The organism is Bartonella sp. PS17NMGDW, from assembly GCF_042193555.1.
Classification (GTDB): Bacteria; Pseudomonadota; Alphaproteobacteria; order Rhizobiales; family Rhizobiaceae; genus Bartonella; species Bartonella grahamii.
In genome coordinates, this window is record NZ_JBHILY010000005.1 from 1 (window position 1) to 57,671 (window position 57,671).

The window sequence follows — 57,671 nt, forward strand, 5'->3', positions numbered from 1 at the left end:
TCTTAAAGCACAATAATCTAGGTGAACGCGTGTGTGGGTGGAAACATGGCTAGAAAAAAAACACAAGACGATACAGAACTTACAGAAGCAGAAAAAGAAATACTTCAGGAAATGATCGTCACCTATCAAAGTGTAAAAATGATGTCTCGCTTGATGAAGTGGATAGCATTCATCCTCTTTTTGCTTATCATTGATTTTGCACGCCTTATGGATGCATTAGTAAATATTTTTACACAAAAACCAAATATTCGACTCTACACATACTCTGAGACGCGCGAAATTCTTTAGAAAATGGATTATTAATTTTGCTTGTCTTTATGGATGCGATAGATAATGTCTTTGCGCATTTAAAATAGTGGTTCTCAAAGAATTTAAAAAATTATTAGAGAACATTGGAGGAAACAGATGAGCTTTGTAAAAGTATGCTGGAAAATCCTATTCCCGAACTTTAAAAAAGATTACAAAGAATAAATACATTATACATGGGTAAAAACCGGATGGTGATCCCGACAGGATTCGAACCTGTGACCCACGGCTTAGAAGGCCGTTGCTCTATCCAGCTGAGCTACGGGACCCAACTGATTATTTTCTCAATTCAAAATAGCATCTTTAATTCAATGTGTCCAAGAGTGCTGCCGATCACTGCGAAAATTATCAGAATAAGAAATAGCACGTCGAATCGACGTACGTTTCTTTTCTACACGGTAAGAGATAGCATTCTTACGCGCAAAAGCAATCGCTTCTTCCTTCCTATTAAATCTGATCCTCACCTGATTATTCATATCAGACGTTGCCGTGTACCCCATAAGAGGTTCAAGCATTTTTGCTTTCACCGGCTCATACTCTAGAATCCAAAAACCTCTATTCCCCTTACCTGACTGCATAGCTGTCTTAGCAGGACTATAAATACGTGCGATCATGCCTTTTTCCTTCAGATTACACAACGCTTGAATGATAGTTTTCCACCACACGCACCCAATTGGGTCATTCTCACACACTTAATCAAATATGGTCGGAGCGATAGGATTCGAACCTACGACCCCCTGATCCCAAATCAGGTGCGCTACCAGGCTGCGCTACGCTCCGCCATTTACATTTACTTGATGCACATTTCCTAAAATTTTCACAACAGAAGTGCAAGAGAAAAACACACTTTTTTTTAATTTTGTTGCATTTCTTTACAAAAAAGCACGTTTTAAAAATTTTTTCCCTACTCAATAACATATTTATTGACAAATAATAGAAAACAACCTCCGTAAAGAATCCAATCTATATTAAAAAATAACGAATTTCTCTGTAAGGATTTCATAATTTTCATCCTGCTTTAAGCAAACTCTCACTGTATCAAAACGCATTCTACAGATACAATTTTAGAAAAAAACGACTTAAATATCATAGAAAAACTTTCCAAAAGAGAACACAAGCCAAAAAATCAGCTGTATTAAGCTTTTTCCCCTCTTTTTCTATCTTGCAAAGAACTCTTTTATAAAAATTCTAGAATCTTCTACAATCCAAATCCATAAACAACAGACATTTTTTCAAAGCACGAAAGTTCCATTATAAATAAAATAAAGCGCTTTTTTTAGAAAAAATTTCAAATGCAAAGATGGAAAAAAGTCAACATCATACAATAAAATCTCAAAGCTATTTAAGATAAACACATGACTAAAGTAAAAAATACTATTTTTCACTCTTAACGGATATCAAAAAAGAAGAAAATTTAAATGACTTGTCTTGCCACATATTGAAACGATAATAGAAAGACAGAATAAGTAAGCCATGATAGGGAGTGTTTACGGATTTCTTCTATTCAAAACTTCAGCAATAACAGCACGTGTTATTTTTCTTTTTCTTTGTAATGCCAACTGATCAACAGAATCAATAACACGCTTCAATGAAAATAAAGAACGTTCACAACGACTTACAAGATAATAAACCGTGTCTGGATGTACAATAAGTTGCCTATCGGAAAAAAGCTTAAATGCAACAGCTGTTAATAATGCATCATCAGGCTGATTAATTTCAACGAACATCACCGAATTAAGACGACTTTTTAGATCATTTAACTTTAAATTCCAAGCGGAAGGAAGTGTCCGTGCCGTCATCAATAAAGTAGCTTGTCGTGCATCAAGATTTGCTTGCTTAATACTGTTAATTAAATGAAAAAGTTCTGTCTCTTTGATTTCATCTGCATCAATATCCTCTATCAAAAATGATCTGCCTAAAGAAGCCACAGTAACAGCCTGATCAATCTCATTGTGCTGAATCCTGAAAGCATCTGCTTTTTGGAGCCATATATTAGAAAAGTGCGTTTTTCCAGATCCTTCTTTGCCAACCAAAACTGCAATAGGTAAGCTCCAATTGGGCCAGTGATCAATAAGCTGAAAAGCCATACGATTGCTTTCCGTTACCACTAAATCCTCAAATTGAAAAATCGGATCATAAGGAAAATTTAAAGATAATTGCGTTTCACACCCATTCATTTTAGCGGCTCCGAATTTCCCCTTCGCGAATACATCTGAGAACTAAGATAAGTATGAAGAGCAAAACGAACTAAAACGCCAACAGCCGCTGCCGCAGGAACAGCAACAAGCATACCAGTAAAACCAAAGAGTGAAGAAAAAGCAAAAAGTGAAAACATCAGCCATACGGGATGTAATCCCACTGATGAACCTACAAGCTTGGGTTGAAGAATATAACCTTCAATAAATTGACCAATTAAAAAAAGTGCCATCACAACGATGATTCCTCCCCAATTATTGGGATAAAACTGGACCCATGCAATACCAACAGAAAGGACCAAACCACTCATTGTGCCGATATAAGGAACAAAGCTAATAAGACCAATAAACATACCAATTAAAAGACCAAAATTGAGTCCTGCAATCGTTAAACCAATAGCATAATAGCCTCCCAATATAAGACAAACTGTTCCTTGTCCACGAACAAAGCCTGCAATAGCTCTATCCATTTCATAAAAAATACTCCGAACGGTTTCAAGATGATCACGCGGTATTAACGAATCGATTGCTGTTACCATACGCGGCCAATCTAATAACATATAAAATGCCACCACAGGTGCCACAACAAATAAGCTAGCGATATTAACGATAGATTTTCCTGACTTTAAAAGTGAATTCAAAAGAGACGTAATAAAATCAGAACCTTCTCCCAAAAATCCTTTAATATTATTCCGTAATTCATTTGGATCACTTCCAAAATAGCGCCTTATCCAATCAAAATCATGCTCAACAAAAAAGGTTTGAATACGATTAATATAAACAGGTAAACCATCACTCATGAATTGCTGTATTTGCCAACTAATAACAGGAATCAAAATAACTAAAGCAGCAACAAAGGTAACAACAATAAATAAGGTAATGAGGACAGTCCCAAACACCCGTCGAATACCAAATTTTTCAAGTAATTGAACAATGGGATTGAGAAAATAAGCCAGCACAATCCCTGCCACAAAAGGAAGCAAAATCGATCCAAAAACAAACATAAAAAAAATGAAAAAAATCAGCGTACCAAGCCAAAAAAAGATTTGCCTTTTCATATTATTCGGCAACGGTAATTGAGTATACGCTGGCACATAAGTCTTATAACGATCACGAGATGTATTCTCACTCACTTTCTTTTTCATAAGTTGCCAAGAAGACTGACCGTGATTATCTGATATCTTGCTCATAAAATATCCTAAAAAATTCTTCACAAAAAATTATAAACATCTTCAAAATAAGGTACAAGCAAAGTTGCTTATTTTCTTATCAATATCTCTTGCAGAGAGAACTCTATCATGGCATTGCATAATATCAAAACCCGATTTTCCATTAAAGGAAGGCTCCAATGAGCAACCAAGATCTTACAAATAATAAATCCAAAGTTGGTCTTACCTACGCAAAAGCCGGTGTAAACATCGATATGGGTAATGCCATGGTAGAAAAAATTAAACCCTTTATACGCGCGACAAAACGAGCCGGAGCAGACGCAGAAATTGGCGGTTTTGGTGGAATTTTTGATTTAAAAGCAGCTGGCTTTACGGATCCTATCCTAGTAGCAGCCAATGATGGTGTGGGAACAAAATTAAAAATTGCCATTGAAGTAGGTCACCATAACACTGTAGGTATTGATCTTGTGGCTATGTGTGTCAATGATTTACTCGTACAAGGGGCTGAACCTCTCTTTTTTCTGGATTATTTTGCAACTGGAAAGCTTGACCCTGAACAAGGTGCTGCAATTGTTTCTGGTATTGCAGAAGGATGTAAACAAGCCGGTGCTGCTCTTATTGGAGGAGAAACTGCAGAAATGCCAGGAATGTATGCAGAGGGAGATTATGATCTAGCCGGTTTTGCTGTAGGAGCATGCGAACGCAGCAAGCTACTCCCTTCAAAAGATTTAACAGAAGGTGATATTATATTAGGTCTAAGCGCCTCTGGAATTCATTCCAATGGCTTTTCGCTTGTTCGACGAATCATCCAGCAACATGATCTCAAATGGAATGACCCTGCCCCTTTTGCTCCCGAAAACAGCCTTGGTATAGCACTCCTTACACCAACACGCATTTATGTAAAATCGCTTCTTCCCATCATGAAAAAATACGAAGGGATTAAAGCTCTTGCTCATATTACGGGTGGAGGCTTTCCTGAAAATATTCCACGTGTTGTTCCATCTTCTCTCTGCGCTGAAATTCATCTTTCTACCATCAATGTTCCAGCAGTATTTTCATGGATTGCCAAACAAGGTAAAATAGAAGAAACAGAAATGTTAAGAACATTCAATTGTGGTATTGGCATGATCATTATCGTAGCACAGCATGCAGCTGAAACAATTACGCAAGCTCTTGAAAGAAAAGGAGAGAGCGTAACTCCTCTTGGCATTTTAACAAAACGCCAAGATCAAAATAAAGGAATACTTTATAAAGGGGTACTGCATTTATGAAAAAACAAATCATCGTTTTCATTTCTGGTAATGGATCCAATATGGTCGCCCTTGCTCAAGCTAGTCAACAAAAGGAATATCCTGCTGAAATCATCGCGGTTATTTGCGATAATCCGCGTGCAGACGGTATTGAAAAGGCGCGAAACCATAACTTACCTATTCATATTGTTGATCGCAAAATTTACAAAACAAAAGAAGAGCATGAAGAAAGTATTTTTACGATTTTAAATCAATATAAACCAGATTTTCTCTGCTTTGCAGGATATATGCGCCTTATCTCGCCACGTTTTGTAAAACTTTACGAAGGACGAATTTTAAACATTCATCCTTCTCTTTTGCCTTCATTTAAAGGCTTAAACACACATGAAAAAGCTTTACAAGCAGGCGTAAAAATCACGGGTTGCACTGTTCACCTTGTTACAGAAGACATGGATGCAGGAAAAATCCTTGCCCAAGCAGCCGTTCCAGTCTATCTTCATGATACTGCTGAGAGCTTAGGACAAAGAGTTCTTAAAGCAGAACATAAACTCTACCCCGAAGCCTTAAAAGCATTTATTGAAGGGAAGAGCAAAATGGTAGATGCGCAGCAACAGCTTTTATCTTTTTGAGTGTATCAACAATCTATTAATAAGCATTTTTCAATGTTTTACATATAATTCGTGCTCAGTGTCTATAATTGAAAATCTCTATTAAATGTTGACGTAATAGAGCCTATCTTTTCATAAATTTTTGCACAGAATGTGTGTTTTTTTTGAATTTTAATTAAATTTTCAAATTCTTCTTTTTTATTCAGTTCTATGACATTATCACAAGTTCTATTTATCAAAATACTCTCGTATTTCGCCTAAAAAATCTTAAATACGCAATTTTTCTATTGCATAAATTTTTGCCTCATGATGAAAGTGTTTCTTTAACTGTTAGAGCTAACTGTTTGAGTGTAAAAGGTTTAGATAAAAAACCAAAAACAGCATCTTGTGGAAGATTTTTAGCAAATGCATCTTTTGCATATCCAGAAACGAAAAGAAATTTGATATCAGGATAGTTTTTACGTACTTCCTTCAATAAAGTGGGTCCATCCATTTCTGGCATCACCACATCGGAAACAATAATATCAATAGCTCCTTTTTGTTTCTCAAGAATAGAGAGTGCTTCCACCCCACTCGCTGCCTCTAAAACCGTATATCCTCTCATTTGAAGAGCTCTTACCCCCCCCATTCTAACCGCATCTTCATCTTCAACCAATAAAACAGTTGCAGACCCTGTTAAGTCTATATTTTTATCTTTCTCTTCATCTTTTTCAATCTTTTGAGAAGTTTTTCCTTTTATATTGGGGATATAACGGGGAAGAAAAATATAAAATGTTGCTCCTTCACCTTCTTTACTTTCACAATAAATGCACCCACCACTCTGCTTGATAATTCCATAAACCATTGATAAACCAAGTCCTGTTCCTTTTCCAACTTCTTTTGTTGTAAAAAATGGCTCAAACATTTTTTCTTGTATAGCAGCAGATATACCAGCCCCTGTATCTGAAATAGTCAATTGTACATACTCACCAATTTCTAAACCAAGATGATTAAATTCAGCACTTTGTTGCTTTGTAATATTGTTTGTCGCAATCGTAACAATACCTCCATCTAACATGGCATCACGCGCATTAATAACCAAATTCATAATAACACGCTGAAAAGATGCTTGATCGACTTCAACACTCCACAAATCTCTTCCATGGATAATTTTTAACTGAACATTATTCCCCAAAAGTGGTAAAATAAGATTGCGAATATCTGATAAAAATTCAGTAAAATCAACTTCTTCAGGTCGAAGTGTTTGCTTTCTAGAAAAAGCTAATAATTGCTGTACAAGAGCAGCTGCACGATTAGCATTATTTTTAATATTGATCAGATCAGCATGAGCAGGATCAGAACTACGATGCGTATTTAAAAGAAGATCACACGACATTAAAATTGCTGTTAAAACATTATTAAAATCATGAGCAATGCCGCCAGCCAATTGTCCGACAGCTTGCATCTTCTGACTTTGCATCATTTTATCTTCAAGCGTTTTTTGTTCGGTTGTTTCAATCACAGAGATAATAAGCAAATCTTGCAATGCATCACCATGATGGGGTGGTACAGACATAATATGGAGCCGTAAATGGCATTCTTCATTTTTTTCTAAAACAGTTTCTAGAGAAACAAAATAATTTTTATTTGTCGCAATTCTCTGAAAAGAACGCTCTAACTGCACACAATCACGACGAGAAATAACGTCATAAAAATTGACAGCTTTGTCCATACATCCCGTGAGTGATGAAAAAGCTTTATTCATATGAACCAATTGCCCTTCATGATCTACCACGGCTATTGCAAAAGGACTCGCATCAAAATATTCTCCTAATATAGTGGGTAATTTTAATTGGTCGTCCTCTTCTTTTTGTATTTGTTGTGGAATGATCACAATACGATAAACGGCTTCCTCTTCTAAGAGAGAAGAAACAGAGATAAGACAATGGAATATTTTCTCACAAGTCGCTTGCGAATTTAAACATAACGAAAACTTATAAGGTAAAGAGTAACCTGAACTTTGATATCTGTTGGTTTGCAAACAGATATCACTCCATGAGCTCTTAGCGCCAACGCTATCAAATAACGAATCAAAATTATATTGACCAACTGAGAAATTCGCTAAATCAATTGAAAACCATTCGGCAAAAATCGCATTCGCATAAAGAATAGTTCCTTGTGTATTAACTGATACAAAACCAATAGGAGCTTGATCCAAGTGATTGATAGCTTCTTGAAGGTTCGAGAAAAAAACTTCTCGTGTTTGTTGTAAATGCGAAATATCAGCAATACGCCAAAATAAAAGCTTTTTTTTCTGTTTTGTGATAGGTTGAATGGAAATATTATACCAAACAGATTTTTTTGGTGTAGAATCGGTAAATATTGGTTGTTCTACTCTTAATTCCTCTTGCGCCGCAAGATTATTACAGGCTGCAACCTTTAAGCGATACGAAAGTGCACCAGCTCCTGGAAGATCAGCAATAACCATATAACAAGACACTTCAGGCTTATAAGTCACAATTTTTCGATAGTTTTGATTAGAATAATAAACAAAACCAGAAAGGTCAGAGATTACAATTGCATCATCGCTCCGATTAAAGATGCTAAAATCAAAATCTTCATGCGACCACACATGGTATCTTAAAATTCCCATTCCACACAAAACGAGTGTTGCAACGCCGATAATTGCTAGAATCAAAAAAGATATCAATATAGCCTTTTGCAAATAGCTTTGTGGATAAAAAAAACCTAAAATACCCACAATGAAAAGAAAAAATAATATAAAAACAATACCAAAAATCACAACTCTTCGATGAACAGAAGACGCTGATCTTTTATTATTATCAAAACCTTTATCCATCTCTCATTGCCTTAGATTTAGCTGTTTCTTATATCACAAAACTTCCTTTATATTCATTGTTATAAAGTATATACTATGATATTATCTTTCAAAGAAAGCTCACTTAATGTTAAAAATTTTATTTCTTGTATTTAAGTGAACCTTTTAAGGGTGTGTTTATAAATTTATCTCAATAAAAACGATATTTTCACACAAAAATGGGAGAAAATCTATGTATATCTGGTTATCAGAGCAAATAGGTGTATCTGCTGCGAAGATAACGATAAGCTTTTTGTTTTTTATAATAACAATCGTGGCTATTACCATAATTATCTTGTTTTTACGTCGTTTAAGTACGGGAAGATTCAGCAATAATAGAAAAAAAAGTCTATCACGATTAGCATTATGTGAAGTAATTTCTATAGATCGAGCACGCCGCCTTGTTTTAGTCCGTTGCGATAATAAAGAACATTTGCTCCTTATTGGTGGATTAACAGATGTGGTTGTAGAATCCGATATTACCAGTACATCCAAAATACAAAAGAGAGAAACACACACACATCCAAATTCCGCCCCTACAGAAAGAAACGATATAACGGATAAAAATCCCTCTCCTTTTACGAATCAAGCAGTAAAAGATTCAGCAATCACCGCCGAAATTGAGGGGCGGCAAGAACCATCTTTATTCATTCCTACCCCTCAAAAATAAAAATATACAATTTTATCACCACGAGTTTCGTTTGTTTATCATTTCAATGACCTTAATCATCGCGATAAACTCTTTCACGTCGTTCGTGACGTTCTTGCGCTTCCAATGATAAAACGGCTATCGGTCGAGCCTCAAGACGCTTTATACTAATGGGTTCGCCGGTTTCTTCACAAAAGCCATATGTCCCATTATCAATGCGCTCTAAAGCAGCATCTATTTTTGAAATAAGTTTCCTCTGACGATCACGCGCACGTAATTCGATTGTACGATCAGTTTCACAAGAAGCCCTATCAGTCAAATCGGGTTGACCAACATTCTCTTCCTGCAAATTTTCCAAAGTCTCACGAGCTTCTTTTAATATATCATTCTTCCAAGAAACCAATTTAGCACGAAAATACGCCTTTTGCCGCTCATTCATAAAAGGCTCATCTTCACTGGGGCGATATTGACCATCAATCTCTTCGCTCATGCAATAAAAAACCTCCACATATGCTATGTGCGGTCTATATATTGTGCAATACCCATCAACACAAGAGTAAAATGTTTTTCATAACAATCTACAAATATGTCTAAATACACTGTTTAGATTTAATCGCTTTTCTATTTAGGTTGGATTCTTGATCAAATCTCATCCAGAACATTTTTCTTGCTTACTGAGAAACTTCAAAAAGAAGGAAATCTAATATTCAGATATCAGAGTGATCTCTCCCCTGCTTTCTCATTGTTTAAAATCTAAATGAGGCAATAATAAATCATTTCAGCAATGCAAAAAAATAAAATCTTTATAAAGGCAAAGTGTGATATTCACGTTTCAAATACATCAAAGCATCTTTTTCTTTATTACAGTTGATTGCAACAACCTCACCAATCAAAACACAATGGGTTGCGTGCTCATGCCAACAAATCAAACGACAATCAAACGATGCTAGAGCGTCTGAAAGACTAGGCGCTCCCGTTTGCAAAGCTCCCCATTGAGCAACATCAAAACGCTCATTTTGTGTAGAATTGCAACGCCTCGAAAAAACATCCGCTAATGAACGATGCTTTCCTGCCAAGCTATTAACACAAAAATTTCCATTCTCCATAAACACCTGATTCTTTAAATTATGGCGCATGAGACAAACAAGAAGGGTCGGAGGATCATCAGATAAAGAACAACACGCCGAAACAGTCACCCCGCGTCTTCCCTTAATACCATTTGTTGTCACAATATGCACAGCTCCTGCAAAAAGACTCATGGCATCTCGATATTCTTGGGAAGAAACCGCGATAGTATGTTTATGTTGAAGTTCAGGCATCAAATATGTTTTATGATTCGACATATCTTTCACTTATAAAGCTTTAAAATTTCAAGCGATCTTTCCATAAAAAGATCTATAATACATATTTTTTCTTTTCCGTCATAACACAAAAGATATTTGTGTATACACTGCGATATGATAAAAACAGCCAATCAAGGAGATTTTAATGCCCCATTCTCATCTCATTTCGCCTTCACTCTTGGCTGCTGATTTTTCTAAACTTGGACAAGAAATGTTAGATGTTGTTGATGCTGGTGCAGATTGGCTTCATCTTGATATCATGGATGGACACTTTGTTCCTAATATCACCTTTGGTCCTGAAATCGTCAAGGCTCTACGCCCATTAACCAAAGCAATATTTGATGTCCACCTGATGATCGCACCAGTAGACCCTTATTTGGAAGCTTTTGCAAAAGCGGGTTCAGATATTATAACCATTCATGCTGAAGCAAGTCCACATCTTCATCGTTCATTACAAACAATCAAAAAAATGGGAAAAAAAGCAGGAATTGCACTCAATCCAAGCACCCCTGAACATGTACTTGAATATTTGCTTGATCAATTAGATCTCATTCTCATCATGACGGTCAATCCCGGTTTTGGTGGACAAAGTTTTATTCCAGAAATAAAAGATAAAATTAAGCGCGTTAAAAGCATGATTGCAAACCGCCCTATTGATCTTGAAGTTGATGGTGGTATCACCGTTGATACAATTGGGATAGCTGCAAAAGCTGGAGCAAATGTATTTGTCGCAGGCTCTGCAATTTATAAAGATGGAAATAAAGAGCTTTACAAAACACGCATGAGTGCATTGCGCCAAGCCGCAATCCTCTCACAACAAGGAAAAAAATGATGATCGCACGTTATTCCCGCCCTGCAATGGTAACAATTTGGTCTCCTGAAACAAAATATCGTATTTGGTTCGAAATTGAAGCCCATGCCTGTGATGCCCTTGCTCACTTAGGGATTATTCCGAAAGAAGCCGCCAAAGTCATTTGGGAAAAAGGCGCAGCAGCTAAATTTGATGTCAATCGCATTGATGAAATTGAAGCAATTACCAAACATGATGTTATCGCATTTCTGACCCACCTAGCTGAATTCATTGGACCTGAGGCACGTTTTATCCACCAAGGCATGACATCATCTGATGTTCTCGATACAACACTGAATATTCAATTGATGCGTGCTAGTGATATTTTGCTAGAGGATATAGATCAACTTCTTGAGGCATTAAAAAGACGTGCTTTTGAGCATAAAGAGACAATCACCATTGGGCGGAGCCATGGCATTCATGCTGAACCAACAACATTTGGAGTAAAATTTGCTCTTGCATACGCTGAATTTTCCCGTTGTCGCAAACGTCTTCTTGCAGCACGAGAAGAAATTTCTACTTGCGCGATTTCAGGAGCTGTAGGAACTTTTGCAAATATCGATCCCCGCGTTGAAGAACATGTAGCAAAAGCCTTGAGGATGCGTGCTGAACCGGTTTCCACCCAAGTAATACCAAGAGATCGTCATGCTATGTTTTTTGCAACACTTGGTGTTATTGCTTCCTCTATTGAAAGGTTAGCGATAGAAATACGCCATTTACAACGAACAGAAGTTCTGGAAGCAGAGGAACATTTCTCACCTGGGCAAAAAGGCTCATCGGCGATGCCTCATAAACGTAATCCAGTTTTAACAGAAAATTTAACTGGATTAGCCCGCATGGTACGTGCATTTGCACTCCCAGCCATGGAAAATGTTGCACTTTGGCATGAACGTGATATTTCGCATTCATCTGTTGAGCGTTATATTGCTCCAGATGCGACTATTACACTTGATTTTGCTCTTTCTCGCCTCACATCTGTCATTGAAAATCTCATTGTCTATCCAGAAAATATGCAAAAAAATCTCAATAAATTCCGTGGCCTTGTTCACTCACAACGGGTGCTTTTAGCACTCACCCAAGCAGGAATCAGTCGTGAAGATTCTTATCGGATTGTACAACGAAATGCGATGAAAGTTTGGGAACAAGGAAAAGATTTTTTAGAAGAACTCCTCAACGACAAAGATGTTATCAAAGCTTTAAGTGAAGAAGAACTTCGCGAAAAATTTGATCTTTCTTACCACACCAAACATATCAATACGATTTTTAAACGTGTTTTTGAAGAACAGTAAAGCGACATAGAAACCTCAAATCTATTCCACCTATGATCAAAAATCTGTTGTAACAAAGAAAACAATTCATGAAAGCAAATCAACTCGATATTCTTATTGTTCCTGGCTACAAAGGATCTGGTCCAGATCATTGGCAAACACGCTGGGAAAGAAAATTGTCGACAGCCCGCCGCATTGAACAACTCCATTGGTCAAAGCCTGTTTGTGAAGAGTGGGTTAACAAAGTTAAAACCGCCATTGCAAAAGCTCAAAGGCCTGTTATGCTTATTGCTCATTCATTAGGAGTTCCCAGTGCTATTCACGCAACTGTACAAAATACAGAAAAAATTTGTGGCGCTTTCTTTGTTGCTCCTCCAGATGTCGCCAATGAGAAAATACGTCCCAAACATTTAATGACATTTGGCCCCTATCATCGCCAAAAGCTTCCTTTTCCTTCTATTGTCATAGCCAGTCGCAACGATGAATTTTGTCAATTTTCAGTAGCAGAAAAAATTGCCAATGATTGGGGATCACTCTTTGTTGATGCTGGGTATTCTGGCCATATTAACGCAGAATCCGGACACGGACCTTGGCCTGAAGGGCTTATGGTCCTCTCTCACTTTCTTGCAAAAATTTGATCCAAAAGAGGTGATCTTCTTTCTCATCGCTTATGTATCTTCACCTTTGGGTAGACGTGTAATGACAAAAATTATAAAAGTATCATAGCAATATCATTGAGAAATTCTATCAATTAGGATAGTATCATTTATCAATGTTATTAAAAACCTCTCAAGATAAATAGAGAATCATGATGAATCGTCGCCACCGTATCTATGAAGGCAAGGCTAAAATTTTATATGAAGGACCTGAACCAGGGACTTATATTCAATTTTTTAAAGATGATGCAACTGCCTTTAATGCAAAAAAACATGAAATTATCGACGGAAAAGGGGTTTTAAACAACCGAATTTCGGAACATATCTTTAGCCATCTTGGGCGTTTGGGCATCCCAACACATTTTATCAAACGTATAAACATGCGCGAACAGCTTATTAAAGCAGTGGAAATCATTCCGTTGGAAGTTGTTGTTCGCAATGTTGCTGCCGGCTCTCTTGCTAAGCGTTTAGGTTTAGAAGAAGGAACCCCGCTTCCGCAATCCATCATTGAGTTCTACTATAAAAATGATTCTCTCGATGATCCCATGGTAACGGAAGAACATATCACAGCTTTTGGGTGGGCTGTCCCACAAGAGATAGAAGATATCATGCAACTTTCAATTCGTATTAATGATTTTCTTTCTGGGCTTTTTGCCGGTGTTAACATCCAATTAATTGATTTTAAAATGGAATTTGGTCGCCTGTGGGAAGATGAAACAATGCGCATTGTTCTTGCTGATGAAATCTCACCTGATTCTGCACGACTATGGGATATGCAAACACAAGAAAAAATGGATAAAGATCGTTTTCGTCGTGATATGGGTGGGCTTATTAATGCCTATCAAGAAGTTGCCAAACGTCTTGGTATTATGAATGAAAACGAACCAACACGACCAAGTGGTCCCGTTCTCGTAAAGTAAAAAAAAGGTAAAAAACATCACCTTATATAAATACCCCTCTTCAAAGGAGAGGTTCTTTTAAAAAGCAGGAAGCAAAAAATGAAAGCACGCATTACAGTTACTTTAAGAGAAAGCGTTCTTGATCCACAAGGAGAAGCGATTGCCGGTGCTTTAAAAAGTTTAGCTTTCGAAGGCATTCAATCCATTCGTCAAGGAAAGGTTTTTGATATTGTTCTTGATGATCTACCTTCTGAAACCGCAAAGAAAAAACTTGAACAAATGTGTGAAGAGTTACTCGCAAATACTGTCATTGAAAATTATACAATCGAACTTTTTTAAGTGAAACGCTCATGAAAACTGCCATCATTCAACTTCCTGGATTAAATCGTGATCGAGATATGGTTGCAGCATTACATCATATAACGGGAGTTGAGCCACTAAAAATTTGGCAAACAGAAACAACAATTCCAGATGTAGATATTATTATTATTCCTGGTGGTTTTTCCTATGGCGACTACTTAAGATGTGGTGCTATTGGAGCGCGAACTCCCATCTTAAAAGCCATTCGTGAAAAAGCACAAGAAGGTACGACAATAATAGGTATCTGTAATGGATTTCAAATTTTGTTGGAAGCAGGATTATTACCTGGGACTTTAATGCGTAACGCTTCTTTAAAATTTGTTTGTCGTGAAATCAAACTTGAAGTCGTCAACGCCAAAACAAAATTTTCTCGATATTATTCTAAAGGACAAATTATTCGTTGTCCTGTTGCCCATCATGATGGAAATTATTTTGTTGATAGTGAAACACTAAGGCAAATGGAAGATAATGAACAAATTGTTTTTCGCTATGCAGAAAACACAAACCCGAACGGCTCAATGAAAGATATTGCTGGTATTGTTAATAAAGCTGGTAATATTCTTGGTATGATGCCTCATCCTGAAAACTTTATTGAACCCGCCCACGGAGGTATTGACGGTCGTTTACTTTTTCAAAGTGCTTTAGAGTTAGTAAATGGATGATGCTGAAAAAATACTCGCGCTCCATAATTTTTAAAAAACAAGGATCTATACCATTTCTCGCATCGTAAATCTATGAACAAAGCTTTTCACAAACAACAATGGATATTATTTTTTAAACACATAATTATTTAAGACCATTTTTAGTCTTAAATCCCACCAAACAAACGAACAAAATCTTCAGCTTACTGTCTATAAATATTTTTATTATTAAACAACAGTATTGCTTATAATATAAGCTGCTAGATTAAAAAAATAAAAATGCTAAATTTCGATTAATTGGACGGATAAATACTCATGAAGCCTTGCAATAACATCACTATTACACCAGAGCTCATTGCACAACACGGGCTAAAAGAAGATGAATATGAACGTATCCTGACGTTAATCGGTAGAGAACCAACATTTACTGAACTAGGAATTTTTTCTGCAATGTGGAACGAACATTGTTCCTATAAATCATCTAAAAAATGGCTAAAGACTCTTCCGACAGAAGGAAAATGTGTTATCCAAGGACCTGGTGAAAATGCTGGTGTTGTCGATATTGGCGAAGGGCAATGTGTTGTTTTCAAAATGGAAAGCCATAACCACCCTTCTTATATTGAACCTTATCAAGGTGCAGCAACAGGTGTTGGTGGTATTTTACGTGATGTCTTTACAATGGGAGCCCGTCCTGTTGCTGCTATGAATGCATTGCGATTTGGTGCTCCTGATCACCCAAGAACACGCCATCTTGTTTCTGGTGTTGTTTCTGGAATTGGTGGTTACAGCAATGCTTTTGGCGTTCCAACTGTTGGTGGAGAAGTAAATTTTGATAAGCGTTATAATGGCAATATCCTTGTTAACGCTTTTGTCGCCGGTATTGCAAAGACAGACGCCCTTTTTTATTCTAAAGCGCAAGGTATTGGACTCCCTGTTGTTTATCTTGGTGCAAAAACAGGACGTGATGGTGTCGGTGGAGCAACAATGGCTTCTGCTGAATTTGATGATTCAATCAGTGAAAAACGCCCAACTGTTCAAGTAGGTGATCCTTTTACAGAAAAATGTCTCCTTGAAGCATGTTTAGAGCTCATGGAACTTGGAGCCGTTGTTGCTATTCAAGATATGGGAGCAGCAGGACTCACCTCTTCTGCCGTTGAAATGGGTGCAAAAGGAAATTTAGGGATACAGCTTAATCTCGATACAGTTCCTGTTCGAGAAGAAAATATGACAGCCTATGAAATGATGCTGTCTGAAAGTCAAGAGCGTATGCTCATGGTCCTTAAACCAGAACTAGAAAAGCAAGCAGAAGCAATTTTTCATAAGTGGGGGCTACATTTTTCTATCATTGGGAAAACAACCGATGATTTACGTTTTCGTGTATTTCATCAAGGGGAAGAAGTTGTCAATCTTCCCATCAAAGAGCTTGGTGATGAAGCACCTGTTTATGATCGTCCTTGGAGTGAGCCGGCAAAAAAAACACCCTTGAAAGCAGAAGACGTCAAAAAGGTTGAAAATCTTGGTGATGCCCTTCTATCCTTATTGAATTCTGCTGATCAAAGTTCACGGCGATGGGTTTATGAACAATATGATACCCTTATCCAAGGAAATAGCCTTGTTTGTCCAGGAGGTGATGCAGGCGTTATCCGTGTAGGAAACAACAGCAAACGTGCTCTTGCTTTTTCTTCTGATGTAACACCTCGTTATTGTGAAGCAGACCCTTATGAAGGAGGAAAACAAGCTGTCGCAGAATGCTGGCGAAATATTAGTACGACAGGTGCAACACCACTGGCTGCTACAGATAATCTCAATTTTGGTAACCCTGAAAAACCTGAAATTATGGGACAGCTGGTTTTGGCTATTAAAGGTATAGGAGAAGCTTGTAGAATCCTCGATTTTCCTATCGTTTCAGGCAATGTTTCTCTTTACAACGAAACAAATGGGGAAGCCATTCTTCCAACCCCTACAATTGCTGGTGTAGGCCTTCTTAATGATTGGTCTAAAATGGTAACAATAAGTGGTATGCAAAATGGAGATATTCTTGTTTTAGTAGGAAATTGCGGCTCTCATTTAGGACAATCAATCTATGCACGTAACATTTTAAATATTGATGCAGGTGCCCCCCCCCCTGTAGATTTACAACTTGAAAAAAAACATGGTCAATTTGTTCGAGATGCCATTAATAGCGGTTTTATTCACGCTGCCCATGACCTTTCTGACGGGGGATTGGCGATAGCACTTGCCGAAATGGTGATTAAAGCAGGTAAAGGAATCAAAGTAACGTTAAGCAATAAATCACCCCATCATGCAGAACTTTTTGGAGAAGACCAAGGACGTTATCTTTTAGCCGTCAAACCTCACTCTCTCAATAGTCTTAAAGAGCGTGCACAAATCAATACAGTTACTTTAACAGAGCTAGGTCAAGTTGAGGGGACTTCTCTCAATATAGATGGGATATTAACACTTTCAGTAGACAAACTCACAAAAGCCTATGAAAACTGGTTTCCACAATTTATGGGTGAAGAGTAAAAATTGTTTTTTCTCTTAAGCAACAGCCTTTATAAGAAATGAATACATAGGAGAATAATGATGGCAATGAGTGCCCATGCAATTGAAACGCTTATTCGTGAAGGCATTCCTGATGCTACTGTAACAATTCGTGATCTTGCTGGAGATGGAGAACATTATGCTGCAGAAGTTATTTCTGAAAGTTTTCGTGGTAAAACCCGTGTTCAACAACATAAAATGGTTTATGATGCTCTTAAAGGCAATATGGGAAATGACTTGCACGCTTTAGCACTGCAAACGAGTATTCCCAAATAATTTAAAAATTTCTTCTTGCATTCATTCACTCAATACTATTAGAAATAATATGAGCGTGAATGCACACTTCCAAGAATTTATACTATTGAGGAATAGAGATGACTACTATTCATGATTTTATTGACAACGAAATTAAAACAAATGATGTCATTTTATTCATGAAAGGAACGCCTGACGCTCCACAATGTGGATTTTCTGGGCAGGTCGTTCAAATCCTTGATTATTTAGGGTTAAATTATAAAGGAATTAATATTTTAACTTCTAACGAATTGCGTCAAGGGATAAAAGACTACTCAAATTGGCCAACAATTCCGCAACTCTATATCAAAGGTGAATTTGTTGGCGGCTGTGATATTGTTAAAGAAATGTTTCAAAATAACGAATTGCAAGAACTGCTAAAGGAAAAAGACATTCCTTGCAATAAATCATAGATGTCTCTCATTTTATTTGCTTCTTATAGAATCGTGTTCAGTCGAAACTTTTATTAAAAGGGTGCATATGTCATATTCAGTCGACGAACAAAAGCATAGTGATGCGATTAGAGAAAAAATTGGCTATAAAGAATTTGTTATTCTCATTGCTTCACTCATGGCCATCAATTCTATAGCTGTTGATATTATGTTGCCAGCTATGCCCAACATTTTAAACAGTTTAAATGTTATCAATGAAAACGATCAGCATTATATCATTTCTAGTTATCTTATCAGCTATGGCGTCACACAGATATTTTTTGGTCCCATAAGTGATCGTTATGGGCGCCGTAAGATTATTCTTATTGGTCTTGCTTTGTATTCATTTGCAGCGATTGGTTCTGCCTTTGTATCAAATTTTTCTCTCTTGCTTATTTTGCGTGCCTTACAAGGTATGGGAGGAGCTGCTATGCGCGTGCTCACAGTTTCCATTGTACGTGATCTCTATAGTGGTCGGAAAATGGCAGAAGTAATGTCTATCGTGATGATGGTTTTCCTTATTGCACCAATGATTGGACCAGCAACAGGACAGATCATTTTACTGTTTGGAAACTGGCAATTTATTTTCATATTCATGGCAATGATTGGTTTCGGGTTGATGATTTGGATTCAATTCCGCTTGCCGGAAACTCTTTATGCGCAACGCTCTCTTTCCTTTTCTTCAGTCAAACATAATTTATGGATTGTAATAACCAATCGCACAACACTTTGCTATACACTAGCAACTTCGATTATTTTAGGCTGTATCTTTACTGCCGTTAATACATCACAACAAACGTATGAAGGGATCTATAATCTAGGACTTTGGTTCCCTATTGCCTTTGCAGTTGGTGCTGCATTTCAAGCTCTATCATCTTTCTTTAACTCTCAACTCGTTGGACGCCTTGGAATGCGGCGTATCGCTCACGCGATGCTTTTACTTTTTTGTATCACTTCATGTGTATGGTTTGTTGGCTCTATCTTAACAGATGGTATTCTTCCTTTTGCTTTTTACATGCTGTTATTCTGTATACTGATGTTTGCCTGCGGTGGTATTATGGCAAACTTCAATACACTCGCTCTTGAACCTGTAGGAGAAATAGCTGGGACCGCGTCGTCTATATCTGGTTTTCTGCAAACATCTATTGGCACAGGTCTCAGTTTTTTTATTGCTCAACAATTTAATGAGACGACCATCCCTAATTCGGCAGGATTTTTCTTTCTTAGTCTGATTGCCATACTCCTCGTCTTATGGGCGGAACGTGGACATCTTTTTAGGCAATATCATAGCAATCCTAACGAATAAATATCCCTTACGAAAAATTAATAACATCTCTCTTGAACAATAAGGAGATAAACCTATCAGACAAATAAAACATCTCCAAATAGAACACTCTTGTGTTAAACATTCACATTGTTTGTTTAAGGGTACAGCTCTCAAAATATCAAATCATTTCACGACAGCACCCATAAATGCTGTAATGTTTAAAAAACAGTTTTGATTGATTTAACCTAAACAAGATCAAAATAGAAAAAACCTCACGCTTTAGATTTTTCTTTCAATATAAAAATAATAAATTATCCTTATAAATTAATATCTTACACAATCATAAAACCATAGGGAATTTTCCCATTTATAAAATACATTTAATTAATAAATTTTCCTGATTTTGGAAATCCTTTTGGAACCAAACGCCCGACACCCGCACGCGTTCCCATCCATTCAAAGAGATCGTCCGCCTGGCGGTTAAAGATTCGTTCAGCTGTATCTTGCCAACTTAAGCCTTCTGATAAATTAAAAGTCTTGGCATCAACAACACCACCTTCTTTATAACGCTGTAAACGAACACCTTTACCGCGATTCATTTCTGGTATTTGTTCAATAGAAAAAATAAGCATTTTACGGTTTTCACCGACTACAGCAACATGATCACCATTTACCGGAACACAAAGCTTTACCTTATCAGGAGCTTTCACATTCATCACTTGCTTTCCTTTTCGTGTATTGGCGATCACTTCTGCAGAAGAAACAATAAAACCATTACCGTGAGATGAAACCAAGAGCAATTTTTCCTCGGCGTGATGCACAAAAGCTGTGAGAACATCGTGCTCATCATCCATATCAACTAAAAGACGAATAGGTTCACCATGTCCCCGCCCTCCAGGTAAACTATTTGCACCAATAGCAAAAAACTTTCCACCCGTACTGATCAGCACAATCTTGTCGGTTGTAAATGCTGGAAATGCTAACTTTAAACTGTCTCCTTCTTTAAAAGAAAGCGCTTTATAATCGGTCAAATGTCCCTTCAAAGCACGCATCCACCCCTTTTCAGAAATAACAATAGTAATCGGTTCTTTTTCGATCATTGCTTGTTGAATATCATCAAGATCATGTCTTGGTGCCTCTTCAAACGTCGTACGTCTTTTCCCTAAGAATGTTTCAGGACCAAAAGTGTTTCGAACTTTTTTGATTTCTTCTGAAATTATTTTCCACTGTTTTATAGGAGAAGCTAATAAATTCTGTAGTTTTTCTTTTTCAGCTTTCAAACTTTCAAATTCTTTACGAATTTCAAATTCCTCAAGTTTACGCAAAGAACGCAAGCGCATATTAAGAATAGCTTCAGCTTGATTTTCTGTTAATTCAAACCGATTAATCAGCTTCTTTTTCGGTTCATCCTCTTCACGAATAATCTGAATGACCTCATCGAGATTTAAATAGGCAATAAGATATCCATGAAGAATTTCCAATCGGCTATCAATTTGATCAAGCCGATAATGAGAGCGACGAATAAGCACTTCTTGACGATGTTCAAGCCATTGCTGCAAACTTTCTCGCAAAGAAAGAACATTGGGTATTTTTCCCAAAGACAAAACATTCAGATTAAGGGGAAATCTTACTTCAAAGTCAGTCAATTTAAAAAGAGACTCCATAAGGAGCTCCGGATCAACCGACCGATTTTTAGGAACCAGCACGATTCTGATATCTTCTGCTGATTCATCTTGGATATCCTCAAGCATTGGCAATCGGCGTGCAAGCAATAACTCTGCTGTTTTTTCAATAAGACGTGACTTTTGAATCTGATAGGGAATTTCAGTCACAACAATCACATAAGAACCACGGCTACCAGGTTCCTGATGCCAACGTGAACGCAAGCGAAAGAATCCACGCCCAACACGATAGGATTCCTCAATACTTTTTTTAGGTTCAACTAAAATTCCCCCCGTCGGGAAATCAGGACCAAGAACGAATTGATTTAATTCCTCATCATTTACATCGGGATGCGCAATCAAATGGAGCGCTGCATCACAAAGCTCAGCAACATTATGGGGTGGAATAGATGTTGCCATACCAACAGCAATACCAGAAGAACCATTTGCTAAAAGATTAGGGAAAGCTCCTGGTAAAACAACAGGCTCTTCATCTTCTTCATTATAGGTTAAACGAAAATCAATAGCATTCTCATTAATTCCTTCAAGTAACAATGCAGCCACTTCAGTCATACGTGCTTCCGTATAACGCATGGCAGCAGCATTATCACCATCAATATTACCAAAATTGCCTTGCCCATCAACCAATGGATAACGAACAGCAAAACTTTGAGCCAAGCGCACCAAAGCATCATAAATAGACGCATCCCCATGAGGATGAAATTTTCCCATGACATCACCGACAATCCGCGCACATTTCGCATAAGACTGTCCAGGATTTAGTTTGAGAAGACGCATCGCATGAACAATCCGCCGGTGGACAGGCTTCAATCCATCACGTACATCAGGCAATGCACGGTGTGTAATCGTAGAAAGTGCATAAGCCAAATAACGTTCCTGTAAAGCAGAGCGTAATTCTATTGGTTCAATGTGTTCTTTATCAAAAGGTAAATTCATTTTATCAGACATAGTATTAAAACAACAATTCCCACAATAATAAGAAATTATTTTATAGGATTTATTTAATGAAATCTTCTATGAGTCGACTTTTTTATTAAAAGTCAATTACATAAAAACAAACGCTGCGATTAGAACATGAACAGAAAATTATATCAATTTGAAAAATTTATACATGTCCTTCCCCCCTTGTTCTAAGTAATTTATTGAAAGCTTTGTCAAATCCGATAATAATTTAACTGCTCACAAAGAGTTATTTCATTCTTTTTGGAATGACAAAAGCACCTTTCAAACATCATCTTTTATTATAAAGATAAATTGTATAACAACCCCATTCAGTTTTTCCATGAAAAACTAAAAAAATATTCAAAGCTTATAAAATTTAAACTTTTCAGAGTAAGTCCATAGAATAGAAAACCGCATTATTCTCATAAAAACGAAGAAACACAATTCTCTGCTACAACATTGTAAAAACTTCAATAAAAAATAAATAATATATTGTCGTATAAAGATAATTCATTTTTTTTCAACTAAAATGAGACTTCCAAATATTACAGAATTCTCTCATTTCTAATGTATTCATGATAAAACAATCACAATCATTTCCTCACCTATCACAAAGGAAACAGCCACTATAAAAACAAGGAATAAAAATGCCTCGTAAAGAATCAACACAATGGCGTTTTTGTCTATCTAAATTTCACAAACAGCATATACACACACATGATGCTCTTGAGAGGCATCAAAACTTCACTCTACGTAGAAAAGATGAAAACAATCCATAATCAATTTTATGAGCTATTTTTGTGAGTAGGAGCCATACGGATTCCTAAATCACGTAATTGTGTAGGAGAAACATCAGACGGAGCACTCATCAAAAGATCAAGTGCCTGTTGATTCATAGGAAATAAAGCAACTTCACGCAAATTTTTAACACCCTGCAACAGCATAATGATGCGGTCAATTCCCGCAGCCATGCCACCATGTGGCGGAGCCCCATAATGGAATGCACGATAAAGACCACCGAAACGATCTTTCACAACTTCCTTAGAAAGTCCTACAAGTTCAAAAACTTTAAGCATCATTTCTGGTAAGTGATTACGAATTCCACCTGATGCAATTTCATAACCATTGCAAACAAGATCATATTGAAAAGCTTTAAGAGTAAGAGGATCTTGGGTCTCAAGAGCATTTTCTCCCCCTTGAGGCATGGAAAAAGGATTATGTCCAAAATCAATCTTTTTTTCATCTTCATTCCATTCAAAAAATGGAAAATCAACAATCCACGCCAAAGAGAAACTCTCTCTATCGAGAAGATCTAATTCTTCCCCTACCCGTGTACGGGCTGCTCCAGCAAAAGATGCGAATTTTTTTGGATCTCCAGCCACAAAAAAACAAGCATCACCACTTTCAAGTCCAAGCTGTATACGGATTGCTTCAGTCCTCTGTTCACCAATATTTTTGGCGATAGGCCCTGCTCCTTCCAATTTTCCTTCTTCTTCACGCCAAAAAATATAACCGAGCCCTGGTTGCCCCTCGCCTTGTGCCCATACATTCATACGATCACAAAAAGCACGACTTCCACCCGTTTTAGCTGGAATAGCCCACACTTGTGCATTCTCATCATTCGCTAAAATTTGAGCAAAGACTTTGAAACCAGAATTATAAAAATGCTGAGAAACATCTTCCATAATGATCGGATTACGTAGATCAGGCTTATCAGAACCATATTTTCGCATTGCTTCATCATAGGAAATGCGAGGAAAGCTTTGTGTCACAGTTTTTCCATCTGCAAATTCTTCAAAAATAGAACGCATAATAGGTTCCATAGTTGCTAAAACATCTTCTTGCTCAACAAAACTCATTTCAACATCTAATTGATAAAATTCACCAGGAAGACGGTCGGCCCTTGGATCTTCATCTCTAAAACATGGAGCAATCTGAAAATAACGATCAAAACCTGACATCATCAACAATTGTTTATATTGCTGTGGTGCTTGCGGTAGCGCATAAAATTTTCCTTGATGAACACGACTTGGGACCAAAAAATCACGTGCTCCTTCCGGTGATGAAGCTGTCAAAAGTGGCGTCGTAAATTCCGTAAAACCATTATTTTGCATAGCCCGTCTCATAGCCGCAATAATTTCAGTCCGACGCATGATATTTTTGTGCATAGTCTCCCGACGCAAATCAAGAAAACGATATTTTAATCGAATATCTTCTGGATAATCAGGCTCACCAAAAACCGGTAAAGGAAGTTCATCAGATTTTGAAAGAATTTCTACCTCTTGTGCAAAAATTTCAATCTCACCTGTTGGAAGCGTTGCATTAATAACCTCATCGGAACGTGCACATACCTCTCCATCCACACGAATAACCCATTCAGAACGCACTTTTTCAATAACTTTAAAAGCCGGCGAAGCAGGGTCAGCAACAATTTGTGTGATTCCAAAATGATCACGTAAATCCACAAAAAGAATTCCGCCATGATCACGAACACGATGAACCCACCCCGAAAGACGGACTTGTGCTCCTACATCACATTTACGAAGAGCCGCACAATGATGACTGCGATAACGGTGCATATTTTTTGCCTTTGATTATAATATTCATATGCGCTACAAACGCTTTTTAATAACCATTTGTCAAGATATGAGAATAAAAACTCAAAAATAAAGTCAATAAAGGACAAATTTAATTTATCGAATTATAATAAAATGATGAATCTTATTACACAAACAACCGATCTTGAAATTGCACTTAACGCTCTACATACCTCTGATTTTGTAACAGTCGATACTGAGTTTATCCGCGAAACAACTTTTTGGCCTCAACTGTGTTTAATCCAGCTCGCATCACCAGATATCACAGTTTTGATTGATCCCATAGCACCGGATATTGATTTACAACCTTTTTTTGACCTTATGATCGATAAAAAAGTTGTAAAAGTTTTTCATGCTGCGCGCCAAGATATTGAAACAATTTATCATCTTGGAGGTGTTATTCCTTCCCCTCTCTTTGATACGCAAATAGCAGGATCAATTTGTGGATTTGGTGATTCTATCTCCTATGATCAAATTGTACAACGCTGCACGGGGCATCATCTTGATAAATCCTCCCGCTTTACAGACTGGAGTTACCGCCCTTTGTCTGAAAAACAACTGCTCTATGCACTTGCCGATGTAACCTACTTAAGAGACGTTTACCTATTATTGAAAAAAAGGTTAGAAAAAAATCAACGTGCTCACTGGATGGACGATGAAATAACAATCCTTTTAAATCCTAAGACCTATGATATGCCAGAAGATGAAGCATGGAAAAAAGTGAAAGGAAAAATTAAAAAGCCACGTGAACTTGCTGTATTACAAAAGATAGCAGCTTGGCGGGAACGTGAAGCACGAAAATACAATATGCCACGTCGTCATATCATAAAAGATGAATGTCTTATAGAAATAGCAACCCAACAACCAAAAGATGAATCTGCATTAAAGCGGTTGCGCAGTCTTAATAAGAACTGGGATAAACTCTCAATTGCTCAATCATTAATCAAAGCTGTCCATGAAGGCTTAGAGGTGGATCTTTCTACTTTACCCCCCATTCCTAAACATAATCCACTCAATGATACGACAGCCGCTGTTATCGATCTACTCAAAGTGTTATTAAAAATTGTTGCAAATGAAAACAGCATTGCCCCTAAAATTATTGCAACATCTAATGATTTAGAAAAAATTGCCAATGGAGGAATAAAGAAAAATATTCCCGCTATGAATGGCTGGCGCTATGAAATATTTGGTCAAAAAGCCGAACAACTGCTAAAGGGACAGATAGGGTTTTACTTTAACGATGGAAAAATAAGCACAAAACAACTTTAATTTACATTTTCATTTTGAAAAATCCATTACGCTACTCATTATCTACATCAATTGGTATGCCCTATAGACCAACGCAAACAGGATAAATAAAGCCTACTTCTGACAAAGTTAAAAATTAAATAGTGAACTCTTATTAAAAATGACAGCTAAATCTTTACCCAGTCAATCAAATAGCAATCCTATTAAAAATAATCTAAAAAAAACAGACAGCTCCTTATTTAAAAGTTTTGAAAAGAAAAAGTTCTGATAATAAAAGCGCACTCATTACAAAAATAGCAGCCTAGCAATAGGAACAAACAAAGATATAATATCTTACGTCCCCATATCGTATTAAAAAACTACCGAGATTGCAATATAACAATCAAAAACCAGCCAGCATAACAACTAAAACACCTAACAAAGACAACATACTGATTTATAAAGATAATCTAGCGTTATTTATATTAAATTAGACCCCCGAATATCATAAGATTCTCTCATTCCATCTCAATAAGACTCATAAAGTTTTACATAAGAAATTATATGATAAAGCGCTGTTTTTTTATAGATTAAACGCCTTTCAAAAAATCATGGTTAATAAATAGTTATGATTTATTTCTATTTTTTATAGTGAAAGGATTTTATAATGACTGAAATGATATTCTTTTGACAGACCGTGAAAGTGCAAAACTGCTTCATATGAGTATTTCAACATTCCGGTGTCATGTAACCAATGGATCTCTCCCAAAACCTTTAAAAGTTTGTTTTTTTATCGCGTTGGTTACAATCGAATCTTATCAATATAATCGAGCAAGCTAAACAGAAACGTTATAACGACGCAGCATAAAAAGAAAACCTTTTCAGGTAAAAATGGACAAGGCTTTCATTTTCACATGAAGCTTATGAAGTGAAAAATCCATCTTGTGACGCAAATAACAGAATAAAAAATTATGTTTTCTTTTATGAATGCTCAGAGCATTACCAATGCCTTGCGTGGTGTCTGGTATGAAAGTTATGGAACAAGTCCTATTGTCCAGCTCATGATGATAGGTTAGCTAGTTTATCCCTCGTCAATAGCCCTATTATAAGACATAAAACACGAATAAATTAGGAAAAAAATCAAAAAATTTCAAAAGCGAGAGGTTGTTTTATTATTTTTGATAACGTCTGTAATCGTCCAAGAGGACGTTCTCCTAATAACCCAGCGTAATTCTTTGGGATCTGCAGGATAATATGATCTGCTTTTTTATGCCACAATAAATGAGGTAAAATTCCTGCAACAGAAGCACTAAAAAGATGAGCAATACGCATAGTTTCGCCAAGAATACGTGCTTTCTCAATTATATTTTGAGTTGCTAATTGAAAAATGGGAAGAGATTCTTTATCAACCAATAAACTCGTATTGCGAAAAAAAACAGCAAGCGCCGCATAAAGGCGCCCTTCATGGGAAATTCCTGGATAAGATCCTAAAGCTATTTGATTTGCTGCTTCATTACCTCTATAATCTGGATGTATACGCCAACCAATATCCGCAAGAAGACAAGCAGCTTGACGATAACGACATTCATTTTCAGTTTCTGAAATTCCAAAAACTTCAAAAGCATTCGTCGTAAAATCAATGAGTTCTTCTGCTTGTTTTGGTGAACGTGCCCGTAAAATAGCCATTTCTGTGCATGCTGCAATGAGAGGATCTGACAGCTGAATCGCCTGCGGCAATCGTGAATAAAGAAAACCTTCACGAACGCCAGCACCTGAAAAAATTATCTTTTCAAACTGCATACACTGAATGAGTTCAATAAGAACTATTGCCCCATAAGATAAAAGTTTCCGACGATTCTGAGAAATCGCTGCAATCCCTCTCAAATTATCAATATTGCCACGTGCTACAAGACGTAAAAAGTTCTCCATTTCAACGGCTTCAACTTCATAGCCATGCATAACAGGGAGCCGATAGTGTTTCATTGCCATATGGAGTTTTGCCAAATTACGCCATGTCCCCCCTACTGCATAAAAATAACGTGCTGTACCTTTACGAGTACGAACAACAGACGATTTATAAAATTGCTCATGTACAATTTTTGTAGCTACAGCACTATCATTATTTGACATATACTGTAGCCTTAAACCACCTAATGGGAGAGTTATCCCTTCACCAACATCAGAATGATCAATATCAATCAGCTCAAGACTTCCACCACCAAGATCTCCAGAAATACCTTTTGGTTGATAAAAAGTAGAAACAACTCCATATGCTGAATACATAGCTTCTTCACTTCCTGAAAGAAGATATATTTTATTTTGCAAAATATCTTCAGCATGCTGAATAAATGCTACGCCATTCTTTGCATCTCGTGCTGCTGCTGTTGCTAAAGTATAGACCTCATCTGCCCCAATCTGTCGACAAAGCGTACGAAACCGTTTCAGTGTTTGCAATGCCATTTTCATCGATTGTTCTTCTAAAAATCCCGTTTTTGCCACACCATGACCGAGACCACAAAGAATCTTTTCATTAAATAAAACTGTTGGTGAGCGAACAAGCCCCTCATAAATAACCAACCGAACAGAATTTGAGCCAATGTCAATAACAGCAACAGGCTTACACCCTTTTAACCGACCTTGAGCATCTCTATATGTCATTGGATTTTAGTCTTTATGTATTTCGGCTTGTTGCCGATGCAACGCAACCAAGCGCGAAACAGAAGACTCAAAAGACTCATTTTCCCCTGCAAAACTTGTACTGGCCATAAAATACTCCTGCGCATTAAATAGACTTTCACCTATCTGCGGCGTAATACGTTTTGATGTTCCATCCTTAAGTATATCAAAGCTTTGCTGATTATCAATAATATTAGCCAACATAATCTGTAAAAGAATTTTTTGACGCACTATTTTATTAAAAACTGGAACCAATATTTCAATACGATAGTCCAGATTACGAGGCATCATATCAGCAGAGCCTAAGTAAACGAGTGCATTTTCATTAGGCAAATCTTGACCATTCCCAAAACAAAAAATGCGACTATGTTCAAGAAAACGCCCGACAATTGATTTTACACGAATATTATCCGAAATTCCTAGAATACGAGGACGTAAACAACATATCCCCCGCACAACCAAATCAATTCGCACCCCTGCTTGACTGGCACGATATAAAGCATCAATAATTTCAGGATCAACCAATGCATTAACTTTCATCCAAATAGCAGCAAACCTTCCCTGTTGTGCATGAACAATTTCTCCCTCAATATGCTCTAAGATACGACCACGCAATGTTAAGGGTGAAAAAGCAATCTTCATTGTTTCATTTGGACGCTCATATTGCGCAATATAATTGAACAATAACGCAACATCATGAGCGATATCATCATCCGTGGAAAAAAAAGAAAGATCGGTATAAGTTTTAGCGTTAATGGGATGATAATTTCCTGTTCCAAGATGAACATAAGAGCAAAGACGTTTTCCCTCACGTCTCACAACCAATGACATCTTAGCATGAGTTTTTAATGCAATAAAACCAAAAATAACTTGAACCCCAGCACATTCAAGATCCCGCGCCCAACGAATATTTGCTTCCTCATCAAAACGTGCTTTAAGTTCTACCAAAGCAGTCACAGACTTTCCCTGTTCAGCTGCTTCAATCAAAGCGCTAACAATTGGGCTATCATTTGATGTACGATAAAGTGTTTGTTTGATTTCCACAACATCAGGATCGCAAGCAGCTTGACGTAAAAATTGGACAACAACATCAAATGTCTCATAGGGGTGATGAATCACAATATCATTTTCACGAATAGCCGCAAAACAATCCCCTTTATGTTCACGAATACATTCTGGAACACGAGAAATATAAGGAATAAATTTGAGATCATCACGAGGAATAGAAACAATTTCTGATACCATATTAAGCGCTAAAAATCCATCAAGAACATTAATACAATTATCAGGGACAGCGAGACTATTCGCTATAAATTGGCGTAAACTCTCTGGCATTCTTGCGTCAAACTCAACTCGAATAACCTGCCCACGGCGCCGCCTTTTGAGAGCAGTTTCAAAAAAATGAACAAGATCCTCAGCTTCTTCTTCTACTTCAATATCACTATCTCGGATTACTCTAAATATACCAATTCCTGTAACCTCATAGTTAGGAAATACATGTTTAATAAAAAGGCAAATAACATCTTCAGATGCAATAAAACGAAAATGATTACCCTCTTGAGGAAGAAGAATAAAACGCCTCAAAAGCATTGAAATAGACAACAACACTATGTGAGAGTTCTGATCAGTTTCTCCAGACAATTGAAGCGCAATAGAAAGCCCTAAATTAGGAATAAATGGAAAAGGATGAGTAGAATCAACAGGCAAAGGTTTTAAAACAGGAAAAATTGTCTCAAGAAAATATTTTTCAAGCCATGATTTTTCAATTTCTGAAAGATCATCAGAACAAATAATTTCAATATCATTCTTTTTTAATTCATTACGTAAAACATTCAATTCTCGTAGTTGGTGAGCCTGCAGCTTTGAAATTTCAGCTAATACAATATCAAGTTGTTCCTGTGGAGTGTGCCCATCTGCACTGCACGCTGTAATGCGAGAACGAATTTGAGCGGCTAATCCTGCAACACGAACCATAAAAAACTCATCAAGATTTGCAGCTGAAATAGAAAGAAATTGTAGACGTTCTAATAAAGGATGTCTCGCATTAGCCGCTTCCATCAAAACACGATTATTAAATTGTAGCCATGAAAACTCTCGATTAATAAACCGTACCGGATTTTTCATTGTTATATTCGATATAGAAATTTTATCTACCACCCTCTGTTCCATATATCCTAAATAATTTTCTTTTATATTTTCTAAAATCCTTGACAAAATATCTCACATAACATTTGATAACATGTTATCATCATAATAATATATCAATGCCTAACTTTCCTTATCATTTTTCCATTTAATATTTAAAAATACTTGGAACTATCTTCTATGCGCAAAGCACTAAAAGTAAGACAATTATTATAATATAGCATAAAATAGGAGAAATTTGTCTTAAAAAGCAGCTTGCATTATCATAAGCTTTATTACAAACTCACGCCTATAAAATAGAAGAGCCCAATCATAGCTGATGAGACAATTTATTCTGGAGTTTGTACCCCATGGCTGATCACAATATCCCTCATTTCCAAAATGACCTTGGATATAAAACAATCGAAATTGGTGTGAAAGAATTTATGTGTGTAGGCGCTACACACCCATTCGATCATCCTCATATCTTTATCGACATGGGAGCAGCAGATGAGAAAATTTGCCCTTACTGCTCAACCCTTTATCGTTATGTTCCCTCGCTATCATACGATCAAACAAACCCAACAGGATGCTTATATCATCCAGAAAAGCTATTATAATCGCGTTTTTTGGCTTTCTTAATAACCACTCTTTTAATTCTGCTTGTTTAATATGAAATCATTTGTGGAACAATCACCCATCATTGTTGGAGGAGGAATTGCTGGTTTAAGCACCGCTTTAGCACTCGCTCATAAAGGAATTGCAAGCACCATTATCGAAAAGTATAAGCAACTTGAAACGATAGGCGCTGGTATTCAACTGACACCAAATGCAACATCTATTCTTGCTCGCTGGAAACTTCTTAACAAACTCACTGCAGTCGCTACAATCCCACATTTTCTTGAGTTAAAAGATGGATTATCTTTAAAAATACATCTACGGGCTCATCTTATTAATCTAACAGAAAAATATTGGAAAGCCCCTTATATGACGATTCACCGCGCGGCTTTACAAAAAATTTTATATAATGCAGTGATTGAAAATCCTTTGATCAAATACAAAGCAGGCGAAACGATTGTATCTTCTACCCAATCTGCAAGCAACATTAAAATCACAACAATAAAAACAGATACGGCAACAGAACAGCTTCATTCAACGCCCCTCCTGATCGGATGTGATGGCGTTTGGTCAACATTACGGCAACAATCTCCTTTTCATGAAAGAGCAAATTTTAGTGGCTTTATTGCTTGGCGTGCAACAACAACATTTGATAATCTTCCTCAAAACTTTCGTTCTTCATTGCAAAATATGAAGACAATTACGGCTTGGATGGGACCAAAAAATCATCTTGTTGTCTATCCCATTCAATCGTCAGAAAAAATTTTTAATTTTGTCGCCATCACAAATGGAGAAAATTCAAAAGAAGGATGGGCTCATAAAGGAGATAAAGAAAAACTCAAATCTCTTTTTAGAGATTGGAATTCAAAAATCTTACAAATCTTTGATCATATTGATGAATGGAGCTATTGGCCACTCTTTCAAATGAAACAAAATCGTTTTATCGGTTTAGAGAGACAAGTATTTGTTGGCGATTGCGCACATGCTGCCTTACCTTTTGCAGCACAAGGTGCCGCTATGGCAATCGAAGATGCTGCCACATTAGCAGAAGCACTTTCATTGCAAGATTTTTCATTAACGAAAGCACTTTCGCTTTACGAAACAACACGCACCCCCCGTATTGCAGCAGTAAAAAAACGCGGAGATTTCAATAGATTAGCCTATCACGCAACCGGTCCCATAGCAATTGCACGCAATCTCATGATGAAAATTCGTACACCAGAGAGCATTATGTCAGATCTCAATTGGCTTTACATGTATGATGCAATGAATTCCATAAAAAATAATGATAAAAACTTATAAAATTTTTCCAGTACTTTGAATATTACGAAAGAACGAGATTTTTTGACTCTATGACACTAAAACCCATCATAATTCACTCAAATAAAGGCTATATTTTTTAAAATATACAATCCGATTTTAAAAGCTCAATTTTTAGCTCTCCTAAAAGCAAAAACACCACTCAAAATCAGCTCCCATCTTTATCTTTCTTTAACTCAGTTCTACATCAACAACACCCTGAATTAATTTCATCGCATTTGCGACATGTGAATTTACCTTATATCGCTTAGGAAGCGCAATTTCGACTTCTCGCAATCCATCCTCTTGAATTAAAATAAGCCCAACCTCTCCATTTCCCCCAAGATTTAAATTTTGTTCAATTTGTGGAAGCATATCAACTGTTTTTATAAAAAGACGCATCATTTTATGCTGTTGTAATGATTCCTTTTCCAAAGACTGAATTGTTTCAATTCGCAAACTAACTCCTTCAGAACGATTTTCTGCGCTTACCGTAATAATAAAAGATTTTCCGGGTTCTAGCATCTCTTCATAATCCGATAGTACCTCAGAAAAGAGAACTGCTTCATATTGTCCACTTGTATCAGAAAAATGAATAATTCCCATTTTTTTACCAGATTTTGTTTTACGCACGTTTTTTGCCACAACAGTTCCAGCAAGCCGTGCAGCCGTTGCTCCCCCTTTAACGGCATTGGCAAAATTACCCCAAGTCTGAATGCGTTTTTTGTCCAGAATAGCTTGATACTCCTCCAAAGGATGCGCAGAAAAGTAAAAACCTATAGCTTGAAATTCTCGATAAAGTTTCTCAGCCGGCAACCAAGGGGTTGTTTGCGATAAAATCAATGGTTCTTTTAATCCGCCTGCCATTCCAAATATATCAACCTGCCCGCTAGAATTGTCATCGAGAATACGAAGTGCACGCGCATGAAGAGTTCCAAGATTGGCTAATAAAACCTCACGTGCAATGTTAAAACAATCAAAAGCACCAGCACAAACTAAACTTTCCATCGCACGCTTATTAACAATACGAGGATCAATACGCGCACAAAAATCTTCCAAATCCTTAAAAATCTTATTCCCACGACAAGTAACAATATGATCCACAACAGTTTCTCCCACACCTTTAATGGCAGCAAGAGAATAATAAATACAGTTATCACCAACCTCAAAAACACGATGAGATGTTTGTATAGAAGGTGCAATAACTTCAATACCCAACCTTAATGCTTCACGCCGAAAATCATTGAGCTTATCTGTATTCGTCATATCATATGTCATTGAAGCAGCTAAAAACTCAACGGGATAGTTTGCTTTCATATAAGCTGTTTGGTAAGAAACAATTGCATAAGCAGCAGCGTGCGATTTATTAAAACCATAATCGGCAAATTTTGCTAAAAGATCAAAGATAATATCAGCTTGATCTTTATCCACACCACCTGCAACAGCTCCATTAACAAAACGCGTACGCTGTTTTTGCATTTCAGCATGAATTTTTTTCCCCATAGCACGACGTAATAAATCAGCTTCTCCAAGCGAATAGCCAGCAAGCACCTGAGCAATCTGCATCACCTGTTCTTGATAGACAATAACACCTTGTGTTTCTTTGATCAGATGGTCTATTTTAGGATGAATAGAAGCAATTTCCTCTTCCCCATGTTTGCGTGCATTATAGGTTGGAATATTCTCCATTGGACCTGGACGATAAAGTGCGACCAGCGCAATAATATCTTCAATACGGTCTGGCTTCATTCCAATCAACGCCTTGCGCATACCAGAACTTTCCACCTGAAACACACCAACCGTTTCACCACGTGCCATCATAGCGTAGGTTGTTTCATCATTCAGAGGAATATTTGATAAATCTATTTTAATCCCCTTTCTGGCAACAAAATCGACTGCCATTTTCAAAACAGTAAGCGTTTTTAATCCAAGAAAATCAAATTTTACCAGCCCCGCCTGTTCAACATATTTCATGTTAAATTGTGTAACAGGCATATCAGAACGAGGATCACGATACATCGGGACAAGCTCCCAAAGCGGACGATCTCCGATAACAATCCCAGCAGCATGAGTTGAAGCATGACGATAAAGTCCCTCCAACTGAAGTGCTATATCTAATGCGCGTCCAACAACGGGATCTTTTTTCTTTTCCTCTTCAAATTTAGGTTCATCCTTAATAGCATCAGCCAATTCTACCTGACTTCCTGGCGTAGCAGGAATTAATTTTGTAAGATAATCCACCTGACGATAAGGAACTTCTAAAACACGCCCCACATCACGCAAAACCGCACGTGCCTGTAACTTACCAAAGGTAATAATTTGAGCAACTTGATCACGTCCATATTTTTTTTGAACATATTGAATAACTTCTTCGCGCCGCTCTTGACAAAAATCGATATCAAAATCTGGCATCGAAACACGATCTGGGTTGAGAAAACGTTCAAAGAGAAGAGAAAAACGCAATGGATCAACATCAGTTATCGTCAATGCATAAGCAACAAGTGAACCAGCACCAGAACCCCGTCCTGGTCCAACGGGAATATCATGAACCTTTGCCCATTTTATGAAATCTGAAACGATAAGAAAATATCCCGAAAATTGCATACGCGTAATAACTGAAATTTCATAATCAAGCCGCTGCTCATAATCTGCAATCGTATACCCTTCAGCCAATCCAATTGTTTCAAGCCGCATCTTCAAACCAGCTTTAGCCTGATTTAACAACTCACTATCTTCTACTTCTAAAGTAGCTTCTGAATTAGCAGATTGTTCTATAAAACGAGGCAATATCGGTTTTCGAAGAGGTGTGGCAATATGGCAACGCAATGCAATTTCAACACTATTTTCTAAAGCTTCTGGAAGATCCGAAAACAGTGTAACCATTTCATCTTGTGACTTCAAATAATGATCTGGCGTCACACGTTTGCGATCTGGATTAGAGACTATTTGCCCTTCTGAAACAGCCATCAGCGCATCATGCGCTTCATACCCTTCTCTCTTCAGAAAAAAGGCTTCATTTGTTGCAACAAGAGGAATTTCATGCGCATAAGCCAATTCAATAAGATCAGCCTCTACTCTCCGATCATAAGAGCCATGCCGTTGTAATTCCACATAAAGACGATCAGCAAAAGATTTTTTCAAATAAATCAAGCGCTCAACAGCATGTTCTTTTTTCTCTTCCGCCAAAGAAAGATTAATAGGTCCTCCCTTACCTCCCGTTAAAGCAATTATTCCTTCACTGTGTGCCGACAACCAATTAGCTTTAATATGAGGAGGATCAGTATCACATTTATCAAGATAAGCACGGCTGACAAGACGAACCAAATGAGCATAACCGGTTTCGCTAGCAGCCAAAAGAACAATAGAGCAAAAATTAGCAGAATTACGCCATTTAGCCAAACCTGAATGATCATTTTCATCACAAAAATCAACACTAAGCTGACAACCAATAATAGGTTGGACCCCATGAGAAAGACAATGCTGTGAAAATTCCAAAGCACCAAATAAATTATTGGTATCGGTAATAGCAACCGCTGGTGCATGATCTGAAATCGCCTGTTGAATAATTTGAGGGATTTTTAAAGCCCCTTCGAGTAAAGAATAAGCTGAATGCACTCTCAAATGAATAAAGCGAGGAAGAGAATTTTTGTTCTCTTGCGTTTTATTTTTATTTTTTACCACTCTCACAATTTCCCACTACAAAATAAATGCCAAACAGCACCCCTTATAAAAGAAAAAAACTCCTGTTTATCATAACTTTAAAGCTATAAGTTCATCATCCTACATAGGAGCAATATCCCAATTTTATTAATATTTATAAGAGAGTTCTATCAAGAAAATGCTTCTATTCACAGCAAATAAACAGCTAAAATAAAAAGAAAAACAATACACCTCATCTAAGCACTTTAATTTTTACACCCTTTTATTGTATTTATCTTTAAATATTAATTTTTCTTCCTAAAATTCAATGTGTAAATAATATGTAAATAAAGCAACCTCCTCTTTATGACTTTATCCCCAAAAAGCTCTTCTAAAGGTCTAGAAAAAACAAAAAGAGCAGGTTAAATTTGCTCATGCCTCCAAATCTTCTTACCCCTCTTTTTAATTCTATTCGAACTCTTTCTGGTATTACACCTAAAACCTATGGTTTACTGACCAAACTCTTAAATGTTAATCCTACACAACGCGAAGCAACCCTTATTGATCTTCTTCAATTAATGCCCCATTCCGTCATAGACCGCAGAATGCGTCCCAGCATCGCTTGTGTAAAAGAAGGAGACACTGTTACGCTCGAAATTATCATCGATCAACATCAACCACCGCCCCGTGGTCATAACAAAATCCCCTATCGTGTTATTGCCCATGATCAAACAGGAAAAATAAATTTAGTCTTTTTTCACGCTCAGCCTCTTTGGCTAAAAAAACAACTCCCTGAAGGAAAAAAAGTTACTGTATCAGGAAAAGTTGAATGGTTTAATGGGCAATTTTCAATGGCGCATCCCGACTATATTGCGCCAAGCGAACAATCAAATCAGATTCCTCTCATCGAACCTGTCTATCCCTCTACTGCAGGATTAGCTGCAAAAACACTAAGACGGACTATACAAAACGCTCTTGATTTTATTCCTCTCCTCCCAGAATGGATAGATGAAAATGTGAAAAAGCAGCAAAATTTTTCTTCTTTTTCTGTTGCTTTACGCCGTATCCATGCGCCCATTAACCCCAACGATCTATCCCTAGAAAGTACAGCACGCAAACGTCTTGCCTATGATGAATTGCTCGCTTGTCAATTGGCGCTAGGACTCGTGCGTTTAAAAACCAAATCTCTTGTAGGCACTTCTCGACCAGCAACAGGAATTTATACTAAAAAATTGCTTAATGTCCTCCCCTTTCAACTCACAACCGAACAAAAAAAAGCAGTAGAAGATATCGCAAATGATCTTGCTTCACCAGAACCGATGCTAAGACTACTCCAAGGTGATGTAGGCGCAGGAAAAACTGTTGTTGCATTGATGGCAATGGCACAAATTGCTGAAAATTCAGGACAATCAGCTTTAATGGCGCCAACCGAAGTACTTGCCAGGCAACATTTTGCCACCATCGCTCCTCTTGCCGAAAAGGTCGGATTACAAACAACTCTTTTAACAGGGCGAGAAAAAGGAAAATTGCGGACAAATATCTTGAATGATATTCTATCAGGTCAAGTTTCTATTATCATCGGAACCCATGCTCTCATACAAAACAGCATTACTTATAACAATCTTGCCTTAACCATTATCGATGAACAACACCGTTTTGGTGTCCATCAACGTATCGCTCTTACAGAAAAAGGCAATAAACCTGATATGCTGGTTATGACCGCCACGCCCATTCCGCGCACACTTGTCTTAACAGCTTTTGGTGATATGGATGTATCTAAAATTACAGAAAAACCAATGGGACGACAACCCATTACAACAGCAATGCTTTCTTTGAAACGTCTTCATGAGCTTATAGAGCGAATCGCAATTGCATTAGAAAAAGGAGAAAAGCTCTATTGGATTTGTCCTTTAGTGGAGGAATCGACAGCTCTTGATCTCACTTCAATTGAAAACCGCTTTGCATTTCTCCATGAACGCTTTGGTGCACACGTTGGTATGATCCACGGAAAAATGTCTACAGCAGAAAAAGAAGCCGCTATGGCATCTTTTAAATGTGGAAATACACGTATTTTAGTTGCAACTACTGTTATTGAAGTGGGAGTAGATATTCCAGATGCTTCGATCATTATCATCGAACACGCCGAACATTTTGGCCTTTCACAACTGCACCAATTGCGTGGACGTGTAGGACGAGGCGATAAAAAATCTTCCTGCATTTTGCTCTATAAAGATCCACTGACTAAAACAGCAGCAACACGCCTTAATATTATCCGCAATACAGAAGATGGTTTTGAAATCGCTGAAGAAGATTGGCGTCTGCGAGGCGAAGGAGAGCTTTTAGGTACAAAACAATCCGGAGTCCCTGAATTTCATATAGCAAACCTTGCTGTTCATAGTGATCTTTTGTCAATGGCAAGAAAAGATGCTCGTTTATTTTTACAACGCGATCCTCATCTTTCTTCTCAGCAAGGACAAGCTTTACGGTTGCTCCTTTACCTTTTCGGACACGATGATGCTACACGCCTCTTGCGAGCAGGATAATAAAGACCCTCTAATAAAAATTAAAATACCTCTCTGTTCAAATACGGTTTTCTCTCTTAGAATAACCCATAAACAATCTACGCAATCCCTTACCATCTTTATGCTTCATGAAAGAGTAACAACCCAACAACAGCATCTTTTCTTTCAATCTAAATTATTCTTGCATTAAAACAGTAGAAGAAATATTGCGCATTTTTCTATCATTATATTCACATAGCTGATCTATTTTTTGACAGGTAAGAAAATATTTTTTGTTTTATCGTAAAGAATTTAGAAAGAAAAATCCCGTCTCCGGTATTCTCGTTCAACAGAGAAAAGTGGAAAAAATAAGCTATCATTATCAATCAGTTTCTTACACTTGATTATTCTCCCAAAGATTCAGAAATATACTTTTATTCAACCGTGACTGATTTTGCCAAATTACGGGGTTGATCGACATCTGTTCCTAATAAAACAGCCGTATGATAAGCGATTAACTGAACAGGGAGTGCATAAATAATAGGAGAAATAAATTCTGGAACTTCTGGCAAAGTGATCGTTGATAAAGTCTTAAGACAAGCTACTTCTGCTCCTTTTTTATCGGTTATTAAAATAATACGACCATTACGCGCTACCACTTCTTGCATATTAGAAAAAGTTTTTTCAAACCACCGATCATAAGGTGCAACAACAATAACAGGTATTGTCTCATCCACCAAAGCAATTGGTCCATGCTTCAACTCACCCGCCGCATAACCTTCAGCATGAATATAAGAAAGCTCTTTCAGTTTAAGGGCTCCCTCCAAAGCAATCGGATAAGAAGTCCCACGTCCCAGATAAAGAACACTTTTTGCATTCACTAAATCACGACAAATACATTCAATTTTGCTCTCTAATTTTAAGACCTCATTTAAAATACGTGGAACTTCTGCCAATTGTTGAACCAATTGCTGTTCCATTTGAACAGAGAGATAGCCACGTTGTTTAGCAGCACTAAGTGCTAGTGAAGCAAGCGTTGCCAATTGACAGGTAAAAGCTTTTGTTGACGCAACACCAATTTCCGGTCCGGCAAGTGTTGGAAGAATAAAATCAGCCTCCCTTGCCATTGTTGATTGCTCTACATTCACAATTGTTGCTGTTTTTACACCCCGCTCACGACAATAACGCAAAGAAGCCAATGTGTCAGCTGTCTCACCTGATTGAGAAACAAACAGCGACAACACATCAGATGTTATAGGAGGTTCACGATAACGAAACTCCGAAGCAACATCATTATCAACACTTAAAGCGGCAAATTTCTCAAACCAATAGCGCGCAACTAAGGTTGAATAATAAGCCGTTCCACAACTCGCAAAAAGGAGGCGATGAATATTTTTCCAATCAATCAAATTCTTAAAAGGTCGAACGGCATAATTTCCAAGATCAAGATAATGCGCCAAATTATGAGAAATCACTTCAGGTTGTTCAAACATTTCCTTGTGCATAAAATGGCGATGATTACCCTTAGAAATCAATAAAGCCTCTTCAAGTAATGTTGTCACAGGACGTTTTACCGGTTGATTATATACATCATAAATTGTGACGCCTTCCCGTGTGAGAACAGCCCAATCCCCGTCTTCCATATAGCTAATATAATCAACGAATGGTGCCAAAGCAATCGCATCTGACCCAACAAAAAATTCATCTTTTCCATAACCAATTGCCAGAGGTGGACCAGAACGAGCCGCAATCATAAGGTTATCTTCACCTTCGAAAATAAGAGCAATAGCAAAAGCCCCCTGCAGCCTTTTCCAACTGGTACGCATAGCTTCTTGCGGAGAAAGACCATCTTTTAATGCACGCGTTATTAAATGTGCAATAACTTCCGTATCCGTCTCTGTTTCAAAGATATAACCATCCTCTATGAGTTCCTTTTGCAATTCTACAAAATTTTCAATAATACCATTATGAACAATCGCAAGCTTTTCAGTCACATGGGGATGCGCATTGCGTTCAACAGCAATTCCATGCGTAGCCCAACGGGTATGACCAATCCCTAAACTTCCCTCCAGAGGTGTTTTTTTTAATTTTTCTTCTAAATGAACAAGCTTCCCCTCAGAACGTACACGATAAAGATGCCCATTATGGACCGTTGCCACCCCAGATGAATCATACCCTCTATATTCAAGACGTTTTAACCCCTCAACCAAAGAAGACGTAACACACCTCTTTCCAAGAATTCCAATAATTCCACACATTAAAAAGCTCCAACCCACATCTTTAAGATTTAAATCTTATAAAACAATCCAACAGCCTTTATTTAAAACTATAAATAATAAAATAATTCAAACATGGAGTACGGCAATCTTTAAGAATAAACATCCTATCGATCGTTAGAATAACACGAAACAAAGGAATAAGCTGAAAATAATCATTTTTTCTGTTTGTTTTCTAACAAGCGCTCTCGAAATTTTGTCGCGTAGCCCTCTTTTATTACCTGCCGTGCACGCCCAAAAGCCATACTGTTCATAGGAATATTTTCAGTAATAACACTTCCTGAAGCAACATAAGAGCCATCCCCTATTACCAATGGGGAAACAAGTGCCGTATTAGACCCAACAAAAGCATGATCACCAATCATGGTTTTATATTTGTTAAATCCATCATAATTGCACGTAATCGTACCGGCTCCAATATTGGTATGTGCACCAATTTCAGCATCACCAATATAACTTAAATGATTGATTTTAGAAGATTCTCCTATCTTAGCTTGTTTGACTTCACAAAAATTTCCAATCTTTACGGACTTCGCCAACTCTGTTCCAGGACGCAAACGTGCATAGGGACCAATCTGTGCATCCCTACCAACCACAGCACCTTCGAGATAACTAAATGCATGAATAACAGCACCAGATTGTACTTTCACGCTTAATCCAAAATAAACATTTGGTTCTATCACCACCCCTGGTTCAATTTCTGTATCATAAGAAAAATAGAGTGTTTCTGGCTTTAAGAGTGTAACACCCGATAACATTAAATCGCGCGCTTTACGTTTTTGCCATAAAGAATCAGCCTCAGAAAGCTCAAGACCGTTATTAATTCCTACAATATCTTGAAAAGGAACTTCAACAACACGCACATCTAATCCTTCGCGTGTTGCAAGAGCAGCAATATCTGTTAAATAATATTCTTTTTTCACATTGTTATTACCAACCTTCTCTAAAAGAGAAAGTGCATGTTTTCCACGCATAGCAAGTATTCCACCGTTACAAAAAGAAATCTTTTTTTCTTCATCGCTAGCGTCTTTTTCTTCTACAATTGCGATCAATTGACCATTTTTCTCGAGAAGACGCCCATAACCTGTTGGATTTTGGGTATGAAAACCTGCAAAAACAACATCTGCTCCATCAGCAAGCTGTGCACGCATTTGGTGCAATGAATCTTGCTGAATGAGAGGCGTATCCCCAAAAACAATGAGAACATCATCCACTTCCTTTTGCAAAGCTAAACGAGCAGATAAAACAGCATGAGCTGTTCCTAAACGCTCTTTTTGTTCAAAAATCATCGCATCTTTTACAAATGACTGAACAACGTGCGTAACCTCCTTAGCACCAAATCCCACAACGACTGCTAATTGTGAAGAGCCTGCCAATTCTATTTGTTTTAGAACATGGCATATAAGAGGCAATCCAGCAATTTTATGAAGTACCTTAGGCAGAGACGATTTCATGCGCGTCCCCTCACCTGCAGCAAGAACAATAGAAAGACAACTTCTAACCATAAAAACACATAAGACTAACGAGAAAATCCAAAAAAAATCATAATATCGTGCCAACGAATATCTTCAATATAGCTCAACGAAGGATAATGTTCTAAAAGCCAAAATGAAAGATCCTGCATAGAGCCTGTTAAAAACAAAATCCCTGTAAGAATAAGAAAAACACCAATAATTTTTTCAACTTTTCCTAAATGAATACGAAAAGCTCCTAAAAATCGCATAAAACTGCTCGAAAATAAAGCTGCCAACATAAAAGGAATAGCAAGACCTAATGCATAAACCGCTAATAAGATAGCTCCCTCTCCCACAGTTTCTTTTGTTCCAGCAAGCGTTATAATAGGACCTAAAATGGGGCCAATACACGGTGTCCAACCAAAGGCAAAAGCTAAACCAATAATATACGCGCCTAAAGGACCAGAAGGTGTTTTTTGGGTCTGAAAACGCGCTTCACGAAATAAAAAAGTGATCTTGAAAATCCCCAAAAAATTTAAACCAAAAATAATAATGACAATTCCAGCAGCAAGGGCAAACCAATCACGATAATAACCGATGAATTTCCCAATTGTGCTAGCACTGGCACCTAAAACAACAAAAACAGTCGTAAACCCGAGAACAAAAGCAATAACAGAAGACAATAAAGCCCACCGTATAAAGACTTTCTCATCACGATTTTCTGAGCGAAAATCATCAATACCAACACCTGCCATATAGCACAAATAAGGAGGAACTAATGGCAAAACACAGGGCGACAAAAAAGAGAGTGCCCCAGCAAAAAACACACCAACTGTTGAAATTTCAATCAAAACTCATACCCCGTCTCTCATCATAGTTTACCCCCATGAACAACGATCAATCCACATCTTCATCAATTCGTTGCATATTTTGCTCATTCGCCACCACACTTATATCTTCATCATGACCAGAAACGACTGAAAAAACTTTTTGATAGATTTTATCTTTATTTTTAGCAATTGCAATATACTCTCCCTCCGCTAACACGAGTGAAACATAAGCACCAACTGTTTCATAAACGATATCACCAGAATCATTAGCAAGAGACCAACTGGTATCTGCAAGCGCTTCCCCTCCTTCTTGTCGTACCAGCTTTAAGACAATCTGAGCGGCCTGATGTTCAAGGGTAACTTCTGTCATTTTACCAGCATCCACTTGAATATCCGAACGAGCCGTCGCATTAATAGAACCATAATGGGAAGCAACATGGTAGCGGCCAGCTTTTAAACGCACAACTGATTGGGGTTTAACATTTGATAAAATCACCCCCGTATCATCATTTTCTTTTTCATCCTCATAAATGGTAAAACGTAATTCCTTTTCATTCATTACACCATTGAGCAGTGTTGCATTTAAAATGACACCACCAGCCTCAAGATTAAAGTTTTTTACAAGACTCTGTCCATTTTTTAAACGAATATGGCGCACAGCACTCATATGACCAAATGAGACATGAACAAGATAACTTCCTGGTTCGAGATCAAAACGCGCACTTCCCCCCTTATAGGTTGCCACTAATGGTAATTTATTATCAATCCCTATAATAGGGGCATAAACCCGCCAGACAAGCCCTTTTTCAATATCCGGATAACTATTTGTTAATCGAGCATTCAAAATGAGTTGTGTTTGAGATGCTACATTTTCTTTTTCCTGCTCTTGAGACTTTACAATAAAACTCCTTGATTGTCCCTGCTGCTGATCTTTCCCTTCTCCTTCTTCAGAAAAAGCACAGTGGCTCCAGATCAATAAAGCAAGCACCACGCACAACCATACACATCGGTGCACTATTTTTATAAGAATACCCATTTTCACATTGTTGACCAACATGATATTTTTTTCAAGAAACAATATCACAAAGCCATCATTTTAAATTGAAAAACTTACACCACAACCACATGATGAAACAGCATTGGGATTATGGATTTGAAAAGACTGCCCCATAAGATCATCAACAAAATCAATCTCAGCTCCTTCCATGAAAGGAAGTGATAGTAAATCAATAAACACAACTGCCCCATCTTTTTTGAGAACGAGGTCATCTTTACACATTTCAGAAACCAAGTCATATTTATAAGAAAAACCAGAACACCCACCACCTTCAACAGAAATACGCAATGCTATTTTATCGGGTTCACGCAAAAGTATCTGTGCAATTTTTTTGGCAGCAACATCTGAAATTTTCACATTCATTTTATATATCCTTGCATTAAACCATCAAGAAAGAGTATCCCATATTCAAAGAGAAGTTTATTTGTCATAAACCACTCTCAATTCTAAGATGATAATGGGCAGCTTGCAATGGATATAGGCAATATCAACTTTAATTACCAATCTCGAGCAGTGTACAGTGCTCATCCGCAAACAAGCCGTGGTAGATTATTTCATGAAACGATGAGCGCCACACGCTCACCTTTTCAACGAGATAGAGATCGTATTATCCATTCTAATGCATTTCGACGTCTTAAACATAAAACGCAAGTGTTTATTGCTGATGAAAGCGATCATTATCGTACTCGCCTAACCCATTCCATAGAGGTCTCTCAAATTGCAAGAACATTAGCCCGTGCCCTTTGTCTTGATGAAGACCTTGCCGAAGCCATTGCCCTTGTTCACGACTTTGGACACACGCCCTTTGGCCATGCTGGAGAAGATGCGCTTAATGAAGCCATGATACATTATGGTGGCTTTGATCATAATGCACAAGCATTACGCATTGTCACAAAACTAGAACAGCGCTATGCAAATTTTGATGGACTTAACCTTACATGGGAAACCCTCGAAGGACTTGTAAAGCATAATGGTCCCCTTTTAGGTCCTCACGCGAAGAATAAGGAGGTTCCTATCGATATTTTACAATACAATGCAAAGCAAGACCTTGCACTCGATTGTTTTGCAGGACTAGAAGCGCAATGTGCTGCTATTGCAGATGATATCGCATACAATGCGCATGATATTGATGATGGTCTACGTTCGCAATTTTTAACACTCGATCAATTTGAACATGTTTCACTAACAGCAGCAATATTAAAAGATATAACAGATGAGCACCCCCATCTCGACCAAGCGCGTCGTGGTTACACACTTGTACGAAGACAAATAACAACCATGGTTGAAGATGTTATCAAACAATCACAAGAAAATTTAGCACGCATCAAACCAGCAAGCATAAACGATATTCACCAAGCAAAACAAACTATTGTCACCTTTTCACCAACAATGACTGTTTATGAAAAAGAACTAAAAAACTTTTTATTTAAAAATCTTTACTACCATGAACAAGTTCTTAGTCGTCGCAATGCAGCAAAACGCATTGTACAAAAATTATTCAATTGTTATTATGAAAAACCAAATACAATGCCTGAAAGTTGGCAGAACAAAACAGTGCACTTAAAAAATCAAGAGTTAGCACGTTTGATTGCTGACTTTCTTTCAGGCATGACAGATCACTACGCTCTACGTGAATATCACCGTTTATTTGACCATACAGATAATTTCGTCTAATGGCTTTTGGAATCATCATGGAAGCTAAATATGAATATCTTTAAAAACTTCGAAAAAAAAATTAAGAGATCAATTGAATTATCTGATATAAAAGGGAAAAATGGAGAAGATCTAGATTTATCAAAAATCACTGTTGATCCTCCGCGTGATTCCTCCCATGGTCATTTATCAACCAATGCTGCTATGGTGCTTGCAAAATCTATTGGAATCAATCCGCGTGCACTTGCAGATAAAATCATAGAACTTCTTAAAAATGATTCCTCTATCGAAAATATAGATGTTGCCGGTCCTGGTTTTATAAATATAAAGCTTACAAAATTATTTTGGCAAGATGCTATAAAATCCATGCTTGAATCAGGCACTTCTTATGGTCGTATCCCAATGGGACAAGGAAAACGCGTCAATGTTGAATATGTCTCAGCAAATCCGACAGGACCAATGCACGTAGGGCACTGCCGCGGAGCGGTTGTTGGAGATGTTCTCTCCAATTTGCTGCAATTTACGGGCTATAACATTACGAAAGAATATTATATCAATGATGCTGGTCAACAAATCGAAGTCCTCGCCCACTCTGTACTATTGCGCTATCGTGAGGCTCTTGGGCAAGAAATTAATGAAATTCCAGAAGGGCTCTATCCTGGAGAATACTTGATACCATTGGGACAATCACTTGCTCAAGAGTTTGGTGACCAACTCCTCACGATGGATAAAGATGAAGCCTTATCTCTTGTGAAAGAACGTGCAATTCATGCAATGATGACCATGATTCGCGAAGATTTGGCTGCTCTTAATATTTATCATGATATCTTTTTCTCTGAGCGAATGCTTTATGCAGATAATGCACGCGCCATTCGTAACACCATCAACGACCTCACTTTAAATGGTTATATCTACAAAGGAAAACTCCCCCCTCCCAAGGGAAAAAATACAGAAGATTGGGAACCAAGTGAACAAACTTTGTTCCGTTCAACAAATGTTGGTGATGACCAAGACCGTGTTTTAGTCAAATCTGATGGTTCTTACACTTATTTTGCTGCTGATGTTGCTTATTTTCGGGATAAATTTAATCGTCATTTTGATGAAATGATTTATATTCTAGGCGCAGACCACGCTGGCTATGTAAAGCGGCTAGAGGCAATGGCAAAAGCAATTTCTGGGGATAAAGCTAAATTAAGCGTCTTCTTATGTCAGTTGGTAAAACTTTTTCGCAACGGTCATCCTGTACGCATGTCAAAAAGAGCAGGATCTTTTGTCACTCTACGCGATGTTGTCGAAGAGGTTGGGCGTGATCCTGTGCGTTTTATGATGCTATACCGTAAGTGTGAAGCACCTCTTGATTTTGATTTTGCAAAAGTAACAGAACAATCAAAAGATAACCCCATCTTTTACGTACAATATGCAAGTGCACGTTGTCACTCAGTCTTTCGTCAAGCACAGGAAGCGCTTCATATTAAAAGCTTTTCAAATGATACATTAATCGCCCATCTTCATCGATTAACAGATGACCATGAAATATTGTTAATACGCAAACTTTCTGAATATCCACGTATCATTGAACAGGCCGTCGTTCATAAGGAACCGCATCGATTAGCGTTTTATCTTTATGACCTTGCTTCCAGCTTTCACACCCATTGGAATAAAGGGAGTGAAAATCTCAATTTACGCTTTATTCAACCTGATGATAAAGAGTTATCCTTTGCAAGATTGGGGTTGATACAAGCTGTTATCAATATTTTATCATCAGGACTTACCATCATAGGAGTCGAAGCACCAATAGAAATGCGTTGAAAAAGTTCTATAAATACATACAATAGGTACTCTATTGATAAACTTTTTCATGTATCCTTGCATGAGAGGGGGAAAATTTATAATTTTAATATAACAAATCAAAATCAACCATTGATTGCACGTAAGTGCAAATCACCATGTGAGAAAAGCTATGAGCGATAACGATCGCAAAAATCTACACGAAACAAAACACGATCATGAACACCATGATCCTTTGGAAAGACTTACGCGCATTTTTAATCCGCACAAACAAAGCGGAAACCAAAATGAGCAATCTTCTTTACAGACAGATCGATCAACATCTCACCCCGAAACATCATCCCATGATGATGATTTTTATTTGTCCTTTCTAGAAGAGGAACTTGAAAATAATTTAGCACATGACTTACCGTTTGATGATCAAAAAAAACAATGGGACTTGCATGCAACCAGCAACGCAACAGCCTCAGATATCGCACAAGCTGCTTCTTTCAACCATTCAAAACAAAATAATTTATCTGAAGAGAAATATTCTTCACCTAGCAGTCATGATGAAGAACAAATTTTAGATGAGCTTTCTCCATTACCAATCCCGAAGAACCAATCCCCTCAAGAGAAAACAACAGCAACCAGTGCTGATTCGTTTCATAAAAAAAGTAATCTTATTTCACAATCAGAATCAGAAAATTTCTTTTTTGATAAATCTGAAAGGCGCGAAAATAAGAAAGAGATTCCAGAATCTGTTGAACAAACCAATCGTTTTTCACAAACAAATTCACAACAGCCTAAAGCTACGAATATACAACAAACTCATGATGATAATCAAAACCTCTATGACACTCCTGTAAACCATCCCTATAAAATTTCAGCTGATCAAGAAAATTGGATCAAAAAAGATTATTCTGATGTCTCCTCTTCTTATCCTGATGTCTCCTCTTCTACAGAGGCAAATGAGTTTTTCTCATCTTCTAACCTTATGTCAGAAAGACAAAACACTGCAAGAAATCAAACAAAAAGTACCTTCTCCTCACCTTTGGATTCTCCACCAGTTGATAGACAATCTTATTTAAAGGGGGCTTCACAAGAAGATCATACAACCAATTATCCCCATTTTTTTGAAGAAAACCCTTCACAAAAAGAAACTTATAGCGAAAAAGTTCCAATATATAATGAGGCTCAAGCCCAATACATCAATAACACCGAAAGTACCTCTAACCCAAATAGAGAAATTTCATATGATGAAAGTAATTCAGATGAGTTTCTTTCCTCATCAGCCTCTTTGAATACAAAACAAACGGATGGCTTTTTTGCCCATAACTATACGCACAGAGATACTCCCCCTCCCAATGTTGATACTTATAAATTTTCAGAGGAAATCGTAGAAAAAACTGGCCCTATTATGGTTCCAGAAGTCCCGTATGAAGCGCCAGAATATGATGTGCCAACTAGTGGTGGTTTAGAGGAAGAATTTGCTGATGTACTTAATGTAGGAAATGTCCCAACGGATAATTTTTCTCAAAAACAACAGAAAAATGAGGTTTTTAGTGAAGTTTTTCATCAGTCTATGCAAAATTCAAAAGAAGGTGTTTATATAAACTCTAAAGAACAAAATTCCGACTATTTTTCTTCTGCCAATATGGAATATAATTTTCCCCCTTTTAGCGAGAATTCATCATACACAGGCTCAGATGAAGTTCCCACGCATCCACCAGCTCCTCCTCCCTTAAAAAGTTTTATTTTTGGTAAAACTTTCATTAAAGGTATTTTTATACTTATTTTAATAGGAATTGGATTTGCTGGTTATTCGCACTTTTTTATGTCATCACAAAAAAATGAAGAAACGATCATTATCCACGCTGATAATGCGCCTTTTAAATTCAAACCAGAAACAACTGAACCGAAAAATGATGTTGCACATAATTTAGATATCTATAAGCAAACAACTGAACAAAATGAAAAACAAGAAAACACACAACAATTTCTTATTGATAACTCTGAACAACCTGAAAATTTAAAAGAATTAAATCCTGAAGAATCTTCAAACGCTTCATCTTCTTCTTTAAATGAATCTGATGTTGAAGATGCAGTCACAGAAGCCATAAACCATACTATTCCCACGCAAGAAGTACAAACTGTTATTGTAAATCAAGATGGTACAGTTACACTAGCTCCCGTACATCAAACAAAGGGCAAAACTGCTGCTCAGTCTGAAGAAAACATTGATCAAACTCCTAATGAACTTCAAGATTCGTCCCTTGTTTCGTCGCATGATTCTGATATAAACAATCAAGAAATAGACCTTGATCTCAAAAATAATATTGATAAAATAATCGCAGAAAGTACTTCTAACTCAAATATTGAAGAAAAATTTATCCCTATTCCTTCTCATGCAGAAAGAAATACACAAGTTGAAACACCCGCCGCGTCTCGCCCCACATCATCAAACAAAGTCGCAGCACAAAATTCAGAAAGTTATTACGTACAACTTGCATCTCAACCAACGCATGAGCTAGCTAGAAATTCTTTAAAAAATATGAAATCTAAGTTTGGATTCCTTATCGGTGCCCGTTCTTTAAATATTCAATCCGCTTTTATACCAGGAAAAGGTACTTATTACCGTGTTCGGATTCAAGCGCAAGACCGTAATGAAGCCATAATCCTTTGTGAATCCATTAAAAGTTCTGGTGGAAGCTGCTTCATCACACGCTAAACCAATCATGCAACGGTTTTAACAACCGTTGCATGATTTATTTCCATACCATTTAATTACTTACCAAAAACTTCAGAAATTAAAATCGTCTAATCTTTTTTATGTCTTTGTGCTGACTTTATTCTTTAATCTACGTCGATTTGCGTCCTATCTAAAAGATTATATTTATGAAAAAGTCATTCCGTACCCTTATAAGTATAAGGTACAGGAGGGAGCGAATTTAAATCTTTTTTGGGCGTTGTTACGCTTTGGCTTGTTTCTGGAGTATTATAACGCGAACTATGTTCAGGAGATTTTGCAAAAAAAGATCCTAAAAAACCAAAAATAAACCAGATAATAACGACCGCGAGAAGAATAGCAAAAATACCCTTAGCGATTGAAACACGTTGTTCACTATCTCTTCTTTCTGCTGCCATACGTTCTTCATATGTGTGATAATTTTTATCAATCATAGTAGATTCCTTTTCTCAATTCCCTTACCTTTTAATTTCTAGACAATATGCATATATGAAATTATTCAGATACTTATTTTGAGAAAACGATAATTATAGAAAAAAGTTCCAGCTTACTTCATAAAGTTGAGAAAAAGAGGCGAGAATAGAATTAAAATATCCACCCTATCATAGCCTTTGTATTCTATAATAAACCTCTTTGTGTTCTATAATAAAACATTGACACAAAGGTTTTGTTAATAATAGAGTTATGATCAAAATATCTCATTATTTTTATTAATAAAAATGAAACATACTCAAAAGGTTTTTTTATGAAATCTCCCATATCATCGCTTCCCTTTAAAATAGAACAACACCCATCTCCTCTGTCAGAAGAAAAATATGAAGAAATTTTAAAAAGTCCCGGTTTTGGTCAATTTTTTACAGACCACATGTGTACTATTCAATGGACTGAAGACAAAGGCTGGCATAATGCCATCATTTCTCAATACAAAGCTTTAGAAATTAACCCTGCAAGTACCGTTTTACATTACGGACAGGAAATTTTTGAGGGTTTAAAAGCATATCGAGCAAAAGATGGGCGCATCTTGCTCTTCCGTCCTGATGCCAATGCACAACGCTTTATAGAATCAGCGAGGCGTTTAGCTATGCCAGAATTGCCAAAAGATATTTTTCTGGATGCCGTTCATCAATTAGTAAAAATTGATCAAAAATGGGTTTCTGATCATCCCAACGCTAGCCTCTATATCCGTCCATTTATGTTTGGCAATGAAAACTTTTTGGGAGTCCGCCCTTCTCAAGAATATCTTTTTTGTATCATAGCCTCTCCAGTTGAATCCTATTTCAAAGGAGAAGAAAAATCTGTTAGTGTATGGATTGAAACAGATTATAGCCGCGCTGGTCCAGGGGGCACAGGCGCTGCCAAATGTGGTGGAAACTATGCAGCAAGCTTACTTGCACAAAAAACTGCAACTGAAAACAATTGTAGCCAAGTACTCTTCCTTGATATGATTGAACATAAATGGATTGAAGAACTTGGTGGTATGAATGTCTGCTTTATTATGGACAATAATACACTTGTAACCCCCACACTTAATGGAACTATCCTTCCAGGGATAACTCGTGATTCAATCTTAAGATTAGCTCAACAAATGGGTTTAAAAATAGAAGAGCGTCCTTATTCTTTTGCAGCGCTTCAAGAAGATGCAAAGAGTGGACACCTTAAAGAAGTCTTTGCTTGTGGTACAGCTGCCGTTGTCACATCAATTGGTCGTTTTAAATATAAAGGGGGAGAATTTATTATTGGAAATGAAACAGTTGGAGAAGTTACAAAGCAGCTTCGTACACAATTGGTTGGCCTTCAAAAAGGGAACATAGAAGATAAAAATGGCTGGGTTCATTCTGTCCAGCTCTCATAATAATAAGATATTTTCATATCTATAAACGCTTCCATGAAAGCAGATTCATGGAAGCGTATTTCCTAAAAAACTCCCTCTATTTTTAATGACGAAAAAAGAAAACATTAATCAAATTTTGAATGATCTCTATGCTGCGCTTTAATATTACGGACTGTACCCGTATGGGAGCGCATTACGAGAGTTTCCGTTTGAATGTAACGAGATGTAAATTTAACACCAGAAAGCATATTGCCATCTGTCACCCCTGTTGCTGCAAACAAAACATCACCCTTTGCCATTTCTTCCATTGTATAAGCTTTATTGGGATCACTAATCCCCATTTTAGCTGCACGAGCAATTTTCTCTTCTGTATCTAGCAGCAAACGACCTTGCATCTGTCCTCCAATACAGCGCAAAGCAGCAGAAGCTAAAACACCTTCAGGTGCTCCCCCAATCCCCATATAGATATCAATACCTGTTTCTTCTGGATCAGTTGTATCAATAACAGCAGCAACATCTCCATCCCCAATCAAGCGAATCGATGCCCCTGTCGCTCGTACTTCATTAATTAACTTTTCATGACGAGGCCTATCCATAATACAAACAACAATCTGATTAACAGCCACTCCTTTAGCCTTCGCAAGAGCATAGATATTATCGGTAGGACAAGCATCTATGTCTACTACTCCCTTTGGATAACCAGGACCAATAGCAATTTTTTTCATATAAACATCAGGAGCATAAAGGAGATTACCTTTTTCAGCAATTGCAACTACTGCCAAAGAATTGGCAATATTTTTAGCACAAAGTGTTGTTCCCTCTAGTGGATCAAGTGCAATATCGATCGCCAATCCACTTTGAAGACCTACTTTTTCTCCAATATAAAGCATAGGCGCTTCATCCCGCTCACCTTCACCAATCACCACTGTACCATCAATAGGCAATCGATTAAGTTCCTGCCGCATTGCATCTACAGCAGCCTGATCCGCAGCTTTTTCATCGCCACGCCCGCGCCAGCGTGCAGCAGCAACAGCAGCACGTTCAGTAACACGTACCAATTCAAGCGTCAAAATACGATCAAGTCCATTTAAAATCTTCTGAGTTGTGGGCATATGAAAAAATCCTACCGAATGAATACCAGAAAAAATATGAGTCCTTATTAAATACTAAGAATAAAGTTTTTGGCAAAGATGAAAATTTTCCACAAGAGACAAAAGGACTCAAGCTTGCCTTTTTGTCATTATCAAGAAAGTTATCAATTCTCTGCCATAGGCTCAATACGAATAAATTGAGATTTTGCAACAAGATGTCCATCTTTTTCAATTTCTGCAAGTGCCTGTCGTACATTCACCTCTGTTGTTTCATGCGTAATTAAAATAATTGTTTTTTCAATTTGATCTTCTACAAAAGATCTTTGAACAATCGACTCCAATGAGATGTGATTATCAGCCATATGCCTTGCGACCGCAGCAAAAACACCAGTACGATCATGAACATTTAAACGAATAAAATACCCCCCTGCATGATGCGAAATACGTGCTTTTTTATGAGGAGCAAGTTCTAATGCTGGACGTCTTAAAACAGGTGCATACTGAAAACCAGAACGCGCTTTTGCTATATCAGCCAAATCACCAATAACGGCTGATGCTGTTGCCATTCCTCCGGCGCCAGGACCAGAAAACAGTAATTCACCTAATAAATCACTTTGAATAGAAAGAGCATTGGTTACGCCATTTATCTGTGCAATCATTGAAGATGTTGGTACCATTGTTGGATGAACGCGTTGCTCTATTCCAGAATCCGTTTTTAATGCAACCCCTAAAAGCTTAATCCGATACCCTAATTCATCAGCTGCCCGAATATCAATTTGCGAAATATTATGAATTCCTTCAACATAAACATCATCTAACGAAACAGCCGTTCCAAATGCCAAGCTTGTCAACAAAGCTAATTTATGAGCAGTATCATTTCCCTCAATATCAAAACTTGGATCTGCTTCAGCATACCCAAGTCTCTGTGCATCTGCTAAACAATCTTTAAATGAAAGGCCTTCCGTAAACATGCGTGTTAATATATAATTACAGGTTCCATTGAGAATACCATAAATTCGGGATATGTGATTACTGACAAGTGATTCTCTCATCGCTTTGATGACAGGAATTCCACCTGCAACAGCTGCTTCAAAATGAAGAAAAACACCTTTTTTTTCTGCAATTATAGCCAGCTCTACTCCATGTCGAGCAAGAAGAGCTTTATTGGCTGTTACAACATGATGTCCTGCCTCAAGCGCTCTCTTAACAGCGGTGTACACCACATCCAATTCACCACCAATTAACTCTACAAAAACATCAATCTCATCAGAAGCAGCCAACTCCACAGGTGAATCAAACCATTTTATATCACTGAGATCAATTCCACGATTACGGCTTTTATCGCGCGCACTAACAGCAACGACTTTGATGAATCGCCCACATTGACAAGCTAAACTATTCGCTTTTTCACATAGAGCTCGAACAACTGAAGTACCAACCGTACCAAGTCCCGCAACACCAACTTTTAAAGCTTCTGCCATTATTAACCACTGATCCCTATCTTCACTGAAAAATCGTTTAAATGATGTGCCAATCAACACAAAGAGTACTTACATCCATAAGAACAAAAGAAATACCCCGCTCTATTCACTCCATGTTCTCCAATAGAATTATCCCCGCTTGTTCAATCAACATTCCTAAAAATATAATATTTATTGTCTTCAAAGATTTCAGAATCTTTATAAAATATCTAATTCAGAATGAAAATCTGTAAAACTAATAAATGCAAGTTGCCATAAAGAAAAGTTCTAAAAAATAATCAATAACAAATTAAAGAATATTGAATACTTGGTAAGAAAGAATAAAAACATCTCTTCTAAATCAACAAGTACTGGACAAAAAACATTCTTTCATATGATAAATTAAGAGAATGGATAAAACAAAGTAGAGCAGTAGATAATAACACATTCCTTCCTACCATTCCATAGCTTGAACTATAAATCTTTAATGCACCCATATATCAAAATAGAACCTTACATTAAAGTAAAAAACAAAACTTAATATGTGCACACCATAATTCTGCAATATTATAAATATGGAGAATAAATTTGCAAAACTCGAATATTTTACCTAAACTTATCGCCACCCCTTTGAAAAACTAGCGAATTGAAATGACAAAAACCTCAATCTGCCCTTCACCCAAGCTAATTCATTTTCAAATAAATAACCTTCCAAATATGTGAGGGAACAAATGAAGAGGTTTTAATTTTAAATTTCTCACAAACATGTAAAAGTAAAGATAAGAAAAATATTTTTAATATATTCTGTAAAATTGATTTAATATTCTCATTTTCATCATACATAATATATTTATATTTTTAAAATAAAAGTAATATATAGCTTAATCCTCAAAAAACTTTTGTATGATTATTATTATTTGTTAATTTGGTAATAAATATTTGCTTTATACTTCATAAATTTATACAGTTTTTTGCTTTATGATAAGCTCAAATAAGAAATCTTCTGTATAAAGGCTCTTTCAAGCAAGTTAAATAATATTCTCATGTGCAAGAAAAGATAACAAACGATAAAATATGCAAAAAATAAACACATTTAAAATAATGTTTTGATCATTTTTGCCTACTACTCAAACTGAAAAGAAACAATCCAAACAGGAATTGCTCAAAAATTATTCAATAAAACACACTTTTTTCAAAAAAAATGACACAGAGGGCTTGCGAAGTAAAAAGATCCTCTCTATAAGCCTCATCAATGGTTTGCGCCCATCGTCTAGCGGTTAGGACATCGCCCTTTCACGGCGGAAACAGGGGTTCGATTCCCCTTGGGCGTACCATAATCCTTTTTTCTATGTTTAATACATTCATTTTATTTGTATTTTTAAAAACGAGGAATGTATAAATAAAAACGAGGAATAAGATTTTTAAAGGGATCTCTTCGTAAAAAAGATACGAGAATCATTAGATGATTAATTTCTTTGTTGCATTTCGATAGTAGTGCTTTACTGCGCACAGTTGATAACAATAAAAATCGATAAAATATAAAAACTAGAGGGTTCTAGCTCATGATACGGTAAGTTTATAAACCATATTCTTGCGTATGCCGTTAATTTTTAAATTAAAACCAGCCACATCATTTATACGTTTCTTCCAACCTTCAAAACTGAAATTTACCCCAAAACGCATTTTGTATGAAGCATTTCTAATTACAGTGCCTTTGTATCACATTAAATTTTTCTATAAACAAACAGACCGTAATCTTAGAATTGAAATACGATATAAAAATAGATTCTTATTCACCTAACACAACAAATCAAGAAACTATAATTTAGAATACGATCAACTTATTAAATAGAATCTCTGATAAATAAAAATGCATAATCCCTCTTCCCCAGTGATCTAACTACCTTATCTAGTAAACAGATTCTTCATCGATCATAGAATAATTATAGATTTGTAAACACATCACTTCTTTTCAAAAATTAAACCCTCCAAAAAAACTTTACACTCTATTGATAATATATTCTAAAAGCTCATATTTGAATGCTTTTTTCCCTTGTTTTTACTTTTCATTATAAACTTGAAAGTGCTATAAAGTAGTATCGCTTAAAAAAAAGGACTTCTAATGGTAAAGATCAAAGTAGAAAACCCCGTTGTTGAACTTGATGGGGATGAGATGACCCGTATCATCTGGAAATATATCAAAGATAAATTAATCCATCCCTATCTCGACATTGATCTCAAATATTATGATCTTTCCGTCGAAAATCGTGATGCAACCAATGATCAGGTAACAATCGATTCTGCCAATGCTATCAAAAAATATGGGGTTGGTATAAAATGTGCAACCATCACACCTGATGAGGCACGCGTTAAAGAATTTAACCTAAAAAAAATGTGGAAATCACCTAATGGCACAATCCGCAATATTTTAGGAGGAGTCATTTTTCGCGAACCCATTATCTGTAAAAACGTCCCTCGCATTGTTCCTAACTGGACAAAGCCAATTATCATCGGACGTCACGCTTTTGCTGATCAATACAAGGCAACAGATTTTAAATTTCCAGGAAAAGGGAAATTAAGTATTAAATTTGTAGGTGATGACAATCAAGTT

The 57,671-nt window shown here is 37.0% G+C and carries 42 protein-coding genes, 3 tRNA genes and 1 pseudogene (1 of these 46 running past the window's edge); 25 read left to right on the forward strand and 21 right to left on the reverse strand.

Translation table 11 applies throughout. The features are described 5' to 3' along the window. Positions 1–45: 45 nt before the first annotated feature. Positions 46–288, forward strand: coding sequence for a hypothetical protein (locus tag ACFIJK_RS04665; RefSeq protein ID WP_375626883.1), 243 nt, complete (start codon positions 46–48; stop codon positions 286–288). Between the two features lie 210 nt (positions 289–498). Here ACFIJK_RS04665 and ACFIJK_RS04670 read toward each other — a convergent pair. The 5 genes from ACFIJK_RS04670 to ACFIJK_RS04690 form a co-directional block, all read right to left on the reverse strand. After that, positions 499–575 (reverse strand) — tRNA-Arg (locus ACFIJK_RS04670). A 39-nt stretch (positions 576–614) separates the two neighbouring features. Then, the gene (locus ACFIJK_RS04675; RefSeq protein WP_375626885.1) at positions 615–920 is read right to left on the reverse strand and encodes an ETC complex I subunit; all 306 of its coding nucleotides are present in this window, start codon (positions 918–920) and stop codon (positions 615–617) included. Between the two features lie 89 nt (positions 921–1,009). Then, positions 1,010–1,086, reverse strand: a tRNA-Pro gene (locus ACFIJK_RS04680). A 707-nt stretch (positions 1,087–1,793) separates the two neighbouring features. After that, a complete protein-coding gene (gene hdaA / locus ACFIJK_RS04685; RefSeq protein ID WP_375626887.1) occupies positions 1,794–2,483 on the reverse strand; it encodes a DnaA regulatory inactivator HdaA in 690 nt (229 codons plus the stop codon). Beyond that, complete coding sequence (locus tag ACFIJK_RS04690) at positions 2,480–3,691, reverse strand: AI-2E family transporter (protein WP_375626889.1); 1,212 nt, start codon at positions 3,689–3,691, stop codon at positions 2,480–2,482. Before ACFIJK_RS04690 ends, hdaA begins: the two co-directional genes overlap by 4 nt. A 158-nt stretch (positions 3,692–3,849) precedes the next feature. Between ACFIJK_RS04690 and purM the strand changes: the two genes are divergently transcribed. Together purM and purN are read left to right on the forward strand one after the other, a co-directional pair. Further along, positions 3,850–4,941 carry a phosphoribosylformylglycinamidine cyclo-ligase gene (gene purM / locus ACFIJK_RS04695; protein WP_375625928.1) on the forward strand — a complete coding sequence of 364 codons (1,092 nt, stop codon included), beginning with the start codon at positions 3,850–3,852 and terminating at the stop codon, positions 4,939–4,941. Continuing rightward, positions 4,938–5,549: a phosphoribosylglycinamide formyltransferase gene (gene purN, locus ACFIJK_RS04700; protein WP_375626891.1), complete on the forward strand. Its 612-nt coding sequence runs from the start codon at positions 4,938–4,940 to the stop codon at positions 5,547–5,549. Before purM ends, purN begins: the two co-directional genes overlap by 4 nt. 283 nt (positions 5,550–5,832) lie before the next feature. Here purN and ACFIJK_RS04705 read toward each other — a convergent pair whose 3' ends face one another. Next, positions 5,833–8,367: a response regulator gene (locus tag ACFIJK_RS04705; RefSeq protein ID WP_375626893.1), complete on the reverse strand. Its 2,535-nt coding sequence runs from the start codon at positions 8,365–8,367 to the stop codon at positions 5,833–5,835. 211 nt (positions 8,368–8,578) lie between these two features. On the opposite strand from ACFIJK_RS04705, the gene ACFIJK_RS04710 reads away from it, so the two are divergent. Continuing rightward, complete coding sequence (locus tag ACFIJK_RS04710; protein ID WP_375626895.1) at positions 8,579–9,055, forward strand: hypothetical protein; 477 nt, start codon at positions 8,579–8,581, stop codon at positions 9,053–9,055. A 52-nt stretch (positions 9,056–9,107) separates the two neighbouring features. Here ACFIJK_RS04710 and dksA read toward each other — a convergent pair whose 3' ends face one another. Both dksA and ACFIJK_RS04720 read right to left on the reverse strand, forming a co-directional pair. Next, on the reverse strand, positions 9,108–9,524 hold the full coding sequence (dksA, locus tag ACFIJK_RS04715) for an RNA polymerase-binding protein DksA (protein ID WP_015856486.1): 417 nt from the start codon (positions 9,522–9,524) through the stop codon (positions 9,108–9,110). Between the two features lie 313 nt (positions 9,525–9,837). Next, the gene (locus ACFIJK_RS04720; protein WP_375611549.1) at positions 9,838–10,377 is read right to left on the reverse strand and encodes a flavin reductase; all 540 of its coding nucleotides are present in this window, start codon (positions 10,375–10,377) and stop codon (positions 9,838–9,840) included. A 145-nt stretch (positions 10,378–10,522) separates the two neighbouring features. Between ACFIJK_RS04720 and rpe the strand changes: the two genes are divergently transcribed. The 10 genes from rpe to ACFIJK_RS04770 all read left to right on the forward strand — a co-directional run bounded on the left by rpe (position 10,523) and on the right by ACFIJK_RS04770 (position 19,626). Next, entirely contained in the window at positions 10,523–11,209 is a 687-nt protein-coding gene (gene rpe / locus ACFIJK_RS04725; protein WP_375625936.1) for a ribulose-phosphate 3-epimerase, read from the forward strand. After that, a complete protein-coding gene (gene purB / locus ACFIJK_RS04730; RefSeq protein ID WP_375626898.1) occupies positions 11,209–12,516 on the forward strand; it encodes an adenylosuccinate lyase in 1,308 nt (435 codons plus the stop codon). Before rpe ends, purB begins: the two co-directional genes overlap by 1 nt. 68 nt (positions 12,517–12,584) lie before the next feature. Further along, positions 12,585–13,133 carry an RBBP9/YdeN family alpha/beta hydrolase gene (locus ACFIJK_RS04735; protein ID WP_375625938.1) on the forward strand — a complete coding sequence of 183 codons (549 nt, stop codon included), beginning with the start codon at positions 12,585–12,587 and terminating at the stop codon, positions 13,131–13,133. Between the two features lie 173 nt (positions 13,134–13,306). Next, positions 13,307–14,071 carry a phosphoribosylaminoimidazolesuccinocarboxamide synthase gene (purC, locus tag ACFIJK_RS04740; protein ID WP_273724109.1) on the forward strand — a complete coding sequence of 255 codons (765 nt, stop codon included), beginning with the start codon at positions 13,307–13,309 and terminating at the stop codon, positions 14,069–14,071. Positions 14,072–14,149: 78 nt separating this feature from the next. Beyond that, positions 14,150–14,389, forward strand: coding sequence for a phosphoribosylformylglycinamidine synthase subunit PurS (gene purS, locus ACFIJK_RS04745; protein WP_375625940.1), 240 nt, complete (start codon positions 14,150–14,152; stop codon positions 14,387–14,389). A gap of 11 nt (positions 14,390–14,400) precedes the next feature. Next, a complete protein-coding gene (purQ, locus tag ACFIJK_RS04750; protein WP_375625942.1) occupies positions 14,401–15,072 on the forward strand; it encodes a phosphoribosylformylglycinamidine synthase subunit PurQ in 672 nt (223 codons plus the stop codon). A gap of 294 nt (positions 15,073–15,366) precedes the next feature. Further along, a complete protein-coding gene (gene purL, locus ACFIJK_RS04755) occupies positions 15,367–17,577 on the forward strand; it encodes a phosphoribosylformylglycinamidine synthase subunit PurL (RefSeq protein ID WP_375625944.1) in 2,211 nt (736 codons plus the stop codon). A gap of 60 nt (positions 17,578–17,637) precedes the next feature. Then, positions 17,638–17,871, forward strand: coding sequence for a BolA/IbaG family iron-sulfur metabolism protein (locus tag ACFIJK_RS04760; RefSeq protein ID WP_375625946.1), 234 nt, complete (start codon positions 17,638–17,640; stop codon positions 17,869–17,871). A 98-nt stretch (positions 17,872–17,969) separates the two neighbouring features. After that, on the forward strand, positions 17,970–18,302 hold the full coding sequence (grxD, locus tag ACFIJK_RS04765; RefSeq protein WP_375625948.1) for a Grx4 family monothiol glutaredoxin: 333 nt from the start codon (positions 17,970–17,972) through the stop codon (positions 18,300–18,302). A 67-nt stretch (positions 18,303–18,369) separates the two neighbouring features. After that, complete coding sequence (locus ACFIJK_RS04770; protein ID WP_375626902.1) at positions 18,370–19,626, forward strand: multidrug effflux MFS transporter; 1,257 nt, start codon at positions 18,370–18,372, stop codon at positions 19,624–19,626. A 341-nt stretch (positions 19,627–19,967) separates the two neighbouring features. Here ACFIJK_RS04770 and parC read toward each other — a convergent pair whose 3' ends face one another. Together parC and aspS are read right to left on the reverse strand one after the other, a co-directional pair. Then, positions 19,968–22,217 (reverse strand): DNA topoisomerase IV subunit A, encoded by a 2,250-nt coding sequence (gene parC, locus ACFIJK_RS04775; protein ID WP_375626904.1) that lies wholly within the window; start codon positions 22,215–22,217, stop codon positions 19,968–19,970. Between the two features lie 779 nt (positions 22,218–22,996). Continuing rightward, positions 22,997–24,790: an aspartate--tRNA ligase gene (gene aspS, locus ACFIJK_RS04780; protein WP_375626906.1), complete on the reverse strand. Its 1,794-nt coding sequence runs from the start codon at positions 24,788–24,790 to the stop codon at positions 22,997–22,999. A gap of 132 nt (positions 24,791–24,922) precedes the next feature. Here aspS and rnd point away from each other — a divergent pair, with 132 nt between their 5' ends. Together rnd and ACFIJK_RS04790 are read left to right on the forward strand one after the other, a co-directional pair. After that, entirely contained in the window at positions 24,923–26,077 is a 1,155-nt protein-coding gene (gene rnd, locus ACFIJK_RS04785) for a ribonuclease D (RefSeq protein ID WP_375626908.1), read from the forward strand. Positions 26,078–26,716: 639 nt separating this feature from the next. Then, positions 26,717–26,903 (forward strand): annotated as a pseudogene (locus ACFIJK_RS04790) (helix-turn-helix transcriptional regulator). Positions 26,904–27,175: 272 nt separating this feature from the next. Here the strand turns inward: ACFIJK_RS04790 and ppx are convergent. Together ppx and ACFIJK_RS04800 are read right to left on the reverse strand one after the other, a co-directional pair. Then, positions 27,176–28,693 (reverse strand): exopolyphosphatase, encoded by a 1,518-nt coding sequence (gene ppx / locus ACFIJK_RS04795; RefSeq protein WP_375626910.1) that lies wholly within the window; start codon positions 28,691–28,693, stop codon positions 27,176–27,178. A 6-nt stretch (positions 28,694–28,699) separates the two neighbouring features. Beyond that, complete coding sequence (locus ACFIJK_RS04800; RefSeq protein WP_375626912.1) at positions 28,700–30,880, reverse strand: RNA degradosome polyphosphate kinase; 2,181 nt, start codon at positions 30,878–30,880, stop codon at positions 28,700–28,702. A 326-nt stretch (positions 30,881–31,206) separates the two neighbouring features. On the opposite strand from ACFIJK_RS04800, the gene ACFIJK_RS04805 reads away from it, so the two are divergent. After that, positions 31,207–31,455 (forward strand): zinc-finger domain-containing protein, encoded by a 249-nt coding sequence (locus ACFIJK_RS04805; RefSeq protein ID WP_375611536.1) that lies wholly within the window; start codon positions 31,207–31,209, stop codon positions 31,453–31,455. Positions 31,456–31,507: 52 nt separating this feature from the next. Then, entirely contained in the window at positions 31,508–32,755 is a 1,248-nt protein-coding gene (locus ACFIJK_RS04810) for an FAD-binding protein (protein ID WP_375626915.1), read from the forward strand. 189 nt (positions 32,756–32,944) lie between these two features. On the opposite strand, the gene dnaE is transcribed toward ACFIJK_RS04810, so the two are convergent. Further along, complete coding sequence (gene dnaE / locus ACFIJK_RS04815) at positions 32,945–36,433, reverse strand: DNA polymerase III subunit alpha (protein WP_375626917.1); 3,489 nt, start codon at positions 36,431–36,433, stop codon at positions 32,945–32,947. Between the two features lie 392 nt (positions 36,434–36,825). Here dnaE and recG point away from each other — a divergent pair, with 392 nt between their 5' ends. Next, positions 36,826–38,934, forward strand: a complete 2,109-nt coding sequence (gene recG / locus ACFIJK_RS04820) for an ATP-dependent DNA helicase RecG (protein WP_375626919.1) — start codon at positions 36,826–36,828, stop codon at positions 38,932–38,934. A 392-nt stretch (positions 38,935–39,326) separates the two neighbouring features. Here the strand turns inward: recG and glmS are convergent, their stop codons facing one another. From glmS to ACFIJK_RS04845, 5 genes are all read right to left on the reverse strand, one after another. Further along, positions 39,327–41,150 (reverse strand): glutamine--fructose-6-phosphate transaminase (isomerizing), encoded by a 1,824-nt coding sequence (gene glmS / locus ACFIJK_RS04825; RefSeq protein WP_375626921.1) that lies wholly within the window; start codon positions 41,148–41,150, stop codon positions 39,327–39,329. A 173-nt stretch (positions 41,151–41,323) separates the two neighbouring features. Then, positions 41,324–42,673: a bifunctional UDP-N-acetylglucosamine diphosphorylase/glucosamine-1-phosphate N-acetyltransferase GlmU gene (gene glmU, locus ACFIJK_RS04830; protein ID WP_375626923.1), complete on the reverse strand. Its 1,350-nt coding sequence runs from the start codon at positions 42,671–42,673 to the stop codon at positions 41,324–41,326. A gap of 14 nt (positions 42,674–42,687) precedes the next feature. Then, positions 42,688–43,473, reverse strand: coding sequence for a cytochrome c biogenesis CcdA family protein (locus tag ACFIJK_RS04835; protein WP_375626925.1), 786 nt, complete (start codon positions 43,471–43,473; stop codon positions 42,688–42,690). A 46-nt stretch (positions 43,474–43,519) separates the two neighbouring features. After that, positions 43,520–44,509: a carboxypeptidase regulatory-like domain-containing protein gene (locus ACFIJK_RS04840; RefSeq protein WP_375626070.1), complete on the reverse strand. Its 990-nt coding sequence runs from the start codon at positions 44,507–44,509 to the stop codon at positions 43,520–43,522. A 39-nt stretch (positions 44,510–44,548) separates the two neighbouring features. Next, entirely contained in the window at positions 44,549–44,872 is a 324-nt protein-coding gene (locus ACFIJK_RS04845) for an iron-sulfur cluster assembly accessory protein (RefSeq protein WP_015856510.1), read from the reverse strand. A 108-nt stretch (positions 44,873–44,980) separates the two neighbouring features. Between ACFIJK_RS04845 and ACFIJK_RS04850 the strand changes: the two genes are divergently transcribed. From ACFIJK_RS04850 to ACFIJK_RS04860, 3 genes are all read left to right on the forward strand, one after another. After that, positions 44,981–46,183, forward strand: a complete 1,203-nt coding sequence (locus ACFIJK_RS04850; RefSeq protein ID WP_375625971.1) for a deoxyguanosinetriphosphate triphosphohydrolase — start codon at positions 44,981–44,983, stop codon at positions 46,181–46,183. Positions 46,184–46,213: 30 nt separating this feature from the next. Then, positions 46,214–47,971, forward strand: a complete 1,758-nt coding sequence (gene argS / locus ACFIJK_RS04855) for an arginine--tRNA ligase (RefSeq protein ID WP_375626928.1) — start codon at positions 46,214–46,216, stop codon at positions 47,969–47,971. A gap of 151 nt (positions 47,972–48,122) precedes the next feature. Next, a complete protein-coding gene (locus ACFIJK_RS04860; RefSeq protein ID WP_375626930.1) occupies positions 48,123–50,660 on the forward strand; it encodes an SPOR domain-containing protein in 2,538 nt (845 codons plus the stop codon). A 176-nt stretch (positions 50,661–50,836) separates the two neighbouring features. Here the strand turns inward: ACFIJK_RS04860 and ACFIJK_RS04865 are convergent, their stop codons facing one another. Continuing rightward, positions 50,837–51,112, reverse strand: a complete 276-nt coding sequence (locus tag ACFIJK_RS04865) for a hypothetical protein (RefSeq protein ID WP_375626932.1) — start codon at positions 51,110–51,112, stop codon at positions 50,837–50,839. Between the two features lie 311 nt (positions 51,113–51,423). On the opposite strand from ACFIJK_RS04865, the gene ACFIJK_RS04870 reads away from it, so the two are divergent. Beyond that, on the forward strand, positions 51,424–52,530 hold the full coding sequence (locus tag ACFIJK_RS04870) for a branched-chain amino acid aminotransferase (protein ID WP_375626933.1): 1,107 nt from the start codon (positions 51,424–51,426) through the stop codon (positions 52,528–52,530). Positions 52,531–52,634: 104 nt separating this feature from the next. Here ACFIJK_RS04870 and glpX read toward each other — a convergent pair whose 3' ends face one another. Together glpX and ACFIJK_RS04880 are read right to left on the reverse strand one after the other, a co-directional pair. Continuing rightward, positions 52,635–53,621 (reverse strand): class II fructose-bisphosphatase, encoded by a 987-nt coding sequence (gene glpX, locus ACFIJK_RS04875; protein WP_375625978.1) that lies wholly within the window; start codon positions 53,619–53,621, stop codon positions 52,635–52,637. A 143-nt stretch (positions 53,622–53,764) separates the two neighbouring features. Next, positions 53,765–55,081, reverse strand: a complete 1,317-nt coding sequence (locus tag ACFIJK_RS04880; protein WP_375625979.1) for a homoserine dehydrogenase — start codon at positions 55,079–55,081, stop codon at positions 53,765–53,767. A 1,238-nt stretch (positions 55,082–56,319) separates the two neighbouring features. Between ACFIJK_RS04880 and ACFIJK_RS04885 the strand changes: the two genes are divergently transcribed. Both ACFIJK_RS04885 and ACFIJK_RS04890 read left to right on the forward strand, forming a co-directional pair. Then, positions 56,320–56,394: transfer RNA gene (locus ACFIJK_RS04885), tRNA-Glu, on the forward strand. Between the two features lie 788 nt (positions 56,395–57,182). Then, positions 57,183–57,671: the start of an NADP-dependent isocitrate dehydrogenase gene (locus ACFIJK_RS04890; RefSeq protein WP_375626936.1), read on the forward strand. The gene runs 726 nt beyond the window's last position; 489 of the gene's 1,215 nt are visible here — the first part of the coding sequence; it begins with the start codon at positions 57,183–57,185; its stop codon lies beyond the right edge, outside the window.

Coding starts and splice junctions, on each gene's coding strand:
- glpX (WP_375625978.1), bottom strand. CDS start 53,621: ATGCCCACAACTCAGAAGATTTTAAATGGACTTGATCGTATTTTGACG.
- ACFIJK_RS04880 (WP_375625979.1), bottom strand. CDS start 55,081: ATGGCAGAAGCTTTAAAAGTTGGTGTTGCGGGACTTGGTACGGTTGGT.
- ppx (WP_375626910.1), bottom strand. CDS start 28,693: ATGACATATAGAGATGCTCAAGGTCGGTTAAAAGGGTGTAAGCCTGTT.
- ACFIJK_RS04870 (WP_375626933.1), top strand. CDS start 51,424: ATGAAATCTCCCATATCATCGCTTCCCTTTAAAATAGAACAACACCCA.
- hdaA (WP_375626887.1), bottom strand. CDS start 2,483: ATGAATGGGTGTGAAACGCAATTATCTTTAAATTTTCCTTATGATCCG.
- purS (WP_375625940.1), top strand. CDS start 14,150: ATGAAAGCACGCATTACAGTTACTTTAAGAGAAAGCGTTCTTGATCCA.
- ACFIJK_RS04840 (WP_375626070.1), bottom strand. CDS start 44,509: ATGTTGGTCAACAATGTGAAAATGGGTATTCTTATAAAAATAGTGCAC.
- ACFIJK_RS04675 (WP_375626885.1), bottom strand. CDS start 920: ATGATCGCACGTATTTATAGTCCTGCTAAGACAGCTATGCAGTCAGGT.
- parC (WP_375626904.1), bottom strand. CDS start 22,217: ATGTCTGATAAAATGAATTTACCTTTTGATAAAGAACACATTGAACCA.
- ACFIJK_RS04735 (WP_375625938.1), top strand. CDS start 12,585: ATGAAAGCAAATCAACTCGATATTCTTATTGTTCCTGGCTACAAAGGA.
- ACFIJK_RS04665 (WP_375626883.1), top strand. CDS start 46: ATGGCTAGAAAAAAAACACAAGACGATACAGAACTTACAGAAGCAGAA.
- ACFIJK_RS04690 (WP_375626889.1), bottom strand. CDS start 3,691: ATGAGCAAGATATCAGATAATCACGGTCAGTCTTCTTGGCAACTTATG.
- ACFIJK_RS04720 (WP_375611549.1), bottom strand. CDS start 10,377: ATGTCGAATCATAAAACATATTTGATGCCTGAACTTCAACATAAACAT.
- grxD (WP_375625948.1), top strand. CDS start 17,970: ATGACTACTATTCATGATTTTATTGACAACGAAATTAAAACAAATGAT.
- aspS (WP_375626906.1), bottom strand. CDS start 24,790: ATGCACCGTTATCGCAGTCATCATTGTGCGGCTCTTCGTAAATGTGAT.
- purM (WP_375625928.1), top strand. CDS start 3,850: ATGAGCAACCAAGATCTTACAAATAATAAATCCAAAGTTGGTCTTACC.
- recG (WP_375626919.1), top strand. CDS start 36,826: ATGCCTCCAAATCTTCTTACCCCTCTTTTTAATTCTATTCGAACTCTT.
- ACFIJK_RS04770 (WP_375626902.1), top strand. CDS start 18,370: ATGTCATATTCAGTCGACGAACAAAAGCATAGTGATGCGATTAGAGAA.
- purL (WP_375625944.1), top strand. CDS start 15,367: ATGAAGCCTTGCAATAACATCACTATTACACCAGAGCTCATTGCACAA.
- argS (WP_375626928.1), top strand. CDS start 46,214: ATGAATATCTTTAAAAACTTCGAAAAAAAAATTAAGAGATCAATTGAA.
- ACFIJK_RS04810 (WP_375626915.1), top strand. CDS start 31,508: ATGAAATCATTTGTGGAACAATCACCCATCATTGTTGGAGGAGGAATT.
- ACFIJK_RS04845 (WP_015856510.1), bottom strand. CDS start 44,872: ATGAATGTGAAAATTTCAGATGTTGCTGCCAAAAAAATTGCACAGATA.
- rpe (WP_375625936.1), top strand. CDS start 10,523: ATGCCCCATTCTCATCTCATTTCGCCTTCACTCTTGGCTGCTGATTTT.
- ACFIJK_RS04860 (WP_375626930.1), top strand. CDS start 48,123: ATGAGCGATAACGATCGCAAAAATCTACACGAAACAAAACACGATCAT.
- ACFIJK_RS04705 (WP_375626893.1), bottom strand. CDS start 8,367: ATGGATAAAGGTTTTGATAATAATAAAAGATCAGCGTCTTCTGTTCAT.
- dksA (WP_015856486.1), bottom strand. CDS start 9,524: ATGAGCGAAGAGATTGATGGTCAATATCGCCCCAGTGAAGATGAGCCT.
- purN (WP_375626891.1), top strand. CDS start 4,938: ATGAAAAAACAAATCATCGTTTTCATTTCTGGTAATGGATCCAATATG.
- purB (WP_375626898.1), top strand. CDS start 11,209: ATGATCGCACGTTATTCCCGCCCTGCAATGGTAACAATTTGGTCTCCT.
- ACFIJK_RS04850 (WP_375625971.1), top strand. CDS start 44,981: ATGGATATAGGCAATATCAACTTTAATTACCAATCTCGAGCAGTGTAC.
- ACFIJK_RS04805 (WP_375611536.1), top strand. CDS start 31,207: ATGGCTGATCACAATATCCCTCATTTCCAAAATGACCTTGGATATAAA.
- ACFIJK_RS04865 (WP_375626932.1), bottom strand. CDS start 51,112: ATGATTGATAAAAATTATCACACATATGAAGAACGTATGGCAGCAGAA.
- purC (WP_273724109.1), top strand. CDS start 13,307: ATGAATCGTCGCCACCGTATCTATGAAGGCAAGGCTAAAATTTTATAT.
- rnd (WP_375626908.1), top strand. CDS start 24,923: ATGATGAATCTTATTACACAAACAACCGATCTTGAAATTGCACTTAAC.
- ACFIJK_RS04800 (WP_375626912.1), bottom strand. CDS start 30,880: ATGGAACAGAGGGTGGTAGATAAAATTTCTATATCGAATATAACAATG.
- ACFIJK_RS04760 (WP_375625946.1), top strand. CDS start 17,638: ATGGCAATGAGTGCCCATGCAATTGAAACGCTTATTCGTGAAGGCATT.
- purQ (WP_375625942.1), top strand. CDS start 14,401: ATGAAAACTGCCATCATTCAACTTCCTGGATTAAATCGTGATCGAGAT.
- glmU (WP_375626923.1), bottom strand. CDS start 42,673: ATGGTTAGAAGTTGTCTTTCTATTGTTCTTGCTGCAGGTGAGGGGACG.
- ACFIJK_RS04710 (WP_375626895.1), top strand. CDS start 8,579: ATGTATATCTGGTTATCAGAGCAAATAGGTGTATCTGCTGCGAAGATA.
- glmS (WP_375626921.1), bottom strand. CDS start 41,150: ATGTGTGGAATTATTGGAATTCTTGGAAAGAGGTGTGTTACGTCTTCT.